Source organism: Gilliamella sp. B3482 (assembly GCF_026536805.1).
Lineage (GTDB): Bacteria > Pseudomonadota > Gammaproteobacteria > Enterobacterales > Orbaceae > Gilliamella > Gilliamella apicola_E.
In genome coordinates this window covers 1-57,671 of the sequence record NZ_JAFNNL010000002.1, presented here as the reverse complement: position 1 = coordinate 57,671, position 57,671 = coordinate 1, and the positions used below count along the sequence as shown (strand labels likewise).

At 35.7% G+C, this 57,671-nt stretch carries 48 protein-coding genes, 1 tRNA gene and 3 pseudogenes (1 of these 52 running past the window's edge); 28 read left to right on the top strand and 24 right to left on the bottom strand.

The features are described 5' to 3' along the window. The 6 genes from J3U18_RS03465 to J3U18_RS03440 all read left to right on the top strand — a co-directional run. Positions 1 to 899, top strand: partial view of a hypothetical protein gene (locus J3U18_RS03465; protein WP_267352932.1) — the 3' portion only. Its footprint begins 103 nt before the window's first position; the window shows 899 of its 1,002 coding nt (coding positions 104-1,002); its start codon lies beyond the left edge, outside the window; the stop codon is at positions 897 to 899. A 371-nt stretch (positions 900 to 1,270) separates the two neighbouring features. Further along, entirely contained in the window at positions 1,271 to 2,302 is a 1,032-nt protein-coding gene (locus tag J3U18_RS03460; RefSeq protein ID WP_267352931.1) for a hypothetical protein, read from the top strand. A 279-nt stretch (positions 2,303 to 2,581) separates the two neighbouring features. Further along, the gene (locus J3U18_RS03455; protein WP_267352930.1) at positions 2,582 to 3,574 is read left to right on the top strand and encodes a hypothetical protein; all 993 of its coding nucleotides are present in this window, start codon (positions 2,582 to 2,584) and stop codon (positions 3,572 to 3,574) included. Positions 3,575 to 3,741: 167 nt separating this feature from the next. Then, on the top strand, positions 3,742 to 4,299 hold the full coding sequence (locus J3U18_RS03450) for a hypothetical protein (protein ID WP_267352929.1): 558 nt from the start codon (positions 3,742 to 3,744) through the stop codon (positions 4,297 to 4,299). A 358-nt stretch (positions 4,300 to 4,657) separates the two neighbouring features. Beyond that, the gene (locus J3U18_RS03445) at positions 4,658 to 5,185 is read left to right on the top strand and encodes an N-acetylmuramoyl-L-alanine amidase (protein WP_141673975.1); all 528 of its coding nucleotides are present in this window, start codon (positions 4,658 to 4,660) and stop codon (positions 5,183 to 5,185) included. 7 nt (positions 5,186 to 5,192) lie between these two features. Continuing rightward, positions 5,193 to 6,863 (top strand): toxin-antitoxin system YwqK family antitoxin, encoded by a 1,671-nt coding sequence (locus tag J3U18_RS03440; RefSeq protein ID WP_267352928.1) that lies wholly within the window; start codon positions 5,193 to 5,195, stop codon positions 6,861 to 6,863. 289 nt (positions 6,864 to 7,152) lie between these two features. Here J3U18_RS03440 and J3U18_RS03435 read toward each other — a convergent pair. After that, positions 7,153 to 7,228, bottom strand: a tRNA-Asn gene (locus J3U18_RS03435). A gap of 142 nt (positions 7,229 to 7,370) precedes the next feature. Between J3U18_RS03435 and J3U18_RS03430 the strand changes: the two genes are divergently transcribed. Further along, positions 7,371 to 7,943, top strand: coding sequence for a TIGR00730 family Rossman fold protein (locus tag J3U18_RS03430; protein WP_065563700.1), 573 nt, complete (start codon positions 7,371 to 7,373; stop codon positions 7,941 to 7,943). Positions 7,944 to 7,994: 51 nt separating this feature from the next. Here J3U18_RS03430 and fruA read toward each other — a convergent pair whose 3' ends face one another. The 12 genes from fruA to J3U18_RS03370 all read right to left on the bottom strand — a co-directional run bounded on the left by fruA (position 7,995) and on the right by J3U18_RS03370 (position 21,842). After that, positions 7,995 to 9,737 carry a PTS fructose transporter subunit IIBC gene (gene fruA / locus J3U18_RS03425; protein WP_267352927.1) on the bottom strand — a complete coding sequence of 581 codons (1,743 nt, stop codon included), beginning with the start codon at positions 9,735 to 9,737 and terminating at the stop codon, positions 7,995 to 7,997. A gap of 8 nt (positions 9,738 to 9,745) precedes the next feature. Next, complete coding sequence (gene fruK / locus J3U18_RS03420; RefSeq protein WP_267352926.1) at positions 9,746 to 10,681, bottom strand: 1-phosphofructokinase; 936 nt, start codon at positions 10,679 to 10,681, stop codon at positions 9,746 to 9,748. A 2-nt stretch (positions 10,682 to 10,683) separates the two neighbouring features. Continuing rightward, positions 10,684 to 11,880 (bottom strand): fused PTS fructose transporter subunit IIA/HPr protein, encoded by a 1,197-nt coding sequence (gene fruB, locus J3U18_RS03415; protein ID WP_267352925.1) that lies wholly within the window; start codon positions 11,878 to 11,880, stop codon positions 10,684 to 10,686. 189 nt (positions 11,881 to 12,069) lie between these two features. Continuing rightward, complete coding sequence (gene cra, locus J3U18_RS03410) at positions 12,070 to 13,107, bottom strand: catabolite repressor/activator (RefSeq protein WP_267352924.1); 1,038 nt, start codon at positions 13,105 to 13,107, stop codon at positions 12,070 to 12,072. 145 nt (positions 13,108 to 13,252) lie between these two features. Further along, positions 13,253 to 14,008 (bottom strand): ABC transporter ATP-binding protein, encoded by a 756-nt coding sequence (locus J3U18_RS03405; protein ID WP_267352923.1) that lies wholly within the window; start codon positions 14,006 to 14,008, stop codon positions 13,253 to 13,255. Then, positions 14,005 to 14,976: an iron chelate uptake ABC transporter family permease subunit gene (locus tag J3U18_RS03400; protein WP_267352922.1), complete on the bottom strand. Its 972-nt coding sequence runs from the start codon at positions 14,974 to 14,976 to the stop codon at positions 14,005 to 14,007. The genes J3U18_RS03405 and J3U18_RS03400 overlap by 4 nt, the downstream gene beginning before the upstream one ends. Continuing rightward, a complete protein-coding gene (locus J3U18_RS03395; RefSeq protein ID WP_267352921.1) occupies positions 14,966 to 15,925 on the bottom strand; it encodes an ABC transporter permease in 960 nt (319 codons plus the stop codon). The genes J3U18_RS03400 and J3U18_RS03395 overlap by 11 nt, the downstream gene beginning before the upstream one ends. A gap of 8 nt (positions 15,926 to 15,933) precedes the next feature. Beyond that, on the bottom strand, positions 15,934 to 16,890 hold the full coding sequence (locus J3U18_RS03390) for a siderophore ABC transporter substrate-binding protein (protein ID WP_267338792.1): 957 nt from the start codon (positions 16,888 to 16,890) through the stop codon (positions 15,934 to 15,936). 200 nt (positions 16,891 to 17,090) lie between these two features. Beyond that, entirely contained in the window at positions 17,091 to 18,524 is a 1,434-nt protein-coding gene (gene glnG, locus J3U18_RS03385) for a nitrogen regulation protein NR(I) (protein ID WP_267332422.1), read from the bottom strand. A gap of 11 nt (positions 18,525 to 18,535) precedes the next feature. Then, positions 18,536 to 19,585 carry a nitrogen regulation protein NR(II) gene (gene glnL / locus J3U18_RS03380; protein WP_267352920.1) on the bottom strand — a complete coding sequence of 350 codons (1,050 nt, stop codon included), beginning with the start codon at positions 19,583 to 19,585 and terminating at the stop codon, positions 18,536 to 18,538. Between the two features lie 74 nt (positions 19,586 to 19,659). Then, entirely contained in the window at positions 19,660 to 21,069 is a 1,410-nt protein-coding gene (gene glnA / locus J3U18_RS03375) for a glutamate--ammonia ligase (protein ID WP_065563711.1), read from the bottom strand. 269 nt (positions 21,070 to 21,338) lie between these two features. Then, positions 21,339 to 21,842 carry a DUF4952 domain-containing protein gene (locus J3U18_RS03370; protein WP_267352919.1) on the bottom strand — a complete coding sequence of 168 codons (504 nt, stop codon included), beginning with the start codon at positions 21,840 to 21,842 and terminating at the stop codon, positions 21,339 to 21,341. A gap of 130 nt (positions 21,843 to 21,972) precedes the next feature. On the opposite strand from J3U18_RS03370, the gene J3U18_RS03365 reads away from it, so the two are divergent. The 3 genes from J3U18_RS03365 to gpsA are packed head-to-tail and all read left to right on the top strand — an operon-like array spanning position 21,973 to position 23,954. Continuing rightward, positions 21,973 to 22,413 carry a rhodanese-like domain-containing protein gene (locus J3U18_RS03365; protein WP_065563713.1) on the top strand — a complete coding sequence of 147 codons (441 nt, stop codon included), beginning with the start codon at positions 21,973 to 21,975 and terminating at the stop codon, positions 22,411 to 22,413. 25 nt (positions 22,414 to 22,438) lie between these two features. Beyond that, positions 22,439 to 22,909: a protein-export chaperone SecB gene (secB, locus tag J3U18_RS03360; RefSeq protein WP_065563714.1), complete on the top strand. Its 471-nt coding sequence runs from the start codon at positions 22,439 to 22,441 to the stop codon at positions 22,907 to 22,909. A gap of 25 nt (positions 22,910 to 22,934) precedes the next feature. Further along, positions 22,935 to 23,954, top strand: coding sequence for an NAD(P)H-dependent glycerol-3-phosphate dehydrogenase (gene gpsA / locus J3U18_RS03355; RefSeq protein WP_065563715.1), 1,020 nt, complete (start codon positions 22,935 to 22,937; stop codon positions 23,952 to 23,954). Positions 23,955 to 24,013: 59 nt separating this feature from the next. On the opposite strand, the gene J3U18_RS03350 is transcribed toward gpsA, so the two are convergent. Then, on the bottom strand, positions 24,014 to 24,988 hold the full coding sequence (locus J3U18_RS03350; RefSeq protein ID WP_267352918.1) for a hypothetical protein: 975 nt from the start codon (positions 24,986 to 24,988) through the stop codon (positions 24,014 to 24,016). Between the two features lie 183 nt (positions 24,989 to 25,171). On the opposite strand from J3U18_RS03350, the gene aas reads away from it, so the two are divergent. From aas to J3U18_RS03290, 13 genes and pseudogenes are all read left to right on the top strand, one after another. Further along, complete coding sequence (gene aas / locus J3U18_RS03345; protein WP_267332419.1) at positions 25,172 to 27,319, top strand: bifunctional acyl-ACP--phospholipid O-acyltransferase/long-chain-fatty-acid--ACP ligase; 2,148 nt, start codon at positions 25,172 to 25,174, stop codon at positions 27,317 to 27,319. Positions 27,320 to 27,334: 15 nt separating this feature from the next. Continuing rightward, complete coding sequence (gene lplT / locus J3U18_RS03340) at positions 27,335 to 28,522, top strand: lysophospholipid transporter LplT (protein ID WP_065563718.1); 1,188 nt, start codon at positions 27,335 to 27,337, stop codon at positions 28,520 to 28,522. Then, positions 28,509 to 29,420, top strand: a complete 912-nt coding sequence (murQ, locus tag J3U18_RS03335) for an N-acetylmuramic acid 6-phosphate etherase (protein WP_267342925.1) — start codon at positions 28,509 to 28,511, stop codon at positions 29,418 to 29,420. Before lplT ends, murQ begins: the two co-directional genes overlap by 14 nt. A gap of 186 nt (positions 29,421 to 29,606) precedes the next feature. Then, positions 29,607 to 29,979, top strand: a pseudogene (locus J3U18_RS11885) (PTS sugar transporter subunit IIA); the annotation flags it as partial. A 59-nt stretch (positions 29,980 to 30,038) separates the two neighbouring features. Then, a pseudogene (locus J3U18_RS11880) lies at positions 30,039 to 30,581 on the top strand (PTS system mannose/fructose/N-acetylgalactosamine-transporter subunit IIB); the annotation flags it as partial. Between the two features lie 21 nt (positions 30,582 to 30,602). Next, complete coding sequence (locus tag J3U18_RS03325) at positions 30,603 to 31,403, top strand: PTS mannose/fructose/sorbose transporter subunit IIC (protein ID WP_267338786.1); 801 nt, start codon at positions 30,603 to 30,605, stop codon at positions 31,401 to 31,403. 16 nt (positions 31,404 to 31,419) lie between these two features. Continuing rightward, positions 31,420 to 32,331 carry a PTS system mannose/fructose/sorbose family transporter subunit IID gene (locus J3U18_RS03320; protein ID WP_267352917.1) on the top strand — a complete coding sequence of 304 codons (912 nt, stop codon included), beginning with the start codon at positions 31,420 to 31,422 and terminating at the stop codon, positions 32,329 to 32,331. Positions 32,332 to 32,481: 150 nt separating this feature from the next. After that, positions 32,482 to 32,850 (top strand): DUF956 family protein, encoded by a 369-nt coding sequence (locus J3U18_RS03315; RefSeq protein WP_065563723.1) that lies wholly within the window; start codon positions 32,482 to 32,484, stop codon positions 32,848 to 32,850. A gap of 262 nt (positions 32,851 to 33,112) precedes the next feature. After that, positions 33,113 to 33,361, top strand: coding sequence for a 30S ribosomal protein S16 (rpsP, locus tag J3U18_RS03310; RefSeq protein WP_065563724.1), 249 nt, complete (start codon positions 33,113 to 33,115; stop codon positions 33,359 to 33,361). A gap of 18 nt (positions 33,362 to 33,379) precedes the next feature. Continuing rightward, the gene (gene rimM / locus J3U18_RS03305; RefSeq protein ID WP_267352915.1) at positions 33,380 to 33,907 is read left to right on the top strand and encodes a ribosome maturation factor RimM; all 528 of its coding nucleotides are present in this window, start codon (positions 33,380 to 33,382) and stop codon (positions 33,905 to 33,907) included. A 16-nt stretch (positions 33,908 to 33,923) separates the two neighbouring features. After that, positions 33,924 to 34,676, top strand: coding sequence for a tRNA (guanosine(37)-N1)-methyltransferase TrmD (trmD, locus tag J3U18_RS03300; protein WP_267352914.1), 753 nt, complete (start codon positions 33,924 to 33,926; stop codon positions 34,674 to 34,676). 31 nt (positions 34,677 to 34,707) lie between these two features. Then, complete coding sequence (gene rplS / locus J3U18_RS03295) at positions 34,708 to 35,058, top strand: 50S ribosomal protein L19 (protein ID WP_065563727.1); 351 nt, start codon at positions 34,708 to 34,710, stop codon at positions 35,056 to 35,058. A gap of 151 nt (positions 35,059 to 35,209) precedes the next feature. Continuing rightward, the gene (locus tag J3U18_RS03290) at positions 35,210 to 35,812 is read left to right on the top strand and encodes a MarC family protein (RefSeq protein ID WP_065735090.1); all 603 of its coding nucleotides are present in this window, start codon (positions 35,210 to 35,212) and stop codon (positions 35,810 to 35,812) included. Positions 35,813 to 35,905: 93 nt separating this feature from the next. Here the strand turns inward: J3U18_RS03290 and J3U18_RS03285 are convergent, their stop codons facing one another. Genes J3U18_RS03285 through lysA form a run of 4 tightly spaced genes read right to left on the bottom strand, consistent with a single transcriptional unit; the run spans position 35,906 to position 41,329 of the window. Continuing rightward, positions 35,906 to 37,291, bottom strand: coding sequence for an amino acid permease (locus tag J3U18_RS03285; RefSeq protein WP_267352913.1), 1,386 nt, complete (start codon positions 37,289 to 37,291; stop codon positions 35,906 to 35,908). A 54-nt stretch (positions 37,292 to 37,345) separates the two neighbouring features. Next, complete coding sequence (locus tag J3U18_RS03280) at positions 37,346 to 38,452, bottom strand: alanine/ornithine racemase family PLP-dependent enzyme (protein ID WP_267352912.1); 1,107 nt, start codon at positions 38,450 to 38,452, stop codon at positions 37,346 to 37,348. A 19-nt stretch (positions 38,453 to 38,471) separates the two neighbouring features. Next, entirely contained in the window at positions 38,472 to 39,878 is a 1,407-nt protein-coding gene (locus J3U18_RS03275) for an APC family permease (protein ID WP_065563731.1), read from the bottom strand. A gap of 53 nt (positions 39,879 to 39,931) precedes the next feature. Then, the gene (gene lysA / locus J3U18_RS03270; protein ID WP_065563732.1) at positions 39,932 to 41,329 is read right to left on the bottom strand and encodes a diaminopimelate decarboxylase; all 1,398 of its coding nucleotides are present in this window, start codon (positions 41,327 to 41,329) and stop codon (positions 39,932 to 39,934) included. 254 nt (positions 41,330 to 41,583) lie between these two features. On the opposite strand from lysA, the gene J3U18_RS03265 reads away from it, so the two are divergent. Continuing rightward, positions 41,584 to 43,008, top strand: a complete 1,425-nt coding sequence (locus J3U18_RS03265; protein ID WP_416380381.1) for a sigma-54 interaction domain-containing protein — start codon at positions 41,584 to 41,586, stop codon at positions 43,006 to 43,008. Here the strand turns inward: J3U18_RS03265 and J3U18_RS03260 are convergent. Further along, positions 43,005 to 44,186, bottom strand: coding sequence for an NAD(P)/FAD-dependent oxidoreductase (locus J3U18_RS03260; RefSeq protein ID WP_267352910.1), 1,182 nt, complete (start codon positions 44,184 to 44,186; stop codon positions 43,005 to 43,007). The genes J3U18_RS03265 and J3U18_RS03260 overlap by 4 nt on opposite strands. Positions 44,187 to 44,577: 391 nt before the next feature. On the opposite strand from J3U18_RS03260, the gene gltB reads away from it, so the two are divergent. Together gltB and J3U18_RS03250 are read left to right on the top strand one after the other, a co-directional pair. Continuing rightward, positions 44,578 to 49,035 carry a glutamate synthase large subunit gene (gene gltB / locus J3U18_RS03255; protein ID WP_267352909.1) on the top strand — a complete coding sequence of 1,486 codons (4,458 nt, stop codon included), beginning with the start codon at positions 44,578 to 44,580 and terminating at the stop codon, positions 49,033 to 49,035. Between the two features lie 14 nt (positions 49,036 to 49,049). Then, positions 49,050 to 50,462: an FAD-dependent oxidoreductase gene (locus J3U18_RS03250; RefSeq protein WP_267352908.1), complete on the top strand. Its 1,413-nt coding sequence runs from the start codon at positions 49,050 to 49,052 to the stop codon at positions 50,460 to 50,462. Positions 50,463 to 50,696: 234 nt separating this feature from the next. Here J3U18_RS03250 and J3U18_RS03245 read toward each other — a convergent pair whose 3' ends face one another. Then, the gene (locus J3U18_RS03245) at positions 50,697 to 51,137 is read right to left on the bottom strand and encodes a hypothetical protein (protein ID WP_065735074.1); all 441 of its coding nucleotides are present in this window, start codon (positions 51,135 to 51,137) and stop codon (positions 50,697 to 50,699) included. Next, the gene (mazG, locus tag J3U18_RS03240) at positions 51,130 to 51,927 is read right to left on the bottom strand and encodes a nucleoside triphosphate pyrophosphohydrolase (RefSeq protein ID WP_065563738.1); all 798 of its coding nucleotides are present in this window, start codon (positions 51,925 to 51,927) and stop codon (positions 51,130 to 51,132) included. Before mazG ends, J3U18_RS03245 begins: the two co-directional genes overlap by 8 nt. 220 nt (positions 51,928 to 52,147) lie before the next feature. Here mazG and J3U18_RS03235 point away from each other — a divergent pair, with 220 nt between their 5' ends. Further along, positions 52,148 to 54,151 carry an OPT family oligopeptide transporter gene (locus J3U18_RS03235; RefSeq protein WP_267352907.1) on the top strand — a complete coding sequence of 668 codons (2,004 nt, stop codon included), beginning with the start codon at positions 52,148 to 52,150 and terminating at the stop codon, positions 54,149 to 54,151. A gap of 221 nt (positions 54,152 to 54,372) precedes the next feature. Then, a complete protein-coding gene (locus J3U18_RS03230) occupies positions 54,373 to 56,292 on the top strand; it encodes an ABC transporter ATP-binding protein (RefSeq protein ID WP_267352906.1) in 1,920 nt (639 codons plus the stop codon). Between the two features lie 138 nt (positions 56,293 to 56,430). On the opposite strand, the gene nusG is transcribed toward J3U18_RS03230, so the two are convergent. The 3 genes and pseudogenes from nusG to J3U18_RS03215 form a co-directional block, all read right to left on the bottom strand. Then, positions 56,431 to 56,976, bottom strand: a complete 546-nt coding sequence (gene nusG, locus J3U18_RS03225) for a transcription termination/antitermination protein NusG (RefSeq protein WP_065563741.1) — start codon at positions 56,974 to 56,976, stop codon at positions 56,431 to 56,433. A 1-nt stretch (position 56,977) separates the two neighbouring features. Further along, a complete protein-coding gene (gene secE, locus J3U18_RS03220; protein ID WP_065563742.1) occupies positions 56,978 to 57,379 on the bottom strand; it encodes a preprotein translocase subunit SecE in 402 nt (133 codons plus the stop codon). A 134-nt stretch (positions 57,380 to 57,513) separates the two neighbouring features. Then, positions 57,514 to 57,671 (bottom strand): annotated as a pseudogene (locus J3U18_RS03215) (elongation factor Tu); the annotation flags it as partial.

Below are 57,671 nucleotides of genomic sequence, written 5' to 3'. Positions count from 1 at the left end.
CCCCCAATGAAAACACCATTATTTTGATTGGAAATAAAGATCTTAATGCCTTTGATTCAAGCCAAAGAGGGTATCAAGCAGTAATACATGTATCGAAAGATCGGGGCAAAAGTTATCAAGAATTATTGCTTCCCGAACAAGAGATGAGATGGATTTATCCCAGCAATGATTATTCATTAATAAAAGCTCAAAGTAGATTACCAGACAACAGTAAAAAAAATTCCATGTATCTTTTAGATAACAACAGTTTAAAAATCGTTAAAATAGATGAATATGATTCTGAAGCTGATATCTCCTATTATAATTTTAATGGAAAATATGCCGTGTATTCCCATAACAAGGCATTAAAACTGGTTAATTTATTGAATCGAGAGGAACAGTATCCTTTACCCTACGAATTAAACAACCGTTCTTTTTGGGTTACTGCTGATGATACATTACTTATTCTAGATGCCAAACAAGTCATTCGCTACGACCCGAAAAATAATACAAAAACCGTCATACAGCAATTACATAATAATTATGATGTGCTGACTTATAAGGATGGTGAATATTTTTTTACTAAATTCAATGAAAATAAGTCTAAAGGTGGAGGTTCTTATTATAATAATAAAGAAGAGCTTTTATATACTTTCGAAAAAGGGGATAGAAGCCGATATTATCGCTATAAAAATTTTGTATGCGACTATAAACTTATTTCATCCCTTTATCCTATTTTCCGATATTCTTATGACTATGGACAAACTTGGTTTGAACAAAAGTTTACAGGCTTTTTTTCAGCCTCTTATCCAATTGGATTTTATAAAGATAAATTCATCATTTTTCATGCATCATTCCATGATAAACCAGATCCTGAAGATCGAGGGGGACGAATTTTAATCGGTGAGTTTGAAAAATAAAAAATCTTATGAGTGGTGGGTTACAAAAACTTGGAAGCAGTCTCTTATTATAGCTCGAAATTTAGATTATCTGTCGATAACAAAAGCTACCTTACAAAGACTGTATAAAAAATAGATTTTAAAGGATGATAAGTTTGAATAAAAAAATACTGATAACAATTTTAGTAAGCTTCGCTTTATTGAGCTGCAACCCCGTTAGACAAGGAAATAAAAGTCTTCGCTCTCTCGAATCAATTCAAAGAGGCTATCAAGCGGTAATACTTATATCTAAAGATCGGGGCAAAAGTTATCAAGAGTTAACATTTCCCGAACAAAATGTATTGTGGTTGTACCCTAGCCACGATTATTCAATTATATAAGGAATTATTGTAATGAAAAAAAATTACCTTTTACTTTTAGTTATTTTTCTATGTTCTTGTCAAGGCATAAAATCTCAGGATTTTTCAGATTCGAAAAAGAAGAATTCAATTCCCGTAATTACTTTACCTTTCGGAACTAAAGAGTTAATTGACGTCCAATTCCCAGCAAATTGGAAATCGTATGATTATCCAAGCAATACATGGTATAAAACACCTATAGATTTAGCTTATAATCATTCAAATTTGTTTTACGATGTTTATAAAGATAAAAAACGAGATTTAAAACTTACCGATAGTATTACTTATACTTATACTAATGCTAATATGGCTAATATCTATTATGATAACTTTTTTCCCTACCCGTTTATAAAAAACCAATCAAGTATATATTACAACTATAAAGAAATATTATATCCATTATGGAAAATTAATTTATCAAATAACCAATCTCTAATAATGCTTTTTAGTGAAGATGTACCTACTTCAGATAAACCAAATGTAAAACCCTACGCTAAATTACAATTAGTGGTTATGGATGGTCAAGGAAACATCTTAGATTCCCTAAATGCTTATATTTATGCCAATCTTGATACGAAACGCCTGTATATTGACAGAAAAGGAATTATCCATATTAAATACTTTGATTTTTGTGATTCTGAATACGTTAACTTTATCCGTTATGAAAAATTCCAAATTTCGCCTGAAGGCAAATTTATTCGATATTACGATCAAAACGGATTTTTCCAAAATGAAGAAGAACAAGGATTAGTCGAAAATCATACCCGTGAAGGTTTATGGATTGAGAAGAAGCCGAACGGTTATTATATTTATCCTCGTGGTTATTCTTATCTTGAAGCAAATTACCATAAAGGGTTACCGATTGGAATTTGGAAGTTTTATAAATTAGATTATCAAAAGAAAGCAGACGGTTTTATCGATCTATCTTCTGGTAAAAAAGGCAAACTTTTGTACACAGAAACCTATAAAGACGGTGAGCTTATCGAACGCAAATTTGTGGATAAAGAAATTTATGAATTGAAATAACGATAGTATATTAAATATACTGGTTATTTTACTTATCACCTTTATTAATATAAAAGGTGGTAAGTAAATCGATATAAATGAGTAAATTAAAACGAATAATCATTCAAAACTAATCATTATAATGGCGTTAGTTTTTTTGAAATTTAATAACAAGAGTCCGATAACAAAAGATATGTAACTAGAGTGTTTTTTATGATGATATCCCTAAATAATAAATTGATTATCACTACTCTATTAAGCCTTTTTTTATTCAGCTGTAACCCCAATAAACAAGGAAATATGAAATGGATAGCCAAATACGATTTTAATCAATTATACCAATTAACCGACCAAGCAACTGTCTTAGATCCGATGTCTGCTTTTCGTTTTGAGGATTTTAAAGCACTTAACGAAAACACCATTATTTTAATCGGAAATAAAAGTCTTCGCTCTTTCGATTCAATCGAAAGAGGGTATCAAGCGGTAATATTTATATCTAAAGATCGGGGCAAAAGTTATCAAGAATTATTGCTACCCGAACAAGAGATGATATCGATTAAGACCAGCAATGATTATTCTTTAGTAAAAGCTCAAAATAGATTACCCGATAACAGTGAAAAAATTTCCCTATATCTTTTAGATAATAATAATTTAAAATTCCTTAAAATAGATGAATATTTATATGACGATGACATCAATTATAAAAAGTTTAATGGTAAATATGTCATATATTCCAATCGAGGCAATTTAAAACTGATTAATTTATTGAATCGAGAAGAAGAATACCCCTTGCCAGACGATTTAAACAATCAGCCATTTTATTTAACCGCACAGGGTAACATTCTAACTTTACAAAAAAATCAGATCATTAGTTATGACCCTAAAACCCAAAACAAGCAAATCATCAAAAGTTTCAAAAGTAACTATGATGTCTTACTATATCAAGATGACACTTTTGTTTTGGGTAAAGCTAACTTGTTAAAAACATCTGCAACTTTTTATAATGAAGAGGAAAAAGAGTTATATACACTTGATTCAAAAAATGTGAACTTTTACCGATATAAAAATTTTGTATGCGACTATAAACTTTTATCATCTATTAACCCGTCAATTCGATATTCATATGACTATGGACAAACTTGGAATAAGTATGAGTTAAAAGGTATGTTTGCTACTTCTAGACCTGTCGGATTTTATAAAGATAAATTTATCATTTTACGTGCATCATTCCATGATAAACCAGATCCTGAAGATCGAGGGGGAAGAATTTTAATCGGTGAATTTGAAAAATAGGACAATGTTAAACACGCTTAGTATAATATAATTATTTTTGATTTAATTTATCTATTAATCATACAAATTTTATTGGTATCATGAGCAATTAATGAAATGTAAAAGTCCCCAATGGTTTAGAAGAAGAAAGAAGTTTACAGAAATATTAAAAGGTATAATAAAATATAATGAGTGTATTAATAAAAAATAAAGGAATCTTTTTTATTCTAATAATGATATTAACTTTTTCTTGTCAAGGACAAGTTAAAAATGTTTATAGTAAACAAAAGATTCAAGATGAGAGCGAAGCTGATATTATTAAAAATAATATTTTTCATATTCAATTTGATAATGCAGGGGAACTCCATAAAAATTTAGTATCGGATCAACCTTATGATCATTTTATAATTCAAATAGAACAAGGAAATATAAAATTTAAAGAAAACTATAAATTATTAATTAGTAACTATGGTGATAGAAATGATTTAACATTTACTTTGACAAAAGTAAGTAAAAAAGAATATACCTTAGAAATTTTACAAGAAACCAGACATTTAACGGTTGATAAATTCATTTTTGAAAAGGATAAAAACAACTTATTAGAATTAATATCCATGGAACAAATCCAATCAGGAAATACTATTCAAATCTGTAAATATAGTATGTCAAGAAAGAAAGGAAATGAAATTAATTTAATCATAAATTCAATTGATGATCCTAAATGTTTCAACGTCAAAAATAAATAATATTAAAAGTTAGATACATAAACAAATAATAAGTCTACAACCCAAAATGGAAAAAGGAGCAACCTCGCCGGACAATAAACAATCACAACCCTATCAACCCGAAAACAAGGTATTACAACCTCAAACCGATTCCTATTCAGCCAACCCCAATCAAATTGTCTATGATTTGTTACATTAATCTGATTTTCATATTAATGTATCGGATGCCTATTTTGCAAAAAAATAAATGCCGCGAATAAACCTAATGAATATACCTATTTAAAATTAAATCAAGCCTCTTGGGGTGACAAAATTTATCTGGTTGCCAAATGTTACGGTACTCCCCGAAAAGGTAAATTAGTGCTCAGACTCAGAGAAATTGAAAATACCGATACTACCCAAAACCTGTATTCAAATAATCCATTTCCTTTTTAGTCAATGGATAAGAAAAAACAGAAATGGAATGCACGGTAGACGGCTCCATTACCTATATCAAGGAAATAGTAAAAACGTTGTTAAAGTTGCCAATAATAAAGAAGCTATCTATTTTCACTGTGATATAGCTACTAATAACAAAGCGGATTATTTTATTTCAATTCATGTGGATGGCTTAACCAATTTTACTTCCGGCGCCCATGTTATCTGTAATGAAGGAGATAAAAAAGGGCTAGAATTAGCTAATGATATTTTTAATTGTTATACTGTTGTCAATATAGGAAAGAAACACCCTGATGCTAGAAATAATGTAGGAGTTCTTTGGGGAAAAAATCAAACGAAAGATAAAGTTTTAATCGAGCTTGGTTATATTACCCCCCCTAAAGATGCAAAAAGTATTTACGACAATATGGATTTAATAGCAGAGCAACTTGCTCAAGGGTTAGTAATCAACATTAATAAACATTTTTAAGAATAAAATGAAAAAATTACTAATAGTATCTATTTTTTTTGTTGGCATTTTGGCATGTATTCAACGCATTGAAGCAAAAAATATTTCCGAAGCTACCCCTTCAAATTCAGTACGAATTAAAGAATCCAATACTCCTGAGGGTTTTCTACGGTATGAATATTATATCAATGGCAATAAAGCAGCGGATTATATAGAAACTTACTATACTAAAGGCGGTCAATTAGAATCTGTGTATTATATGTCATCATATCAACGAGACGGCATTTCTTCTCAAGGATTTTACCCAAATGGAAAACTAAAATTCATCCGTTATGTAAGAGATGAAGTTAAAAAAGGAGATGTATTATATGTTATTTATTATCCTAATGGACAAATAAATCTTATAGAAACAATAGTTACTGACTCTTTAGAATTACCCAAACTCACTACTATTTACTTTGAAAATGGCGTTAAGCAATATGAAGGGTTTATGGATATGTATAATGCTACCACAATACCTGTAGGATTATGGAAAACATACGATGAAAAAGGCGATTTAATCGAAACCACCTATTATCATCCTGATGAATTAGGCAAAGACTATAAAATCGTAACTCAATATAAGAATGGAAAAGTTGTTTCAAAGAAAATTTACAATTTTGATGATTTATATGAGACTGAGTTAAAAGAGCTTTTCACCATACCGAATAATACTTATTCAGTAAATATTTATAGTGAGTTGCCCTATACGAACGAGCTTTCTTTTGGTAAAGAAGAACTGATATCAACACATTTTCCTAAGAAATGGACAACCCAATTTTGGCAAGAAAAAGTTGAAAGGAATAACAGTAGGATACAACGTAATTATGATTCAGTAATTTTTTATTTGAGTAAATATTCAAATGATTATTTATATCCAGAATTATATTTAAACCCTCAATTAACAATTCTTAAAGACAGATTTTATGAATCTGAAATGAGTAATTTTTACTATGATAAACTATCACATTTTTTTGATAAAAATATTAAAAAAGATAATTATCTTTCACCAGTAAGCAAAATAAATATTAATGATAAAAATCTAAATCTATTTCTATTAACATCTTCTCATACAACACTTGAAGACAAGCCAGTTTATAATAGTGAATACGAGCCTTATAATTATTCTAGAATGGATTTAATCACAACAGATAGTACTAACACTATCGATAAATTAAATGTTTATTATTCTTTATCATGGGTAATTAATGGTTATAGAAAATTATTTTTTATAGATAAGAACAATATTATTCATATTAAATATTTTGAAGAAGATGAAGAGGATACGCATTTTATCCGTTATGAAAAATTCCAAATTTCGCCTGAAGGCAAATTTATTCGATATTACGACCAAAACGGATTTTTCCAAAATGAAGAAGAACAAGGATTAGTCGAAAATCATACCCGTGAAGGTTTGTGGGTTGAGAAGAAGCCAAATGGTTATTATACTTACCTTTATACTTACCTTGAAGCAAATTACCAAAAAGGGTTACCGATTGGAATTTGGAAGTTTTATAAATTAGATTACCAAGAGATGCCAGAAGGATCTGTTGATCTATCTTCTGCTAAAAAAGGCAAACTTTTGTACACAGAAACCTATAAAGACGGTGAGCTTATCGAACGAAAATTTGTGGATAATGAAATTGATGAAATGAAGTAATGATAGTATTTTAAACTGCTTTTTATTTTGCCTATCACCCTCATAATTATGAACGGTGATAAGTAAACAATAAATTAAAAAATATAAATAATTACTTAATCATCCTATAATGGAAAACTAAAGCCTTCATACAGAAAATATAAAATCCTCTAAAGATCAACCCAAACGAGTAGATTCTTATTCAGCCAATCCTAACCAAATTGTTTCTGATGTGTTACATCAATTTGATTTTGACATTATTGATTTATAAACAAATAGAGATGTATAGATATGAGATAAAGTTAAAAGTTGGCTCCTCCAACTGGACTTGAACCAGTGACATACGGATTAACAGTCCGCCGTTCTACCGACTGAACTATGGAGGAACACTTGACGGACAGAATATTAACTATCTATGACGATTATGTCAATCTATAAAACACTAATTAAGTTTAACTGCTCAGCTTGTAAGCAAATAGCGTGAATACTATGCTAAAATAGTACAGATTAACAAGTAGAGTAAAATTTATGAAAAAGAATATTTGTGTTTTTTGTGGTGCTAGTGAAGGGAATCGTCCAGAGTATCGTACAGCGGCTATGCAATTAGGCAAGGTTATTGCCAATCAAAATAGACGATTAATCTATGGCGGAGGCAATAAAGGATTAATGGGCATAATTGCTAATTCCGTTTTAGATCATGGTGGTGAGGTTATTGGCATCATTCCAGAAAAATTAGTCAAAGCCGAAACTGCACACCTTGGTATTACTCGATTAGAAGTTGTTGAAAATATGCATCAACGTAAAGCAAGACTAACTGAGCTTGCCGATGGATTTATTGCAATGCCAGGGGGAACGGGCACGTTAGAAGAGCTTTTTGAAGTTTGGACAGGGATGCAAATTGGTTATCATGAAAAACCCGTCGCACTATTTAATAGCCAATTTTGGCAACCTTTATTGAACTTCTTAAAGCACGCAGTACAAGAAAGTTTTATTCGAGAAAGTTTTTATCAAACATTAATTATCTCAGATACTGCTGATTCAATGTTAGAAAAAATGGACAACTTTATACCAAAAAACTTACAACGCTGGGTAAAAAAATAATTTAATATAAAAAAACGCCATCAACTGATGGCGTTTTTAGTTGCATAATTATTATGCGATAGCTGCTGTTTGTGATTCAGGTTTCTTAATCAATGCGTAAGCAACACCTGCAATTACAGAGCCTGCAACGATTGATAATATATATCCACCAACAGGTTTAACTACGCCAGGGATTGCTAATGCAAATAAACCACCATGTGGCGTCATTAACGTTGAACCAAATGCCAATGCCATACCACCAGTGATTGCACCACCAACAATACAACAAGGGATAACACGTAACGGATCACGCGCTGCAAAAGGAATTGCCCCTTCAGAGATAAAGCATAAGCCTAAAACTAAAGACGCTTTACCACTCTCTTGTTCTGCTTTAGCAAATTTTTTACGAGCGATTAAAGTAGCTAATCCCATCGCTAATGGAGGAACCATTCCCCCCGCCATAACTGCAGCCATAGGTGCATAAACTTGTGAAGAAATCATACCAGTACCAAAAGCATAAGCAACTTTATTAATTGGTCCACCCATATCAGTACACATCATACCGCCTAATAATGCACCTAACATAACAGCATTAGCACCATTCATGGTATTTAGCCATACAGTAATAATTTTCATTAACCATGCGATTGGCGTACCAACAACAAATTGCATAACAAGACCAGTAATTAAAGTTGCAAGTAAAGGCACAATTAATATTGGTTTCAATGCTTCCATACTTTTTGGTAATGGTAAGTATTTTGTAATAGCTAATGCGACATAACCAGCAAAATAACCAATGATAATACCACCTAAGAATCCTGCACCAGTTGAAACTGCAAGTAAACCACCAACTAGGCCAGGAGCAAGCCCTGGTCTATCAGCAATTGAGTAAGCAATATAACCAGCAAGCAATGGAACCATTAACGAGAAGGCTAAACCACCAATTTGAGCTAAATGAGGTTCACCAACAAGCTCATTTACAAGAGTTTGTTTAACAACTTCTACGCCATTTTCAAGTACAGTAACTGTTTTTAATACTTCTTGAAACTGACCAAAAGCAAAAGAAAGCGCAATGATCAAACCACCTGCAACCACCATTGGCAACATGTAAGACACACCTGTTAGTAGATGTTGATAAAAGCCTTTCTTTTCATTGCTTGATGTTGCAACAGAAGTAGAACCAGACGGCTGATAAATTGTTGCTTCTTCAAATGCTTTATCTAATTCCTGAGCGGTCTTTTTAAGAGCTGGGCCAGTTTTGGTACGATATAGTTTTTTACCAGCAAATTTGCTTAAATCAACATCAATATCACATGCAGCTATAACTACATCAGCAGAAGCGATCTCTTCTGGTGTTAATTCATTTCCAACACCAACAGAACCACGAGTTTCTACTTTACACCACCAACCACGTTTTTTCGCTTCTTCTTCAATCGCTTCAGCTGCCATAAATGTATGAGCAACACCTGTTGGACAAGCAGTTACCGCAACAATACGTTTTTGCCCACTGTTTATCACAGAAGTACTAGTATCACCAGTAGATTGTTCATAAACAGTTGCTTTACTTTGTGCATCATTTAAGATTTTTTTAGGATCAGCAAAAACATCATTTATATCATTAACAACATAAACTTTTTTGCCAATAACTGATTTGTCACTAATATTACCGCTACCAACCGCAATGATAGTATCGGCTGATGTTGCATTATCAACAATTTTAAAATTTAAAGAATTAGCAGCTAACGCTAATTCCGCTTTAGCTAATCGCCCATTAACTGGGCCTGAATTGCTACCTTCAACAATGTATATATTCATGAATACTCCTATCCAGCGATTATTTCAATTTTTTCCGACATGTTGGTAACCGCTTGACGGTCTGACACACCAACACCAGCTTGTTCAACAGATAAAGCGGCAACACTTGATGCAAATACTAGGGTGTCTTTGATTGATTTATTATTTAATAAACCATACATTAACCCACCGACCATTGAATCACCAGCACCAACAGTGCTAACCACTTTACATTTAGGTGGTTTGGCTAACCATGCTTCATGTTTAGTTACCCACAAAGCACCTTTGCTGCCAAGTGAAATTACTACGTTTTCTACCCCACCATCGATAAGTTCCATGGCTGCTGTTTTAATTTCTAATAATGTAGATAGTTTTCTGCCTACCCACATTTCCAGTTCTTTATCATTTGGTTTAATTAACCAAGGGTTGGCCTTAAGACCTGCTACTAAAGCATCACGGCTACTATCAAATACCACTTTAGGACAAATTGCTTTAACTTGTTTCATCCATTCTGTGAATTTTTCCAGTGATACTCCAGCAGGTAAACTACCACTAATGGCAACCATATCTATCTCTTTTAACCATTCTAAAGAATTGGAAACGAAAGTTTGCCAATCTTGATCGTTAATCGTGAAACCTGAAAAATTTAGGTCAGTGACTTCACTATTTTCTTCAGTGAGTTTAACGTTAATTCGGGTACGACCATCAACAGTCTGGAATTTATCATCAACATTCAGAGATTTAAAAAGTAAATTAAAACCATCACGATTCTCTTTACCTAAAAATCCACCCACGGTTAATTTAATACCAAGATCAGATAATACTTTGGCAACATTGATACCTTTACCCGCAGCAAGCAAAGCGTTAGTTTGAACTAAGTTAACATCACCAAGCTCAACTTTTGGACAAAAACCTAATAGATCATAAGCAGGATTTAAAGTGATCGTTGCAACACGATAAGTCATGATTAAGCACCCTCTCCTAAACCACTTTCAATTGCTTTACCGATTGCATCTAATACTTGTTCTGCATCATTACCAACAGCAGTAAATTGTAAACGGCTACCTTTTTTCGCACCTAGCGCAACAATTTTCATTAAACTAGTTGCACTAACTGGCTCGTTTTTACCGTCTAGATTAGCTACCGTCACTTTGCTATTGAACTCTTTAACTAATTTGACAAGAACTGATGATGGACGAGTGTGTAAGCCATTTTCATTTGGAATAACAAATACTCGGCTTAATTCTTCACCATTAGCAAGACTGTTTGATGAATCATTAGGTGTTACATTTTCTGATGTTTCAGATGATACAGAATGATCCCCTGATAGGAGTAGATTATTAAAATCATCACTTTTTGCAGAAATTAATAATGCTAATTTTTGGTTATAAGCTAATGATGCAATGTTATTCACGATAGCTGTAACTGAATCATCAACAGCTGAAATAGTAATAAGAAGCTTAACAGGTTTGCCATCTTGATTAAGATCATTCACCGTACGGCTAATAGCAATCGCATTTTTTAAATTGCCTTCGCGGCTGTCACTTAACCATACCCCATTACCTAAATAACTTGGTTTATTATCAAGCACGTTCGTAATAAAGCTGACATTAACCGCATCGTGTTGTTTTAAACGTGAAGCATTTAAAGCTTGTAATGTAGTTAAGCTATCAGCTTGTATATCCAATAATAATGAGGATTCATCAATTACAAATTGACTATCTTCTACACTTTCTTTGCCAGTTAAAATAGCTAAAGCTTCATCGGCAGTTTGGATTTTTTTGATTCGCTCTTCAACCCCATCAGCACCAAGGACATGAGTTAATTGACGAAGTAATTCTAAATGCTCATCAGAACTCGCAGCGATACCAATAGCTAGATAAGCTTTTTCGCCATCATCACCCCACTCAACGCCTTGAGGAAAACAAAAAACTTGAACCCCTGTCTTTTTAACTAAGTGGCGAGTTTTAGGTGTGCCATGAGGTATAGCAATACCAATACCTAAATAAGTTGCAGCTTGACTTTCACGTTCAAGCATACCATCAACGTAGCCTTCTTCAACATAACCAGCGCTAGTTAATGCGGCTGCAATCTTCTTAATTGCCTCACTTTTGTTGGCTACTTGTTCATTTAAATGGATATCTTCTTTAACTAAATGAAACATATAATAAATACCTCTGGGTTATAATATTGGATGTACTAAAAACAACTCAGCAATCCCATAATCGTTATTGAATCATGATTGAATCGTTTCAGCGATAATGAATATAAACGTCCTAATTATCAAATAAATTATATCTATTAATTCCTAAAATGTGATCTAGATCAGCTTTTTGAGTAAATCTTTTTAGCTCTATGACGATTTAATTTGACTTTTTAGCAATTTTTCTCGACTCAGGCTACCTCGATAAATTAAACGTCGCGGTATGATTGTTGTTCCTGGTTGATAGTTCTTTTTATGCAAACTATTTAATAATAATTCAATGGTTACTTTTGATACTGATTTATGATCTTGAGATAACGCAATCAATTTACACGGTAAAAAATCGAGTAATTCATTATCACCAAAGGTGGCAATTGTTAGATTATCCGGTAAACGACCAAACTTTTTCAGAATTGCATCAATGGTGCCTTGTAATAAAGAAAAAGAAGTGGAAAAAATGCCGTTTGGTAAATCATTATTTGCCAACCATTGACTAAAAGTAACCTCTGCATCGCGACGACTATAATTATTTGCACACAAAAAATCAACTTTATTGCTATGATTTAGAGCAACTTCCTTAAAACCTTCCATTCGTAGCTGGCTAACAGACAAATTAGGTAATGCACCAATATAAGCGACTGTTCCATCAACAAATTGATTAAAAGCTTGAGCTAGCATTTTAGAATCTTCTTTGTCAGATCCAACAACATTCCTAAATTCAGATGTTGAGAGTGTTCTGTCTAATGCAAACAAAGGAGTATCACTATTTTGCCAACCGTTGTAAAACGCATAATCAGAATCATTAACAAACGATGAAGAAATGACTAAAGCATCTACACGGCGTTGTTTTAAATGTTTTACACACTCTTTTTCAATTTCCGGATTATCTTCAGAACAAGAAAGCAATAATTGATAGCTTTCTTTTCTTAACAACTGCTCTAAGTAACTTGCAATTCGGGTATAACTTATATTTTCAAAGTCTGGAATGATGATACCAATAGTACGTGTTTTCCCCGCTCTTAGACCTGCTGCTACAGCATTGGGTTGGTAATTATATTCTTTCACTACTGCCATCACTTTAGCAATGGTTTTATCACTAACTCGATAGTGTTTAGCTTTACCATTTATTACATAGCTGGCTGTCGTTCTTGAAACGCCAGCTAACAGTGCAATTTGTTCTAATTTCATGAATATATCTCAATAAAAAAATTCATCAGTTATTTAAACTGAACACAAATTAAATGTAAACAAAACTTATCATTTAAACTTAACGAATTATAAGAAAAAAAGGATTTAGTGTGAATCTAAACCCTTTTAGTTAAAAAATCTTTTATTAATAATAAATAGCAATGTTTTGGTTATGGATAGTTTCTATTTTTACTGGCGTATCAAATATATCTTCTAAAATAGTTGAATTCATAATTTCTTTTGGACTACCTTGATAGACAAGTTGGCCACCTTTCATGGCTAAAATATAATCAGAATAAACTGAGGCAAAATTGATATCATGGATAACAATAACAATCGTTTTACCGAGCTCATCGGCCGCTCGGCGTAACTGTTTCATCATCGAAACTGCGTGTTTCATATCAAGATTGTTTAGCGGTTCATCAAGCAAAACATACTCAGTATCTTGACAAAGCACCATAGCAACATAAGCACGTTGTCGTTGCCCGCCAGAAAGTTCATCTAAAAACCGATCTTTATATTCAGTTAAATTTAAGAATTCCAGTGATCGATGAATATGTGCTAAGTCATCTTTATTTAATCGCCCTTTTGAATAAGGATAACGTCCAAATCCTACTAATTCAAAAACAGTTAATCTGCTAGTAAAACGGTTTTCTTGCCTCAATACCGATAAGTAGGTGGCAAGTTTATCACTTGGCGTATTAACCACGTCCATACTTTGTATTTTTACTTGTCCTTCATCAGCCAGTAATAGACGGCTAATAATTGATAATAATGTCGATTTACCTGCACCATTAGGACCGATGATGGCTGTCACTCCAACTTGTGATATGGTCGCATTCACATTTTTTAATACAGATATGGTTTGATATTTTTTACTAATATTATCAATTTCTATCACATTGGAACCTTTTTCAATAATAAGAAGATAAACAGCGAACCACCAATAAACTCAATTACAATAGATAATGCACCAACCATGTTTAAAACATGCTCTAAAAACATTTGCCCACCAACAAGGAAAATAATTCCTAATAAAAATGCGGTTGGCAATAAAAAGCGATGTTGGCTGGAACCACTAATACTGTAAGCTAAATTTGCAATAAGTAAGCCTAAAAACGTAAATGGGCCAACTAATGCGGTCGATATTGAAACTAATACCGAAACTAATAATAAAATAATGATGACACTTTTTTGATAATCGATACCAAGATTAATCGCATTATCACGACCTAATGCTAGTACATCAAACCGAAAACGCATTCGCCATAAAAATAGACCAATTATGCAGGAAATAACTAATGAAAAGACAATTAGTACGGGTTCAGCTCGAGTAAAAGTTGCAAAAATTCGACTTTGTAATACAGCAAATTCAGTCGGCGTCATGAGACGTTGTAATAAATTGGAAAAGCTACGGAACAGCGTTCCTAGAATAATCCCAATTAATAAAACTAAATGAAGATTTTGTTTAAGTTTGTTAAATAATCCTCGATACAAAAATAGAGAAAATAAAATTAATAGTAATGACTCAAAGATAAATTTACCGACAATACCAATATAAGGGATACCTTGGACATCAATAAAAAATATTACCACTGTTTGAATCAACACAAACAGTGATTCAAACCCCATTATTGAAGGTGTTAAAATTCGATTGTTCGTAACAGTTTGGAATAGTAATGTTGACGTTGCCGCCGAAAAGGCGACTAAAATCATTGTTAATACAATCCAAGTCCGGTGTGTCAAAATGTAGCTGATGTTGCCTTTTAAATTAAATGTCATGAAAAAAACAACACAAAGCACGGCAAAACCAAGTAATAACCATACTGTTTTTCGGCTAGAAATATGGCGTTTTTGATTAACTAGCATGACGTTTTTTACTCAACAATACTAAAAAAATAATAGCCCCTACTACACCAAGAATGACACTGGCTGGTATTTCAAATGGATAACGGATAACGCGTCCAATAATATCACATAGCAAAACAAGCCCACTGCCTAATAAACAGATCCAAGGAATCGTTTTTCGAACATTATCACCAAATAATAAACTGACAATATTGGGAACAATCAGTCCTAAAAATGGCAATACACCAACCACCACAACGACTATTCCACCTATCAAAGCAATCACAACAAGACCAATTAACATGACTCGATTATAATTAAGCCCAACATTAACCGAAAAGTCTCTACCTAAACCGGCAACAGTGAACCGATCTGCACTCCAACAAGCGAGTAGAGTAATACCTCCAACTAACCATAATAACTCATAACGACCTTGCAAGATTCCGGAAAAGTCTCCTGACTCCCAACCACCAAGTGATTGTAATAGGTCAAAATACATCGCAAAAAAAGTACAAATGGCACTAATTACCGCACCAAGCATAATCCCAATAAGAGGCACCATCAGGGTAGATTTATAAATAATCTTGCGAGAAATGAACATAAATAACATAGTGCCCGCCATAGCAAATAAGCTGGCAACCACCATTTTCATCATCACACTTGCACCAGGCACAAGCACCATCATCACTAATAAACCAAGACTAGCCGACTGAGTTGTACCTACTAACGACGGTTCCACAAAACGATTTTGGGTAAGGAGTTGCATAATTAAACCAGCAACACTCATCGCGCTGCCAGCTAATAATAATGCCACTGTTCTAGGTACTCGACTAACAAAAAAGATTTGTCGCATATTACTGTCAGACCATAAATCAGCTAACGTAACATGCCCAGCACCAATAAAAAGGCTTAATGCAGCCATTGCGAATAAAAAAACAATGCCTGCAATAAAGTAAACCGTTTTAGACATTATTTATATTAATTTGCTGATGATTTTTGTAAAACATCACTTATTTGATCCATCAAACGACTATAAGTTTGAATACCACCAGAGATATACATAGAAGTAGAATCTAAATAAACAATATGGTTTTGTTGCCATGCATCGGTTTTTTGAATTAATTCGTTATTTAAAACCTGTTGTGCAGATTGTGCTTCTTTATTACCAATTGCGTTATCTCTATCAAGCACAAATATCCATTGTGGATTAACACTTAATACAAATTCAGAAGTTACTGCATTACCATGACGTCCTGCTTCTTGGAATGTTGTTGCAGGTTTAAAACCTAATACATCAAAAATAAAACCAAAACGTGATTTAGGGCCATATGCAGACATTTTGCCGCCATTAACCATAATCACTAAAGCCGTTCCAGCAGTGCTAGTTTTTGATTTTAAGCTATCAATTTTTTGATTAAAATCAGCAATTAGTTTTTTAGCTTCTGCTTGTTTACCAAAAATATTACCTAACTGCTCAGTACGCTGCGTCAAACTAGCCACAAAATTATTAGGATCAATATCAAGCGAAATTGTCGGCGCAATATCACTTAATTTTTTATATACATCATTGGCCCGACCACCTGCAATAATCACATCAGGTTGTAATGAACTTAATACTTCATAATTTGGTTCAAATAATGTGCCGACATTGGTATAAGTTTTATCAGCATATTTAGATAAGAACTCGGGAAAATGCACATCAGATTGAGGAACTGCTGTAACGGGAATATTTAATGCATCAATAATATCAAGTGTTGCAGTATTAAATACGACTACTTTTTTCGGATTTTCAGGAACCTCTGTTTTACCTTGAGCATGTTCAACAACAATTGATGTTTTATTAGCGGCAGGTGCTTCTTTTTTATCATCACAACCAACCAAAGCAAATAAAGCGGTTAGTAATACTAAAAATTTAAATTTGATAGATGAAAACATTGTAACTCCTAATTATTAGCTTAGTTCAAAAGCGCGTAAATGATAAATAGAATGATTATCATTTAGACTGAATTGTAACTAAAAATAAATAAGTGTTCAATGAACTTTGATAAACAAAAAAATCAATAATTAATAAGCTTATAAAAACATCAGCCAATAATATTAAATTAAAGGCTGATTACTGATCAATTCTACGTCAATTAATAATTGGAATCTTCGGATAATTCTTTAAGCTTTCTGGTTAACGTATTTCGTCCCCAACCTAAAAGGTTGGCAGCATCTTGTTTGTGACCACGAGTAAAATTAAGTGCGCATTTCAATAAAATTCGTTCAACTTCACTAACGGTTTGTGTCAATATCCCTGTTTGGCCAGCTAATAATGCTTGCTTAGCCCACTGTTCGAGCATCGTTTTCCAATCTGTTAACGGCTGTGGATGGGTATTAACGTCATAATTAACAGATGTAGCAGGCACCGATAACTGTAAAAGTTCTGGAGGTAAATCTTGAACAAAAATTTCATTATTTGACGACATTACAGTCACCCAACGACAAACATTTTCCAATTGCCTAACATTGCCCGGCCAATTAAACATACATAATAAATTAAGTGCTTCAGGACTCAGCACTTTACTTTCGACGCCTAACTCTTTGGCAGTAGTACGTAAAAAATGTTCAGCCAGTTTTGGAATATCTTGTGCTCTATCTCGTAATGGCGGTAATAAAATACGAATAACATTTAAGCGATGGAATAAATCTTCTCTAAACTTACCTTCTCTTACTCTCGCTTGAAGATCTTGATGGGTTGCGGCAATAATACGAACATCAACTTTAACCGGTGAATAACCACCGATTCGATAAAATTGACCATCGGCAAGCACTCTTAATAATCGCGTCTGCACATCTAACGGCATATCGCCAATTTCATCTAAAAATAGCGTACCACCGTTGGCTTGCTCAAAACGACCATGCCTTATTTGGGCTGCACCAGTGAATGCGCCTTTTTCATGACCAAACAATTCAGATTCAATTAAATCTTTTGGAATGGCAGCCATATTCAGTGCAATAAAAGGTGACTGCGAACGTGGACTATGGGTGTGCAATGCTTTAGCAACTAACTCCTTACCCGTTCCTGATTCGCCGTTAATCAGCACACTAATAGATGATTTTGAAAGTCGCCCAATAATACGAAACACTTCCTGCATTGATGGAGCTTCACCGATAATACCAGTAGAAGCTTTACTGCTAGAAGGACTGCTCGGTTTATTGCTTTGAGTTTGTAAAATAGCTCGTTCCACCAGTTGAATAACTTCATCAACATCAAAAGGCTTAGGAATATAATCATAAGCACCTTTTTGGTAAGCATTAACAGCAGCATCAAGATCGGAATGCGCCGTCATAATAATCACAGGCAAATTGGGCATTTGCTCTTTAATATAATTAAGTAAAGATAAGCCATCAATCCCAGGCATTTTTATGTCAGATAATATAACGGCTGGTTTTTGTGGGTGATTCACTAAAGCATCAATCACTTCTTGACCACTTGAAAAACTGATGCAATTAAAATGAGCATTAGTAAGTGCTTTTTCTAACACCCATCTAATCGAACTATCATCATCAACAATCCAAACATTCATTTCAATTAACCTCATTGTTTGATGGGCAGATAGATAGAAAACTCTGTGTGGCCTGGCCAACTATTAAACTCAATTTTTCCATGGTGCTGATCGATAATATTATGAGCAATCGACAAACCGATACCATTACCACCTTCATAACCACTTACCATAGGATAAAACAACGTATCTTGAATATGCACTGGAACGCCAGGTCCATTATCTTCAATATCGATGCGAGCACAAAGTCGGTAACGCAGGCCATGCAAAGTAACCTGAAATGCCGTTCGCGTTCTTATTGTGATAGAGCCTGTTTTCGAACCAATCGCTTGTATCGCATTACGAATGATATTTAAAACTACCTGTTCAATCTGTTCAGAGTCATGCACTAATTCAGGCAGACTAGGATCATAATCACGTATAATCGTTACGTTTGACGGCTTTTCTAAACTTAAAAGCGCATAAATTCGCTCAATAGCTTGGTGAATATTCTGCTGTTTTTGTTGTAAACGTTGTTGTGGGCCTAATAACCTATCAACAAGATTCCTTAATCTATCTGCTTGTTCAATAATAATTTGTGTATAGTCTTGCAACTCATTTTTAGGCAGTTCACGTGATAATAGTTGCGCTGCACCTCTAAGCCCACCTAATGGGTTTTTAATTTCATGGGCAAGTCCGCGGACTAGCTCACGTGCTGCACTTTGTTGAGCTTGTTGTAATTGTTCTTGGCTTAGTTTTTTATGGCTATTAAGTGGTGCCATTTCTATTAAAATATGGCCATTAGCAAGCAGTTGTGCCGTCAATGATAAAATATGTAGTTCATTATTTATCACTAAATTTACTTCACTATCGGTAAAACCTTGGTTTTGATCTAAGGCATTTTGCATTAAATCAAGGTTTAACGAAAAATACCCTAACAAATCAGGAAGACAACTTTCTAATATTTTTTTTGAACTTTGGGCTAGTAATTGTTGTGCCGCAGTATTGGCATAAAGAATATTGAGCTTTTTATCAAGTAATAAAATATTGGTTATCATAGAGTCGAGAACAAGATTCGCATCAGATTCATTATCAAATGTCATCGTAGGCACTCCGTTCTCATTAGATACCACCGCCAAACAGCGGTGGTTAAAACTTCAAATAATAAAATAATGACTTATAGGCTGTAATACAATTCAAATTCAACCGGATGCGGAGTCATGCGTACACGATCAACATCTTGGCGTTTTAAATCGATATAAGCATCGATAGTGTCATTAGTAAACACATTACCACGGGTTAAGAATTCACGATCCGCATCTAAAGCATTTAACGCTTCTTCAAGTGAACCTGCAACTTGTGGAATTAATTTAGACTCTTCTGGTGGTAAGTCATATAAGTTTTTATCCATCGCATCGCCCGGATGAATCTTATTGATAATACCATCTAAACCAGCCATTAACTGTGCAGCAAATGATAAGTATGGGTTACCAGCTGGATCTGGGAAACGAACTTCGATACGACGAGCCTTAGGACTAGTAACAACAGGGATACGAATTGATGCAGAACGGTTACGAGCAGAATATGCAAGCATAACGGGTGCTTCATAACCCGGTACTAAACGTTTATAAGAGTTTGTTGCTGGATTAGCAAAAGCATTAATTGCTTTAGCGTGTTTGATAATACCACCGATATAGAATAAAGCCATTTCAGAAAGGCCAGCATATTTATCACCAGCAAAAAGGTTCACACCATCTTTAGCAAGTGATTGATGGCAGTGCATACCAGAACCGTTATCACCAAACATTGGTTTTGGCATAAATGTCGCGGTTTTACCATAAGCATGTGCAACATTTTGTACTACATATTTATAGATTTGCACTTCGTCAGCTTTTTTAGTTAATGTATTGAAACGGCAAGCAATTTCATTTTGACCAGCAGTTGCAACTTCATGGTGATGAGCTTCAACAACTAAACCTAGTTGCTCCATAATTAAACACATTTCAGAACGAATATCTTGTGAAGAATCAACAGGAGGAAGCGGGAAGTAACCACCTTTTACACCTGGGCGGTGACCTTTGTTACCTTCTTCGTATTTAGTACCTGAGTTCCAAGCAGCTTCGATATCATCGATATGAACAAAACTACCTGACATCGGCGTTCCAAAACGCACATCATCAAATAGGAAGAACTCTGGTTCTGGTCCAAAAATAACAGTATCAGCAATGCCTGATGATTTTAAAAACTCTTCAGCGCGTTTAGCAATTGAGCGCGGGTCACGATCATAGCCTTGTAATGTTGCTGGTTCTAAAACGTCACAACGAATATTCAATGTCACATCTTCAAAAAATGGGTCAATCACGGCACTTGATGCATCTGGCATTAACACCATATCTGATTCGTTAATCCCCTTCCAACCTGCAATTGAAGAGCCATCAAACATCTTACCATCTTCAAAAAAATCTGCGTCAATTTGACTAACAGGAATGGTAACGTGTTGTTCTTTACCTTTAGTATCAGTAAAACGTAAATCAACAAATTTAACATCGTTTTCTTTTATTAGTGTAAAAACTTTTTGTGTAGACATGTAGCTTCTCCATTGAGGACATATAAAATAAATGTTCAGTTCAAAGGCATATTTGCCTATTTATTAAATTATATGCAAATTTGATGCCAATTTTTTAACCACGATTTTTAAACGGTTTTTATTGGTTAGATAATAGCAAAAATTAACATTAATGCACCAAAATAATGCACATAGCACCAAAATAATGCACCAAAATGTAACATACTGCTACTTGCGTTACATTTTGGTGCCATTAATGAAAAGTGAATTTGCTAACTCTTTCGAATGATCTACGATTCTTTTCGATAACCTGTTATTACTAAATAAAAGGTTGTTTTATCCCAATCCTTTTTTAGAGTTTCTTCTGAAATAAATGTAGCCTCATATAATACATTATCTTTTGGATTGACAATTGCTACTGGTTTTAGTTGTTCCCAATAACAACATACGAATTTCAAATCGCCCATTCCCATAGTCTTAATTAAATATTCATGAGCTTGCTTAGCATATTTACCTTCAACTTTATAAATAACCTCAATAGGCCATGTTTGCCCATAGTCGGTTGTCCTACACTTTTCATATTGAAAAAAATCAGGGGCATTTGGATCAATTTCATGGAAAAAGTCTCGACAAGTTAGATTCGGATCAAACCCTAATGAACTAGATTGACTATCTTCCTTTAGTTCCTCTAGGCTTAGTATTTCGTCAGTATTAAGATTATTTGATTCTGCTAATGCTGACGAAATTAAAGTAACGAAAATGAATGGCAACAAAATAAATCTTTTAAATAACATAGTTTCAATCCTTAAAACTTTTAAATCTTATTAGCTTAAAATAAGATTTCTCCCTTTAGGTCTATATTTCAGTAGACAATATCGTTATAATCTTAACCTATTTTTAATAATACTAGGTAATCATAAAAGTATGGACTTTGTTACAATCGAAATTATACCTTTTATCCAAAATCACCTTTTACTTTCATTAGGTTGGATTGTGTTATTTGTTGCAATCATTGTAATGACCGTGAAAAGTAAATTATCAAAAGTGAAAATAATTAATAACGCGCAAGCAATTAGTATGATCAACAAACAAAACGCAGTTATTGTCGATATTCGCTCTGCAGATAGTTTCAAAAAAGGGCATATTACTGAATCTCACAACATTTTACCCGTTGACATTAAAAATGCTAGCGCAAAAACCATTGAAAAATTTAAAGAAGATATTATCATCGTGGTTGATGATAATGGTTTAACATCAGCAAGCATTGGTGAAGTATTAGTCAAACAGGGCTTTTTGCATGTATTTACATTAAAAGATGGTATTGCTGGATGGAACGGCGAAAACTTACCATTAGTTAGAAAATAATATAATATTAAAATAAGGTTTTATCATGACAGAACAAAACAATACACCTGAAACACAATTTGCTATTCAACGCATTTATACCAAAGATGTTTCATTTGAAACAAACAACGTTCCAGAAATTTTCACAAAACAATGGCAACCAGAAATGAATTTAGAACTAAATTCATCATCACAAGCGTTGAGTGAAGGTGTGCATGAAGTTTCTTTACGTGTCACAGTAACAGTAAAACAACAAGAAGAAGTTGTATATATTTGTGAAGTGACTCAGTCAGGTATTTTCTCGCTTATCGGATTTGACGATGCTCAAATTCAACATTGTGTAGGTGCTTATTGTCCTAATATTTTATTCCCTTATGCGCGTGAAGTTATTTCAAGCTTAGTAAATAAAGGAACTTTCCCACAACTTAATTTAGAACCTGTAAATTTTGAAGCTTTATTCATTAGCTATTTGCAACAGCAAGAAGCTAAAACCGAATCGACTGAAACTTTACAGTAATTACTAGTTAATAAAGTCTATGTTTATGAATAAAAATGCAGCAGTGACAGTGATTGGCGCAGGTTCTTATGGAACCTCGCTGGCAATATTACTGGCACGAAATGGTCACTCAACCTTATTATGGGGACATAACCCAGATAAGATGGCTATTTTGCAACATGATAGACAAAATAGACAATTTTTACCGGATATTTCTTTTCCTGACCAACTTCAAGTTGAAGCGGATCTTAAAACTGCCGTTTCAGCTTCAGCAATTTTATTAATTGTTGTTCCAAGCCACGCATTTGGTAGCATTCTTAAACAAATCAAACCATTTTTAAGAAAAGATAGCAAAATTGTTTGGGCAACCAAAGGACTTGAAGTCGATACCGGTCGACTATTACAAGATGTTGCCAGAGAAGTATTGGGTGATAAAATCCCATTAGCGGTTATTTCAGGTCCTACTTTCGCTAAAGAAGTTGCATCAGGCTTACCAACAGCAGTAACCGTTGCCTCAACCGATGATCAATTTCTAACTGAACTCCAAAATTTATTTCACTGTAGTAAATCATTCCGTGTTTATAGCAGTAAAGACTTTATTGGCGTTCAACTTGGTGGCGCGGTAAAAAATGTTATTGCAATTGGTGCTGGTTTATCCGATGGGCTGGGTTTTGGTGCAAATGCGAGAACAGCTTTAATAACCCGCGGACTTGCCGAAATGATGCGATTAGGCGAAGCTCTTGGTGCCGATCCTGCCACGTTTATGGGGATGGCTGGTTTAGGCGATTTAGTACTTACTTGTACAGATAATCAGTCCCGAAATCGTCGATTTGGTATTTTACTAGGTCAAAACAAATCCATTCAAGAAGCACAAGATATTATTGCTCAAGTGGTTGAGGGTTGCCGAAATACTAAAGAAGTTTGGGCATTAGCTCAAAAATATCATGTTGATATGCCTATCACAGAACAAATCTATAAAGTGCTTTACGAACATAAAGATCCAAAACTTGCAGCCATGTCATTATTGGGTCGCTCACAAAAACAAGAATTAAAAAGCGAGTCTTAGATCTTTAAAAACCCCGCTCCTCAACTTTTTTTGATATGTCGTGGTTTTTGGGAGGCGTTTTAAACACTCATTCCTAGGCCCTTTTCCTTGGCTTTCTGGTAAATATCATAACCAACATAGACATCTAATACTGCCGTTCCCACACTTTTAAATAACGTGATTTGCTGATCGTTTTGGCGACATTTTTGTGAATCAATAACTAAATCACCTAATTCATAAAAATCTTGTTTTGTAACTAAATGTTGATTGATTGGATCGATAATATCACCCGCCTCAGCAAATACACCATCTTTGGTATCAAGTACGCGAATATCAGCATTTTTAACAATATTACTTGGTATTTCGTGCATTTCTGGCGTGTAAGCACCTACTCCATTGATATGTGTTCCTGGTTTAACCAAATCGCCATTGAATGTCACAACTTTTGATGTAGTGACAGAGGTAATGATATCTGCTTGGCGAATATCTTCATCCAAATTGTTCGAAAAATAGAGGTTAGCGGAGAAATGAGCGAATCGTTTCTTCATCTCTTCAGTAAATTGCTTGCCTTTATTGACATCAAGCCCAAAGATCGCCACATCAGTCAATTGACGGACGGTTAACATCGCTTCTAACTGTGAAGCAGCTTGTCCACCAGTACCAATTAATACAGCACGTTTAGCATCTTTTCTGGCTAATAAATCGGTAGCTGCACCTTGTACCGCGCCTGTGCGTAATTGGGTCACAAATGTGCCATCTAACATCGCACAAACTTCGCCTGTTAACGGATCGATCATAAACACTTGCGCGGGAACAGATGGCTTACCAAGTTTCGGGTTATCAGGAAAAACCGAGACAATTTTCAAGCCAACCACATCATTTTCTTTTATATGAGCAGGCATAATCAAACATTGCCCTTTTTGCATGTCAAAGTTGATGCGTAATGGAACTTCACTATTACCTTGAGTATAGATTTTCAGTGCTTGTTTATCCGCTGCAACGGCATCTTTCATAGTATAGAATTGTTGAATATCTTGGGCAGTTAAAATTAACATTTCGATTCCTTATTTAATATTTATTTTCATATTATTTATTATCCATTATTTAATCTTACCAACAAAAAATTAAATACTCTTGTTTAATATCAATATAAATAGATAATTTTCGCTTTCTTGTATATTTAATTTATTTTCATTATTATTACAAAGTACAATTTTGTACGGAAATTGAGAAATCAGATGTTATTTAAAATATTAAAGTTTTTTCTAAAAATTTTATTTCATGTAAAGATTCAAGGGAATCTCAATAATTTAAAACAAGACAGATTACTTATCACACCTAATCATGTTTCCTTCCTAGACGGCATTTTAATCGGCGTATTTTTACCAGTTAAACCAGTATTTGCTATCTACGCAGGCTACATTGATCATTGGCTAGTCCGTTTAGCCAAACGTTACGTTGATTTTGTGCCAATGGATCCATTAAGTCCAATGGCGATTAAAAGGTTAGTTCGTGAAATTGAAAAAGGACGACCAATTGTTATTTTCCCGGAAGGTCGAATTACCATAACCGGCTCATTAATGAAGATTTATGACGGTGCAGCATTTGTTGCTGCTCGTTCTCAAGCAACGATTGTACCTGTCTGGATTGAAGGTGCAGAATTTACGTTAACTAGCCGTTTAAAAGGCTTATTTAAACGTCATCTATTTCCTAAAATTACAATTCATGTATTGGAACCAACATCAATCCCAATGCCTGATGCACCAAAAGCAAGTGAACGACGATATATTGCTGGTGAAAAATTACATCAAATTATGATGAATGCCAGAATGGCAAGCCGACCAAAATTGACACTTTTTGAAGCGTTGCTCGAAGCCCAAGTTCGTTATGGGGTAAAATCGCGAATGGTTCAAGATCCTACCACTCACGAAGCCTCTTATCGAAACTTGCTTAAGCAAATTATCGGTGTTAGTTGCATTATTTCTAAGATTACCAAACAAAAAGAAAGAGTTGGTTTATTGCTCCCTAATGCAACGATTACTGTTGCAACTATTTTTGGTCTATCAGTCAAAAATCGTATTCCAGCCATGCTTAATTATACAGCAGGAACTAAAGGGTTAACCTGTGCAATTACTGCGGCTGAAATAAAAACGATCATTACTTCACGCAAATTTATTCAAAAAGGTAAGCTTGATTATCTATTAGAAGAAATTAAGGACGTAAATTGGTATTTCCTTGAGGACTTGCGTAGTAGTTTGACTTTTGTTGATAAACTTTATGTTGCACTTCATCAATACATTCCACGTTTAGTGAAACGACAACAATCAAGTGATGATGAAGCTTTAGTGTTATTTACATCAGGCTCAGAAGGCAATCCTAAAGGTGTAGTGCACAGCCATGGTAGTTTATTGGCAAATGTTGAACAGATTCGTACCGTTATCGATCCGACACCGGCTGACCGTTTTATGTCCGCATTGCCATTATTCCATGCTTTTGGTATTACTGCTGGTTTATTCTTACCGTTGTTTTCTGGAAGTCGTACCTTCTTATATCCAAACCCACTACATTATCGTATGGTGCCAGAAATCATTTATGACCAAAACTGTACCGTGTTATTTGGCACACCAACATTTTTAGCCAATTATGCTCGCTACGCTCATCCTTATGATTTTATGCGATTACGTTATGTGGTTGCCGGTGCTGAAAAACTTTCCGATGCGGTGCGTGAACAATGGAAAGATAAATATGGCATTCGAATCTTAGAAGGTTATGGCGTAACCGAATGTGCACCAGTTGTTGCCCTTAATGTGCCAATGGCATTTAAAGCAGGAACTGTTGGTCGGCTATTGCCAGGTATGCAATCAAGATTAATACCTATCCCAGGGATTACCAATGGCGGGGAATTACAGCTTAAAGGACCTAACGTAATGAAAGGGTATTTACGAGTTGAAAAACCCGGTGTACTTGAAGAGCCTGTTGCCGTTGATGAAAATGGTAATGCAGAAAAAGGCTGGTATGATACTGGCGATATCGTAGATATTGATAAAGATGAGTTTTTGACAATTAAAGGACGACTGAAACGCTTTGCTAAAATTGCTGGCGAAATGGTTTCACTGGAAAGTGTTGAAGCGCTAGCTAGAAAAGTCGATCCTGATGCCATGCATGGCGCTACAGTAAAAGCTGACGCAGCTAAAGGTGAAGCGCTTGTGCTATTTACTACTTCAACTACATTAACTCGAGAACAGCTTAATCAGGCAGCACAAGATTTAGGTATTCCTGCATTAGCCATTCCTAGAGATATTCGTGTGGTTAAAGAATTACCATTGCTTGGTACTGGCAAAATCGATTTTATTACGCTACGCAAAATGGCTGATGAAAATGAATAATAGCAAGGATTCACTATGAATAAACAGCCTTTATTAACTGTTGGCATGGCTGCAACCATGCTAGCCCAGTTTTTTTCAGCCTTTGCTGATAATGCTATTTTCTTTGCAATATTAGCTTTTATTAAACAACTCAATTATCCAGAGTGGAGCCAATCGGCATTACAAATCGGTTTTGTCATCCCTTTCATCCTTCTTTCGCCATTTGTTGGTCAATTTGCTGACAGCATGTCTAAAGGCAGAGCGATGATGATCTCAAATGGTATTAAATTATTAGGTGCTGCTGTTATTTGCCTAAATATCAATCCATTTTTAGGTTATTTTCTAGTTGGTGTGGGAGCAGCCGGTTATTCACCAGCAAAATATGGTATTTTAGGTGAGCTAACCTCAGGCGATAATTTAGTGAAAGCAAATGGTTTAATTGAAGCATCAACAATTGCAGCTATTTTACTAGGCTCACTTGCTGGAGGCCATATTGCTGACTTAAACATCACATTTGCATTACTTACTTGTGTAATAATGTATGGCCTAGCTGTTATAGCAAATATTTTTATTCCTAAACTTCCTGTCGCTCGAAAAGACATTGAGTGGAAGTTTATGAGTATGATAAAGGATTTTGCTAAAACCTTTAAAATTATTTTCAATAATAAACAAGCACTTTATACTTTACTCGGCACTAGCCTATTTTGGGGAGCGGGTATTACCTTGCGCTTTTTATTAATTAGCTGGGTGCCAATTGTGTTAGGTATTACTGACAACTCAACCCCAACAAATCTAAATGCCGTTGTGGCAATAGGTATTGTTGTTGGTGCTGGCCTTGCTAGTGCTATGGTTTCAATATCCAATACATTACGGTGTATTCCAGCAGGAATATTAATGGGGTTTGCCGTCATTGCATTTACCTTGCAAAGCAATATGACGAGTTCTTATATTCTATTAGTGATTATTGGTGCTTTAGGTGGTTATTTTTTAGTCCCACTAAATGCATTAATTCAAAAAATGGGGAAAGAGCTTATTGGTGCTGGTAGTGTAATTTCAATACAAAACTTAAGCGAATATAGTGCAATGATGATTATGCTCAGTGCTTATACGTTAGCTATTGCTTGTGGATTATCTGTTATTACTATCGGTGTAGGTTTTGGTATGCTATTTGCCATTCTTATCGGGTTTGTATGGTTAGGTTTAAAATCACATGTCAAACATTAATTTATCAGCAATGATCACCGAAAATCGCAATAGTGCGAGCGAGAACATCGACTGCGCATCCACCCTTGAAATACTTCAAATTATCAATAATGAAGATAAAAAAGTGGCAATCGCTGTCGAAAAACAATTAGCTAATATAGCCAATGCGGTAGATGCAATTAGCGATGCTTTCTTAAATCATGGCCGTTTAATTTACCTTGGTGCCGGCACTTCTGGACGATTAGGTATTTTAGATGCGAGCGAGTGCCCACCTACTTACGGAACGCCTCCAGAACAAGTCGTTGGATTAATTGCTGGCGGGCACCCTGCCATATTTAAAGCGGTTGAAAATGCAGAAGATTCACCCGAGCTAGCAGTTAATGATCTAAAAAATATCAATTTTAGCAAAAAAGATATTTTAGTAGGTATCGCAGCAAGTGGCCGCACACCTTATGTTATCGGCGGTATGCAATATGCTCAATCACTGGGTTCAACAGTAATTAGCTTATGTTGCAACCCCAATGCACCGATGATTAACTTGGCCAATATTGCCATTACCCCAATTGTTGGCGCAGAAGTAGTTAGCGGTTCATCAAGAATGAAAGCCGGTACAGCACAAAAATTAGTACTTAATATGTTAACCACAGCCAGCATGATTAAAATTGGTAAGGTTTACGGTAATTTAATGGTTGATGTTGAGGCCACTAATGCTAAACTCGTAGAACGTCAAATATCAATTGTCATGCAAGCGACCGATTGTAGTCGAGAGACGGCTATCTCCACGCTAAGTCAATGTAACAAAAATTGTAAAACAGCTATTTTAATGATTCTTGCAGGTTTAACAGCTCAGCAAGCAAAAACAGCATTACAACAAAATAACGGTTTTATCCGTAAAGCATTAGAACAAAGCAATAAATAATCTTTCTTAGCATTACACAAATGTTACTATTCTGATAAAGAAAGATTATTCTAAAATTTAGCAATATATTTTATCAAACCTTGATGAAGATCGAATTTATAAATCATATTGTTAACTAAAATAAGTAAATAGATTTATTTTATTAACTTTATATTAGCAATAATATAAAAAACTGGGAGGTACGTTATGGTTGGAATAATCTTGGCAACTCATGGTGAGTTTGCTGAAGGTATTTTACAATCAGGGACGATGATATTTGGAGAGCAAGAAAACGTTAAAGCCGTTACTTTGCATCCAAGTGATAGTCCTGAAAGTTTAAAGGAACGGATGCTGGCAGCAATTGCTACTTTCGATGATCAAAATGAAGTACTTTTTTTAGTCGATTTATGGGGTGGAACACCATTTAACCAAGCCAATACACTCTGTGGAGAACATCCAAATTGGGCTATCGTTGCAGGTTTAAATCTTCCAATGTTGATTGAGGCATACTCATCACGTTTATCGATGGAGACCGCCAAAGAAGTGGCTGCCGCCATTATTGAATCAGCCCAAGATGGTATTAGAACAACGGTTGAAGTGGCAACTAAACCAACGCAAAACAATCAACAAACAAGCACTATCCCTGAAGGTACTGTTTTAGGTGATGGTAAATTGAAAATTGTATTAGCTCGCGTTGATTCACGCTTGTTACACGGACAAGTGGCAACATCTTGGACTAAAACGACTAACCCTAATCGTATTATTGTGGTTTCAGACTCAGTTGCCAAAGATGAATTAAGGAAAAAACTGATTGAAGAGGCCGCACCTCCTGGTGTTAAAGCCAATGTTGTGCCAATAAAAAAAATTATTGAAGTTGCGCATGATCCCCGTTTTGGTAACACCAAAGCCTTATTACTTTTCGAAAACCCTGAAGATGTACTTCGCGCTATAGATGGCGGTGTTGATATTCAAACATTAAATGTTGGTTCAATGGCGCATTCTGTCGGCAAGGTAATGGTCAACAAAGTGCTGTCAATGAGCGCTGAAGATGTTGATACATTCGAGAAATTAAAAGCGAAAAATGTGAAATTCGACATTCGCAAAGTACCTAATGATTCTGAGGATAATATGGATGAATTATTAAAGAAAGCGAAACAAGAATTAGCTGAACAAAAGAATTAGTTTAATTAAGGGGTTATTATTATGACTTTATCAATTATTGCTATCATTTTAGTGATAGTTATTGCGTTCTTAGCTGGAATGGAAGGTATTTTAGACCAATTCCAATTCCATCAACCATTAGTTGCTTGTTCACTAATTGGTCTAGTGACAGGAAATCTAGAAGCTGGCGTAATGTTAGGTGGTTCATTACAGATGATAGCATTAGGCTGGGCAAATATTGGCGCAGCGGTTGCACCTGATGCCGCGCTTGCTGCTGTTGCTTCATCTATTATTTTAGTTCTTGGTGGACAAGGTGAGGCTGGAGTATCGACAGCTATCGCTATTGCCATCCCACTAGCAGTTGCTGGCTTATTTTTAACGATGATTGTGCGAACTATTGCCGTTCCATTAGTGCATTTAATGGATGCTGCAGCAGAGCAAGGTAATATCCGTAGAATCGAATGGTTACAAATATTAGGGGTTTGTTTACAAGGTTTACGTATTGCAATACCAGCAGCAGCGCTGTTATTTATTCCTGCTGAAGTGGTAAAAGACGCATTAAATTCAATGCCTAAATGGCTATCAGAAGGTATGGGTATTGGTGGAGGCTTGGTAGTGGCTGTTGGTTATGCGATGGTAATTAATATGATGGCAAGTCGTGAAGTTTGGCCATTTTTCATTATTGGTTTTGTTGTTGCCGCGATATCACAATTAACCTTGATTGCAATTGGTGCTCTAGGTATTGCTCTAGCACTAATTTATCTAAATCTTTCTGAACGTGGCAATTCATCAAATGGTGGTAGTAAAGGCGATCCACTTGATGATATTTTAAATGATTACTAAGAACTTGGAGAAGAACATGACAGATCGAATTCATTTATCGAAAAAAGACCGTTTATCGGTAGCTTGGCGTTCAACTTTCCTTCAAGGTTCTTGGAACTACGAACGTATGCAAAATGGTGGCTTGGTTTATTCAATGATTCCTGCTATCAAAAAATTATATACCACAAAAGAAGATCGTTCGGCAGCACTTAAACGCCATTTAGAATTTTTCAATACACATCCTTATTTAGCATCACCTGTACTTGGTGTGACTTTAGCCCTTGAAGAAGAACGAGCTAATGGAGCGCCTGTAGATGATGTCACTATTCAAGGGGTAAAAGTGGGAATGATGGGACCTTTAGCTGGGGTTGGTGATCCAGTTTTCTGGTTTACACTTCGTCCTATGCTTGGTGGACTAGGTGCCTCACTTGCCTTAAGTGGTAATATTCTAGGTCCAATTCTATTCTTCCTACTTTGGAACATTATTCGCATGTGCTTCATGTGGTTTACCCAAGAATTAGGTTACCGTACTGGTTCTAAAATTACCGATAACTTAAGTGGTGGTGTACTCCAAAAAATCACTAAAGGTGCGTCTATCTTGGGGATGTTTGTACTGGCAGCTTTAGTACAAAGGTGGGTATCAATAAAATTCCAACCAGTCGTATCAACCGTAAAATTAGATAATGGTGCATTTATTGATTGGAATTCCCTACCTGCTGGTGCCGAAGGTATACAAAAAGCATTGATGCAAATGCAAGAAGGACTCGCACTTAGTCAAAACCAAGTAATGACTTTACAAAATAACTTAGATCTATTAATTCCTGGACTTGTACCATTACTATTAACGTTCTTCTGTATGTGGTTACTTCGTAAAAAAGTATCACCTATTATAATTATTCTTGCACTATTTTTAGTCGGTGTTACTGGTCATGTTATTGGTCTTTTATAAAGCCAACAATGTTGACAAAAAAAGTTGAGGAGCGCACTTTTTAAGCAAAAATGCTGTTTTTCCTCAAACATAAATCACCCTTTTCTCCATAAATAATGAGAAAAGGGTGCCTTAGCAACTCAGATTAAAATAATGGATATAAGTAGCTAAATGGTTCAATCATTAAATACCAAAGTAGATTTAACAGTAAAAGCGACTGCTTTTTCAGGTTTTTCAGAATATGGCCAGATTATGATTGGTGATAAGGCGTTCGAATTCTATCATCAACGCGATCCTCGGAAATATATTCAAATTCCTTGGGAAGAGGTCGATTATGTTATCGCATCGGTATTTTTTAAAGGTAAGTGGATATCTCGTTACTCCATACAAACAAAAAAAGACGGTACGTTCGCTTTTGCGTCCAAAGAGCCGAAAAAAGTATTAAAAGCAATACGTGTCTATGTTGATAGCAAAAAAATGGTCAAAGCGTTAGGATTTTTTGACGTGTTAAAACGAGCTTTGTTCCGGAAAAAGTCTTAAAGATCAACCATCACTTTTAAAATATATCATTATATAGCAAGCAAGCTCACCATTATCAATGAAGCTAATTATTTATAATATAACTAGTTAAAAAGATGAATTTATGTTCATTTATAACTAAGCTTGTCGATAACTGATGCTACCTAACTTTCTCACACACAATCAGCCATTGCACTTTTTGCTAGAAAGAGTATAATTTTGGGGCTTTGATTTTGTCCGTGTTGGGCAAAAGAAAGATTATTTTTTAATTTAAGAGGATGTTATGGTAACTATTCGTTTAGCTCGTGGTGGCTCTAAAAAGCGCCCTTTTTATCAAGTAGTTGTCACTGATAGCCGTAACCCACGTGATGGTCGTTTTATTGAGCGCGTTGGCTTTTTTAATCCAATTGCACAAGGTAAAGCAGAAGAATTACGTTTAGATCTTGATCGCGTAAATTATTGGGTTGGTTTAGGTGCTACTATTTCTGATCGTGTTAATACATTGATCAAACAAGCACAAAAAGCTGCTTAATTAAGTAATAGTGTAAAGATGAATACTGAGAATCTAATCGTTGTTGGTAAACTTGGTTCAAGCTACGGCATTCGTGGATGGCTCAGGATTTTTTCGTTTACAGAATTTCCAGATAGTATTTTTGATTACAAACCTTGGTATATCCAGCGTGCTGGAAAATGGCAGGAAGTAATCGTTGAGAGCTTTAAACCTCATAATCAAGATATGATTGTCAAACTCAAAGGCGTTGATGATCGAGATCAAGCCAATGCGTTAACTAATGCTGAAGTATTCGTTGATGCAGAAGAATTGCCTGAGCTTAATCAAGGCGATTTCTATTGGAAGGATTTGATTGGCTGTAGTGTGAAAACAATTAACGGTTATGATTTAGGTCAAGTAACTGATTTAATGGAAACCGGTTCTAATGATGTGTTGGTTGTTAAAGCAAATCTAAAAGATGCATTTGGAGCAACAGAACGTTTAATTCCTTTTGTTGAAGAACAATTTATTAAACAAGTTGATTTAACAACAAAAATGATTGTGGTCGATTGGGATCCCGCATTTTAATCGGTAAGGTAAGAATATGTGGATTGGCGTAATTAGCCTTTTTCCCGAAATGTTCCAAGCTATTACCTGTTATGGTGTAACTGGTCGAGCAGTAAAAAACGGACTGTTAACAGTAGAATATTGGAACCCGCGCGATTTTGCGCATGATAAGCATAAGACTGTCGATGATAGGCCTTATGGTGGTGGTCCCGGCATGTTAATGATGGTACAACCACTTAGAGATGCGATTCATGCTGCGAAAGCAGTAGCAGGTGAAAATACAAAAGTAATCTATCTTTCCCCACAAGGGCGCAAATTAAACCAACAAGGTGTTTGCGAGTTGTCACAATATCAAAAATTGATTTTGATTTGTGGTCGATATGAAGGTATAGATGAACGCGTTATCCAAACCGAAATTGATGAAGAATGGTCAATTGGGGATTACGTGTTAAGTGGCGGTGAATTACCGGCGATGACAATGATTGATGCATTAGCAAGGTTTATTCCAAGTGTATTGAATCATGAATCATCAGCAGAAGAAGACTCTTTTGCGAACGGTTTACTTGATTGTCCACACTATACCAGACCTGAGGTGTTAGATGGAATGGCGGTGCCTGATGTGTTAATGTCTGGTCACCATGAAGCGATTCGTCGCTGGCGATTGAAACAATCACTAGGACGAACTTGGTTGAGAAGAGAAGATCTTCTTGAAAATCTAGCTCTGACTGATGAAGAGCAACGTTTACTCACTGAATTCCAATGTGAATATCGTGATAAACCGAGCCATTAATATTTCAGTATAACTAGTAAGAGACAAAATTATGAAAAATGCAATTATTCAGCAATTAGAACAAGAACAAATGAAAAAAGACATCCCGTCTTTTCGTCCGGGTGATACGGTAGAAGTTAAAGTATGGGTTGTTGAAGGTAACAAAAAACGTCTTCAAGCATATGAAGGTGTGGTTATTGCAATTCGCAATCGTGGTTTACATTCTGCATTTACAGTACGTAAAATTTCGAATGGCGAAGGTGTTGAACGAGTATTCCAAACTCACTCACCAACTGTTGATTCAATTACTGTGAAACGTCGTGGTCAAGTACGTCAAGCTAAACTTTACTACTTACGCGAACTTCGTGGTAAAGCGGCTCGTATTAAAGAGCGCCTTAACTAATTCAAATTGGTTAATATTTAATAAACTATTAAAATTATATCCAATTAAATATGGTCACCTTTATGGTGACCGTTTTTATGTGTATAGTTGATTCCCGCCAACAATTGTTGACAGATTTCAAGCAATATCTAAAGCTATAAAGGGTAATACTATGGATAACTATCTTGTTGAAATTCTCGCCACCACAACCAAGTTATTCGCTTTAATGACGCCACCAGCAGTGCTAAGTGCATTCTTAAGTGGTACTAAACAATATGATGAACAACAACGCCGAAAGACTGCACTTAAAACATCGTGTGCCGTTTTTATTATTGGTATTGTGTTATTCTTTTTTGGTAATGCCATGTTTAGTGTGTTTGGTTTTACACTCGATGCTTTTAGAATTGGGTCGGGAGCATTGCTATTTATTACCGCTGTTTCATTGATGAATGATTCACCTGAAAAAAATAAAATTCATACTGATGATGATGATATTAGTGTGGTTCCTCTTGCAATACCTTTATGTATGGGACCAGCCTCCATTGGTACGATTATTGTTATGGGGACAAGTTCGGTAGGTATGCAAAACCTGATTGGCGCCCTTTCGCTATTGATTGCCTCAAGCGGTATTTATGCCATGTTACTATGCGCAAAAAGCATTGCTAACGTTTTAAAAAATACTGGTATTGCAATTTTGTCAAAGCTTACTGGGTTATTAATATCAGCTATTGCCGCTCAAGTTGTATTTACTGGCGTCTCTGCATTTTTAAAATAAGTTTTATAATTCAGATAATTAAAATTTCAATTCTAACAGTAAGTAATCACCTACAATTGATAGTTAAGGTGATTACATAAACTGATAATAAAGTTAATCGGATTTACGTTTTTTGAAAAAGTAATATGAAGCTAAAATTACGAAAATTAAGATTATCTCAGATAATAAAATAAAATGCCCTGATTCACCAAACCATACCCCAACAATAATAATAATGTTAACAGTAATAGAAATCATCGCTAACCAAGGAAATAGCGGAGATTTAAATTTGATCATATCTTTAGAGTATTTGCCTTCATTCACTCCCTTACGAAATTGATATTGGCACCAAGCAATAATAATCCAAGCAAAACAACCAACTTGTCCAGTACTCGCTACCAGATAGAGGTATAATTTTTCAGCAGCAATATATTTAGAAAACAGCGAAACTAACGCAATAATTGCGATAAATAATATTCCTTTAGTTGGCACGCCTCGTTTATTGACTTCTGAAAAGTATTTTGGTGCTAAATCATCCTGAGCCATCGACCATAGCATTCTCGAGCTGGCATAAACAGCCGAATTAGCGGCCGATATTGCAGCACAAAAGATAACAAATAGCATCACATATGAAGCAAAGGTAATCCCGGCTTTATTGAATACCCAAACAAATGGGCTAATTTCATTATGGGTTGCTCCATAAGGGTAAACTAGTGCTAACACCTCAATCGCTAACACATAAAACAAGATAATACGAAAAGCCACACCAGTGATAATTTTTGGCAATACGCTTTGAGGTGATTGCGCTTCACCAGCTGCACTACCAATTAATTCGACGCCCTGAAATGAATAAGTAACAATTGTCATACAAACAAAAATTGATAAAAATCCACTAGGAAACCAACCTTGTTCGGTTTTAAGTGTTGGTAATACATGTGTTTGATTATATTGATGATAGAGTAAATAAATACCAACAGCTATAAATGCAATAATGGCCAATACTTTTATCGTTGAAAACCAGTATTCACTTTCGCCAAAAGCTCTAACAGACGTTAAATGGACACAAGTAATAACGGTTAAAATAATTAGACTAAGAATATAGATGGGAATAGAGGAAAAAACTTGGTGAGCGATCATCGAAGCTGCAGTTAAGTCAGCAGCCATAGACAGTACCCAGCTTAACCAATATAACCAGCCAATGGTATAACTCCAAATAGGATGTGGAATAAACATTAGTGCATAATGCTGAAAAGAACCCGCATGTGGGAATGCACAAGAAAGTTCACCTAAGCAAAGCATGGTCGACAGCATAATACTACCCGCAAGTAGATATGCGATAATCGTTCCTAATGGTCCAACCGTGCTAAGTGGTGCTGCAATACCAATAAATAATCCAGTTCCTATTGAGCCACCTAACGAAATCATCAATAAATGACGATTTTTTAAGTTTTTCTTTAAGGTACTGGGATAAGGACTTTCTTGAGATTCTGATGTTGCCATGTAAACCGCCTAGTAATCAATAATAGCTGCTGGTTGCCCAGCAGCTGATAGATATTAATAAACAAACCGTTTTTCTACACCATTGGTTTGGCAAGCCATAAGTAGGGCTGTATAATCAAGCTCAAACCCAATCATATCGCCAACACGTAATGTTTCAGAAACATCTTCAATATCAACAATAGTATGATCGCTGGTTTGACCTAAGACCGTAATGTTGTCATTAATCGGTATACAGCTTTCTGCTGGCACATCTTGACGGCCAAAAGCGAGAAGCGCGCGTTTACGAGTACCATGATCAACAAAAGTTTTACTGTTCAAAAAGGCATCAACACCTAATTCTCCAACAGGAACGGTTGGTTTACTATTAAGCTCGATGATTTGTGCATACAATTTATACATGTCACTACAAGCTTTTTCTACAGGTTTGTTTGAGTGATGAAACTCATCAAGATATTTCATATCCACATACTCAATACCAAACTCATGTAAACCACCAATTCGAATGTGATTAAGCCCTTCTGGCCAGATCCCTTTATCAAGCAGATGGTAACTTGTACAATTACCAGCTGATAGATACTTGATCTTGATATTACAAGCTTCTTCTACTTTACGCGCTATGTGTAAAAAATCCACACCATTTTTAACAGTTGGTAGAACAGTACCATAGCAGTTGAAGTTAGTCCCAAGCCCATAAAGCTCAACACCCGGTAAAGATAAGATTAGTTTGACTGTTTCGATGATATCATCGACATGTTCAAACCAAATACCTTCACGTAAATCGCCCATATCAAACATTAAAAGTACTTGATGGACTTTTTGTTGTTTTACCGCTTCATCAGAAAGTGCTTGGATAACTTGTTTTTCACTGTTTAAGCTAATATCTGCGTATTTCACTACTTCACTGATCTCACTTAAACAAGGACTACGTAATAAACAAGTTTTACAATTTAAAGCATCTTTAAGTTTCTTCAAATTGTAGGTCCTTGATTCAGCAATAACATCAATACCACCATCAAGCACCGCTTTGGCGGTTTCAACACAGCCATCAAAGACTTTATTTACCGCCATCACTTCAATGCCGTGTTTAGCAAGAAGCTCTTTTTCAACACGGGCATTGTCTTTTAATTTACCTAAATCAATTTCCAATATAGGTTTGTACATAAATTTACTCCTCTATATCTTATTGCAAGCGGTTACGTCTTTGTGCGCGATGGTATATCCATTCAGCTAACACAATTGCAAGCACTGCACCACCAACAATTTTAGCGATGTACTCAACATATCCACCCATATCAATTTGTGCTGGTGGAATAAAGACTAAGATCACCGCAAATAGCGTAGATAAGAAACCTAAACCAGGTAAAATAATTGGTAAAACTTTACCAGGAATCTTGAAGCTACGTGGTACATCTGGTTGAGTAATACGTAAGCGATAGTACGCAATAAACATCACTAAATAAGGAATAAAGTAACAAATGGTTGTTAATGCAGTTAACATCCAATATGCAGCAGCAATACTTGGTGATACGAATGTTGAGAAACAAAGTACCGTTACAATTATTGCTTGGATAACTAAAGCAAATGCTGGTGTTTGATATACAGGATGTAATCGACCAATACGTTCACCAAGTAAGTTATCTTCTTTTGATGCTTCTTGTAACATATAGATAGGACCAACTAACCATGAGTTAATTTGACCTAATGCACCAAAGAACAAACAAATTGCCATTACTGGTAATAACCAAGGCATGTGTAGCTCTTTAGCAGCAGCTTCCATCGCTTGCATTACACCGGCAACAATATCAGTATCAGCAGCTGGTAATAAGGTATTAATTGCCCAAGTACCAATCATATAGATACCAACGATAACAACTGCAGATACCGCCATCGCTTTAGGGAAGTCACGTTGTGGATCACGAGTACGACCAGCGATCATTGGTGCAACTTCTAGCCCTGCAAAAGCAAACATCATGCTTGATAAAAATACAATAGTATCCCAGCTACTTAAATCCGGAATCCAATCACTAACATGGCTATAATCAGTTGCCATTGGATGACCAGTCATTAACCATACAATAGCTAATAACACGATAATAGCAGCAGGAATAAATACACCTAACCATGCACTAACACTGTTAATGATTTTAGTCCATTTCATGCCTTTGATATTCATTAACGTTAAGATCCAGAATACTGCCATGGAGCCAACACCAATAAATACCTGATTCTGAGCAAGTTCAGGGCTAAACATATAACCAATTGCAGTAAAACCAAACTGCAACATTAATGGGAAGAAAAGCACACATGAAAACAGGAAGCAAACAACCACTATCCAACCGACACGTTTACCAAATGCTTCTTTTACCCATACAAAGATCCCACCATCTTTTGGCCAGCCTGTTGAAAGCTCACCACAAACCATGGCTAATGGAAAAAACAAACAAAATGCAGCAAGTAGCCAAAGCACCATTGCTGACGCTCCGTAAGGAGCAACATTAGGAATTTGACGTAAACTCAATATTGCAATGACATTCATAAACACAATGTCTTTAATACCAAGTAAACTTGAATCTTTAGAATCACTCATAATAACCTCACATAATAACAACTGGGGCAGTTATTGCCCCAGCCAGTTCATGATTAATACACGTCGTATCCAACCATATCCTCGTAAGTGTCTTCACGGCGAATCAATCGATCTTTGCCTTCTTTATCAATCATAACAACAGCAGTACGTGGGCGGTTGTTATAAACTGTTTGGCTTTCGATGGTATAAGCACCGGCATCAAGGAAAGCAATGATATCGCCAATTTGTGTGTCTTTAGGTAATAAGAATTCTTCACCTTTAACACCCACATGGAAATAGTCACCACCGTCACATAATGGACCCGCTAATTTAATGTACTCATCATGTTGCTCAGTGATTCTTGATGCATCATAAACATAGAAGAACCAATCAAAGTGTTGACTGTCAGATAATACGCTATAACCCGCATCAACAAATTTCCATTCAACATGTTCTTCGATGTTACCGTCTAAATCGTAATTAGTTTTACGTTTTTCACAAGCAACTTCAGTTAATAGCACACCAGCAGAACCGGTTACTTTACGACCAGGTTCGATACAAATTTCAACGTCAGTACGCCATTTATGCACTTCACTGATTACCGCATCGGCGAAATCTTGTGCAGTAATACCAGCATACATATTGTCTTCTAATGGATTACCATTTTCTTCATCATATTTATATGGAACAGGAATACCACCACCAACGTTGATTAAATCAAATTTAATGCCAAGAACTTCTTCTAGACGGCGTGATTCATCAACTAATACTTTGGTTGCTTTGGCAAAAGGTTCTGCTTCTGGTACTTGATCCCCTACGTGCATATGTAAACCACGTAAATGAACATAAGGCATTTCAAGAATACGACGGCAAGTCTCTTCAGCTTGTTCTAAGTCGATACCAGATTTAGCGTGATAAGCGGTTACTAATTCTGCGTGAGTTGCTGACGGTACATTTGGTTCAACACGCACACAAACATTTGCAACTTTTTTCAAACGTCGAGAAATCTCATCAATAATATCAAGCTCATATAGGCTATCTACGTTGATGATGTAAAGATCGTTTTGGATAGCAAATTCTAAATCAACCGGTTTTTTAACCACACCGTTGAAAACAATTTGGCTACCTGGGAAACCGATTTCTAAACATTTACGAACTTCAAACATTGAGTTAGCTTCTGCATAGATACCCGCATCTTTAATCGCTTTAAGCACACCCATTACTGAACATGTTTTTGACGCATAGAAAATCTTAGTATTTGGATGAGCTTTAAACGAATCTTTGATCTCCTGAATATTACGGTCAATTTCTTTTTCAGAAAATACGTAAAAAGGTGTTGGATATTTCTTTGCTAATTCTTCCAAATTCACACCATCAAAACAAAGTTTGCCGCCTTGAGCACTGAAACGACGATCTTTAGTTATAAGATCTGTGCGTATTTTGTTATAATTTGACATAATTGTGTCGGACATATGACCTCCAGTTAATTAGTACATAAAAAAGGTAAGTAAAAAGATTACTCACTTACAATGCAATCAACGTGCCAACTTAAAAAAACACAAACAATCAATTGTTTAACAGAATAATTACAAATTTAATATTAGTCATTTAGTAAAAAATATGTTTTTATGACAAAAATTTGTCACTTTTTTTAGTAATAATTGAAAGATATTTAAATTAACGCTCGCTATACTTAGTAAGAATCCAACTTTCAAAAGGTTTTAGTATCATGATAATTGATCCTGAATTATTACAAGCATTGGAAATATTTAAACATTTTTTTGATCTAATACATCAGCCTATGGCTATTATTGACAAAGAAGGTAAATATATTTACTACAATCAGGAAAGTGCAGAACTTGATGGCTATCCAATGGAACAAGCCATAGGTAAACCAATGCTTAAAGTTTACCCTAATTTGAAAAAAGAAGATAGTACTATGCTACAAGCTTTACATGGTAAAGAATATCAAGATACCTATCAAACCTATTATAATCATGTGGGCAAATTAGTTGATTATCAACATACAACGGTTCCTCTTTATAATCACAAAAAAGAAATTATTGGCGCGGTTGAAATTGGTCGTAATTTATCTAATGTTAGACAACTGCAAGATCAGGTATTCAGTCTTAATAGAAAATTATATCAAAATAAAGAACAACCATTACCAGAAATCGTTTTTGCTTCAAAAAAAATGCAACAGGTGATCGACCAAACTAATATTTTAGGTAGTAATGATGTGCCAGTATTAATTGTTGGCGAAACCGGCACAGGGAAAGAGCTATTTGCTAGATTAATTCACCAAACTAGCCAACGCCGTGATAAAGCGTTTATTTCACTTAACTGTAGCGCTTTGCCTACAACATTGATTGAAAGTACTTTATTCGGGACTGTCAAAGGAGCGTTTACTGGAGCTGAAAATCGCCAAGGTTATCTTGAACTTGCTAATGGTGGTACGTTATTTCTTGATGAACTTAACGCGATGCCACTTGAAATGCAAAGCAAACTGTTACGATTCTTACAAGAAAAAACCTATTGGCCACTAGGCGGGAATAAAGAGCAACATGCTGATGTTCGAATTGTTGCAGCTATGAATGAATCACCAGCCGATTTGTTAAAAACCGGCAAAATGCGTAGTGATCTATTTTATCGATTAAATGTCGGATTAATTAAACTGCCAGCACTACGCGAAAGACAAGAAGATATTCCTGTATTGGCAAGATACTTTATTGATAAACATAAAACTGATATAAGCGTTGTGATTACTGGTATTAGTGAACATGCATTACAGCAACTTATGTCAGCGCCTTGGCCAGGTAATGTGCGAATGCTAGAAAACGCTATTGTCCGTAGTATGGTTTTACAAAATGAGCCAGGAGAATTGCAGCAGATTATTCTGGATGAAGAATTATTTGACCTTCATAGCCCTTATTCACAAGATGAAGCCAAGCTTGAAAAACCGACTACCAGCGAAATAACTGGTAATCTTACCGAACAAGTCGAAAATTATGAAAAGCAACTTATTATTGATGCATTAAATCAGGCCAATGGGAAAATTATTACAGCGGCAAAATTACTCGATGTTTCGCGAACCACCTTACAATATAAAGTTAAGAAATATGATATACATATGGGAGTAATTGATAATTAATCAAAGGCTTGCGCGCAAGCAAATGCACTGCTCCAAGCCCATTGGAAATTATAACCACCTAGCCAACCAGCTACATCAACAACTTCACCAATAAAATAGAGATTGAGGTGATTTTTCGCCTCCATCGTCTTTGACGATAAAGCATCACAGCTCACACCACCCAAAGTTACCTCAGCTGTACGATAGCCTTCCGTTCCATTCGGTGTAACCATCCACCTAGTTAATGTTTGGTAAAGCACTTGCTGCTGAGTCGGCGTTAACTGCTTAACGGTTAAATCGGCTATCAAATTTAATTGCATCAAAGCTTCAATTAACCGCTTCGGTAATATTTGCGCCAAACAATTTTTAATGCTTTGATTGCGATTATTTTCTAACAAGAGTTGAAAATCACCTTCAAAGCTTACGTCTGGTAACAAATTAATGGTAATGGCGTCACCTGCTTGCCAATAACTAGAGATTTGTAAAATCGCTGGTCCAGATAATCCTCGATGAGTAAACAGCAAATTCTCTTTAAAAGATATTCGTTCATTAGATACTTCAACCGGCACGGCAATGCCCGACAAAGTGGATAATACTTCTAGCAAAGGTTTATGTAAGGTAAATGGCACCAACCCTGCTTTTACGGGCACAACAGGAATCGAAAATTTTTCGGCAATTTTATATCCGATAGCGGTCATACCTAGTGCTGGCATAGATTGCCCACCAGTTGCTACAATTAATTTATCAGTATGAACAAAACCTTGTGAAGTCGATAATTTAAATCCTTGCTGCTCAGCCTCAACATCTTCAAGCTGAGTGTTTAACATGAATTTAACTTGCCCCTTTTGGCACTCTTGGGCAAGCATATCAACAATATCTTGCGCTGAATTATCACAAAATAACTGTCCATGATCTTTTTCATGATAGGCAATACTGTATTGATTAACCAGTTGAATAAAATCCCATTGAGTAAAGCGCTTTAATGCAGACTTACAAAAATGACGATTTTCTGAAATATAATGGGTTGATTCTACGTTAAGGTTGGTAAAATTACATTTACCACCACCAGACATTAAAATTTTGCGTCCTAATTTTTTACCATTATCAATAACAGTTACATCATAACCTTTTTGTCCTAATAATCCGGCACAAAAAAGCCCAGCAGCACCCGCACCAATAATTGTAATTTTATTTTGCATATAAGACCTATTACCCCATAATAAAGATTATCTATTATATAAGAGTAGCGATTCTAACTCACTCATTCTTGAAAAAATGTGTAAAAATCGCCAATTTTGATGCTCAAAAACCCCGTTCCTCAACTTTTTTTTAATCAAATATTAATTATTATTATGAGAAAAAAACCAATTTCTGAAACTTTTGTCTCTATTAAATTTTAATTATAGTATAAACAAATAGTTAATATGAGATATTAGCTTCATTAATAAATATAGACTGAGTTATTAAAAGATTGACTTATAAGTAATATTTATTTGACCAAAAACCTATTTTTAATTACCTTCACACCTATTATGGGATTAATGCCTATATCTTCTCAAAAAATAATAACGATGAATTAGAGGCAATGATATGTTATATAACCAGCATCATGAGAAAGATAACTGCGGATTTGGTTTAATCGCTCATATAGAAGGGCAACCAAGTCACAAAGTGGTGCGTACTGCAATCCACGGACTTGCTCGAATGCAACACCGTGGTGCCATTTTATCCGATGGTAAAACGGGCGATGGCTGCGGGCTTTTAATGCAAAAACCAGATCGATTTTTTAGAGTTGTCGCAGAAGATGCCGGATGGCGTTTGGCAACAAACTATGCTGTAGGCATGCTATTTTTAAGCCAAGATGAAGCCGAAGCCCAAGCAAGCCGTGATATTGTAGAAGAAGAGCTAGCCGAAGAAACTCTATCTATTTTAGGTTGGCGTGAAGTACCAATTGATAAAAGCGTTCTGGGTGAAATCGCCCTGTCATCACTACCAAGAATCGAACAAGTTTTTGTTAATGCCCCTGCTGGATGGACAAAAATTGATTTAGAGCGTCGTTTATATATGGTACGACGCCGCATAGAAAAACGTGTGCAAGATGATACGTTTTACGTATGTAGTTTTTCAAATCAGGTCAATATCTATAAAGGCTTATGTATGCCTAAAGATTTACCTAGATTCTATTTAGATTTGGCTGATATTCGTATGGAAACAGCTATTTGTTTATTCCATCAACGTTTTTCAACCAATACCGTACCGCGTTGGCCACTTGCTCAACCATTTAGACATTTAGCCCACAATGGTGAAATTAATACTATCGAGGGTAATCGGCAATGGGCTAAAGCGCGATCTTACAAATTCAAAACGCCACTTATACCCGATTTACAAGATGCCGCGCCGTTTGTTAATGTTACAGGCTCGGATTCAAGCTCGCTAGATAATATGCTTGAATTATTTTTAGTAGGCGGTATGGATATTGTTCGTGCTATGCGTTTACTTGTACCTCCTGCATGGCAAAACAATCCGGATATGAATGAAGATCTCCGTGCTTTTTTTGATTTCAACTCTATGCATATGGAACCGTGGGACGGCCCTGCAGGTATCGTTATGTCCGATGGACGTTATGCCGCTTGTAACTTAGATCGTAATGGCCTTCGCCCTGCACGTTATGTGATTACCACTGACAAACTAATTACTTGTGCATCCGAAATTGGTATTTGGGATTATCAACCAGATGAAGTAGTGACCAAAGGACGTGTTGGCCCCGGTGAATTACTAGTGATTGATACTGAAGAAGGTCGCATTTTACAATCGTCAGAAACGGATAACGATTTACAAAAACGTCATCCGTACAAAGAATGGATGGCTAAGAATGTAAAACGACTGATTCCATTTGAAGATCTTCCTGATGATGATATCGGCTCTCGTGATTATGACGATACTTTACTAGCTACTTACCAAAAACAATTTGGTTATAGCAGTGAAGAACTTGACCAGTGTATTCGAGTCTTAGGTGAAAATGGTCAAGAAGCAACAGGCTCTATGGGCGATGATACGCCATTTGCGGTATTATCAAGTCGTCCTCGCTTAATTTATGATTACTTCCGACAAAAATTTGCTCAGGTAACTAACCCACCTATCGACCCATTGCGTGAAGCACACGTGATGTCGCTATCAACGAGCATTGGTCGTGAAATGAATGTGTTTGCTGAAGCTGAAGGTCAAGCTCATCGAGTTGCTTTTAAATACCCGGTATTAGTTCATTCGGATTTTAAACAATTAACGACCTTAGAATCACGCTACTACAAATCTGAAACGCTTGACATCACTTATGAAATTGATGGTAGCTTACGTGATGCAATTGAACAATTATGTGGTGATGCCGAAGCAAAAGTACGTGAAGGAACTGTACTACTAATCCTATCTGATAAAAATATAGCGCCAGATCGCTTACCTATTCCAGCCCCAATGGCTGTTGGCGCAGTGCAACAACGTCTAGTTGAAAAAAATCTACGCTGTGATGCCAATATCATTGTTGAAACCGCAAGCTGTCGAGATCCGCATCAGTTTGCAGTCTTGCTAGGGTTTGGCGCAACTGCAATCTATCCATACTTAGCTTATGAAACTTTAGCGCAAATGGTCGATAATGGTACGATGAATAAATCTTACCGTGAAGCGATTATTAATTACCGTAATGGTATTAATAAAGGCTTATATAAGATTATGTCAAAAATGGGGATTTCAACAGTCGCTTCTTACCGTTGCTCTAAACTATTTGAAGCAGTTGGTCTCCATGAAGAAGTCGTTGAGCTATGCTTCCAAGGTGTAACTAGCCGTATCAGTGGTGCCAATTTTGAGGACTTTGCTCAAGATCAGTTTAATTTATCTAAAAAAGCATGGTTACGACGTAAACCATTAGAACAAGGTGGATTACTCAAATTTGTTTATGGTGGTGAATACCACGCTTATAATCCAGATGTGGTGCAATCACTACAAAAAGCAGTTAATGAAGGTAATTATGAAGATTATCAACGTTATGCGGATATTGTAAATAATCGACCACCAGCAACTCTACGAGATTTATTAAAACTAAATCCTCCTGAAAACGCGGCTATTTCGCTTGATGAAGTTGAACCAGAATCATCATTGTTTAAACGCTTTGACTCCGCTGCCATGTCAATCGGTGCCTTAAGCCCAGAGGCGCATGAATCATTAGCTGAAGCAATGAATACATTAGGTGGTTTTTCTAATTCTGGTGAGGGTGGAGAAGATCCCGCTCGTTACAACACGATAAAAGTATCACGTATCAAACAAGTGGCTTCTGGTCGATTTGGTGTTACACCAGGCTACTTAATGAGTGCCGATGTTATTCAAATCAAAGTAGCCCAAGGCGCAAAACCAGGTGAGGGAGGACAATTACCTGGTGATAAAGTCACCCCTTATATTGCAAAATTACGTTTTTCTGTGCCGGGGGTAACATTAATTTCACCTCCACCACACCACGATATTTATTCAATTGAAGATTTAGCTCAATTGATTTTTGACTTGAAACAGATTAATCCAACTGCAATGATTTCGGTTAAATTAGTCTCTGAACCAGGAGTAGGCACTATCGCAACAGGGGTTGCTAAAGCATATGCAGATTTAATCACCATTTCAGGTTATGACGGTGGTACTGGTGCCAGCCCATTAACATCAGTTAAATATGCGGGTTCCCCTTGGGAGCTTGGCTTGGTTGAAACCCAGCAATCATTAGTTGCTAACGGGTTACGTCATAAAATACGTTTGCAAGTTGATGGTGGGTTAAAAACCGGGGCAGATATTGTAAAAGCTGCAATTCTAGGCGCTGAAAGTTTTGGTTTTGGTACTGGGCCAATGGTTGCATTGGGTTGTAAATACCTCCGTATTTGTCACCTAAATAACTGTGCAACCGGCGTGGCCACTCAAGACGAAAAATTACGTAGCGAACATTATCATGGATTGCCAGAAAAAGCGATGAACTACTTCCGTTTTCTTGCGCGTAATACTCGAGAAGTTATGGCTGAACTTGGTGTTAGACAAATTGTTGATTTAATCGGTCGTACTGATCTACTTATTGAACTAGATGGTATTACTGCAAAACAGCAAAAACTGGATTTATCAAGTTTACTTAAAACAGCATCACCTATTGAAGGCAAACCAGTTCACTGTATTGAAGATAACAAACCATTTGATAAAGGTGTGCTTAATAAAGAGATCATAACTCAAGCACAAGATGCGGTTGATAATCGTCAAACTAAAAGTTTCTACTTTGACATTCAAAATACAGATCGCTCTGTTGGTACCACTTTATCCGGTTATATTGCTAAAAAATATGGCGATCAAGGCTTGGTTACCTCCCCTATTTCGTTGAACTTCAATGGTACTGCTGGTCAAAGTTTTGGCGTTTGGAATGCTGGTGGTGTGGATTTAACCCTTACAGGGGATGCTAATGACTATGTTGGTAAAGGCATGGCTGGTGGTCGCATTGTCATTCGTCCACCACAAGGTTCTGCATTTTTGAGCCATGAAGCAACCATTGCTGGTAATACCTGTTTATATGGCGCAACTGGCGGTAAATTATTTGCTGCTGGTCGGGCGGGTGAGCGTTTTGCTGTGCGTAACTCTGGAGCCATAAGTGTCGTTGAAGGCATTGGTGATAATGGCTGCGAATATATGACGGGCGGAATTGTCTGTGTTTTAGGAAAAACTGGCGTAAACTTCGGTGCTGGTATGACTGGTGGTTTTGCTTATATTTTAGATACCGATGGTGATTTGCATAAGCGTATTAATAAAGAGTTGGTGGAAATGTTAAATGTAGCTGACCACTCGATTCATGAAGAACATTTACGTGGTTTAATCATGGAACACGCACAGCTTACTCACTCATCTTGGGCAGAAGAGATATTAGCTAATTGGGAAGATTTTGCGAAACAATTTGTTTTAGTTAAACCAAAATCTAGTGATGTTAAAGCGTTATTAGGTCACCGTAGTCGCTCTTCAGCAGAGCTACGTGTGCAAGCACAGTAAGGAGAAAACACGATATGAGTCAAAATGTTTATCAGTTTATCGATTTACAACGTGTTGATCCGCCTAAAAAATCGCTAAACGTCCGTAAAATTGAGTTTGTTGAAATTTATGAAGGCTTTTCAGCCTCGCAATCTCAAGCACAAGCAGATCGTTGTCTGGCTTGTGGTAATCCTTATTGTGAATGGCGCTGTCCAGTACATAACTATATCCCAAATTGGTTAAAATTAATTAATGAAGGGAAGATTTTAGAGGCGGTTGAGCTATCTCACCAAACCAATAGTCTACCAGAGGTGTGTGGACGAGTTTGTCCGCAAGATCGTCTTTGTGAAGGTTCCTGTACTTTAAATGCTGAATTTGGAGCCGTAACTATTGGCAGTATTGAACGTTATATTACTGATGAAGCCTTTAAAATGGGATGGAAACCAAATCTATCTAACGTTGAAAAAACTGGACTAAGAGTCGCAATTATTGGTGCAGGCCCTGCTGGATTAGCTTGCGCTGATGTCTTAGTACGTAATGGTGTTACACCAGTTGTTTTTGATCGTCATCCGGAAATTGGGGGCCTATTAACTTTTGGTATTCCTGCTTTCAAATTAGATAAAGAAGTCTTAATTCACCGCAGACATGTCTTTACCGAAATGGGAATTGAGTTTCGCCTTAATACTGAAGTGGGTAAAACTGTACAATTAGCCGATCTCATCAATGAATTTGATGCAGTTTTTGTTGGTACTGGTACTTATCAATCAATGCGTGCAGGCCTAGAAAATGAAGATGCCGATGGTGTTTATGATGCCCTACCATTTTTAATTGCTAATACCAAACATATTATGCAACACCAACAAACTGATGATGCGCCTTATGTCGATATGAAAAATAAACGCGTCGTGGTATTAGGTGGTGGTGATACAGCAATGGATTGCGTTCGAACGTCTATACGTCAAGGTGCAACTGAAGTGACTTGCGCCTATCGCCGTGATGAAGCTAATATGCCGGGTTCTAAACGCGAGGTTAAAAATGCTAAAGAAGAAGGCGCACAATTCCAATTCAATGTACAACCTCTGAGCATCGAAATCAATGATGCCGGTCATGTTACTGGTGTAAAAATGGTAAGAACGGAGCTTGGCGAACCTGATGCGAAAGGTCGTCGTTCTCCGGTGATAATTCAAGGATCGGAATTTGTACTTCCGGCAGATGCAGTTGTAATGGCATTTGGCTTTAAACCTCATTCTATGACGTGGTTAGCCGAACATGGTGTTGATTTTGATGATAGAGGGCGCATAATCGCACCACAAAGCAAAGGTTACCAAACCAGCCATCCAAAAATCTTTGCTGGTGGTGATGCGGTAAGAGGATCGGATTTAGTGGTGACTGCCATTAGCGAAGGTCGCAAAGGGGCAGAAGGGATTTTAGATTACTTAGAAGTATAAAGTGATTAACTAAGTAAACCTTATTTCCATTCCCTACTGAGTGGGAGTAAGGCTTATTACTTAATATTTATTGATCTGCCTAAACCATAACGTTTATTGATTACAACCTAAATATCGTCATTTATCGGGTTGAAATCGCCAATGCATATTCACTTTGATAATTGGCATTAATGACTATTAGCTGATACCATGAAATTGTATCAACGAATAACCTTTAGTTATTGTATTATTTGGTTATAAATAGACAATCTGAGAACCATTTTCAGGATTTTTAGTCGCCTCAGCAAACCCTTCTAAGAAAAAGGCTAGATGATCAGCTTCATCCCCTAAAAGGCGCCCTTTGACTTTATTCCAAGTTAATAACACGATAGCTGCTTGTGGTTCACAACAAATTAACATCGGTTGTTCAAGTTCTTCATTCCAATAAAACTCACCGCCGTATAATTTTTGGGCTGTCAGTAATAAGTAACAACCATACTCTTGAGCAATCATATTAAGCTGTTCTTCAGGGATACTAAAATTTTTATCAGCTAATTCACCAATAATAATTTCAACAACAGAAATACTTTTTTCGGAATAATCGAGCTGGTTAATACTCCACGTTGGGCTATGTAAAATGGCATTTTGTGCCCATGCTTCGATTTCTTGATATAATTCATTTTTTTGTTCAGTCATTTTGATTTACTTCGCTAGATAATTGTTCAGATTGTTTGACAATTTGCCATGCATCTTCCATTTCTTCAAGTGTTGCATCAATTAAATTGTGATTTTTTTGTTTAAGTAATAATTCTACCTGCTTAAAACGCCTTATAAACTTGTTATTGGCATTTTGTAAACATAACTCAGATTTAACTTTTAAATGTCTGGCTAAGTTAACGGTGGCAAAAAATAAGTCGCCAAGCTCTTCTTCAATTTTGGATTGATCTTGTGCGGTTTTATTCAATTCCTCTTCCACTTCGCTAAGCTCTTCTTTAACTTTATCAATAACAGGTTTTAACTCTACCCAATCAAATCCAACTGATGCACAGCGTTTTTGTATTTTTTCAGCTTTCATTAATGCTGGAATGGCGGTGGGAATATCATCTAATAGTGAATATTGTGCTCGTTTATCACGTTCTTGTTGCTTAAGTTGTTCCCAATTTGGCTTAACAGTAGTATCATTTGAAAAGACATGGGGATGACGACTAATCAGCTTATCAGCAACAGAGAGGCAGATATCATCAAAATTAAATAAACCTTGTTCATTTGCTAAGTCAGCATAAAAAACAATCTGAAACAGTAGATCACCCAGTTCATTTTTAAGTTCAGCCATATCTTTTTTTTCTATGGCATCTAAGACTTCATAAGTTTCTTCTAGAGTATATGATTTTAATGATTCAAAAGTTTGCTTACTGTCCCATTCGCAACCTTTAATTGGATTACGTAATTGTTTAGTAATAGCTTGTAAACGTTCTAATTGGTTCACGATATTTCTCACAAAGTAGTAATTGTTAAATAACATTGTATCAAAACAAAATAGTAATGTTTTAATAACTAAATAGTAAGCATCCAAAATTTAATAAAAATATTTCCATTTAAAAACAATGGATAAAAATTTAAAAACAATAAAATCACACAGATTTACACTCAAAACACACAATTAAGTATATAATACATTTAATTTAAACTTAAAAAACACTAAAAATATGAATAAACTACGAGAACTTACATTTAGAGGTATTATTCTTGGTGCACTGATAACAATGATTTTTACTGCATCAAATGTTTATCTGGGCTTAAAGGTCGGTTTAACTTTTTCATCTGCAATTCCTGCAGCTGTAATTTCTATGGCGATTTTGCGGTTTTTCCCTAATTCAACCATTTTAGAAAATAATATGGTTCAAACGCAAGCTTCTGCTGCAGGGACATTATCTTCAATCATTTTTGTTATTCCGGGCTTATTAATGATGGGATACTGGCATGATTTCCCATTTTGGTTAACCTTTGCTGTATGTTTGGCTGGTGGTATGTTAGGTGTGTTATTTTCTATACCGCTTCGACATGTCATGGTAGTAAAAAGCGATTTACCTTACCCTGAGGGTGTTGCTGCTGCCGAGATATTAAAGGCTGGGTCAAAGGCAGAAGGAAATGACGCTAATGGTGGATTAAAAGATATTTTATTCGGTGGCGTAATTGCTTCTTTAGTCAGTTTATTTACTAATGGATTTAAACTGCTATCTGGAAATACAGCTTATTGGTTCACAGCAGGCAAAGCAATATTTCAAATACCCTTAGGGTTTTCTTTAGCATTATTAAGTGCAGGCTATCTAATTGGTATTATTTCAGGTATTGCAATACTACTTGGGACTATTATTGCTTGGGTATTTGGCATACCGATTTTAACAGTTATCAACGGTTATGATTCAAGTTTACCTTTATCTCAAGTTGCCATGCAAATTTGGGACAACGATATCCGTTTTATTGGTGCAGGAACGATTGCTATTTCAGCTGTTTGGACTTTGCTCTCTTTAATAAAACCAGTTATTGAAGGAGTGAAAATTTCTTTTAAAACTCTACGTTCAGATGTGTCAATAAAAGACACAACAGAACGCGATCTATCCCCTAAATGGATTTTTTCTATTATGGGGATGATGTTAGTCATTTTAGTCGTGACTTTTTATTCATTTATAGCTGATAGTGGCTTATCTACAGGCATAGCTTGGTCATTAGTTGCATGTGCGGTATTGTTTTCTTTTATTATGGGTTTTTTAGTTGCTGCAGCTTGTGGATATATGGCTGGTTTAGTCGGATCATCAGCAAGTCCTATGTCTGGTATTGCAATAGTTGCAGTTATTGCTGTTTCACTTATTTTATTAGGACTAGGTGAAATTAATGGCATGTTATCAACGATTGAAGGATCGAATTTTGCAACAGCATTAGCATTATTTACGACAAGTACTGTTTTAGCAATAGCATGTATATCAAATGATAATTTGCAAGATTTAAAAACAGGTTATCTAGTCAATGCAACGCCATGGAAGCAACAAGTTGCTTTATTAATTGGTTGCTTTGTGGGTGCTTTAGTTATAGCTCCTATTCTAGAAACCTTATATCACGCTTACGGCTTTACAGGCGCTGTTCCTCGCAGTGATATGGATCTTTCTCAAGTTTTAGCCGCTCCTCAAGCATCTTTAATGACAACTATTGCACAAGGTATTTTTTCGCATAAACTTGATTGGACAATGATTTTTATTGGCCTAGTATTAGGGGGAATAATTATCATCACTGATTTAATTTTTGCTAAAAATAACTCAAAATTTAGATTACCAGCTCTTGCTGTCGGATTAGGCATTTATTTACCACCAAGTGTTACTACACCGATTTTTGTTGGCACATTACTATCTTGGATTATTAAACGTTATACTTATGCTAACGCAAAGAAAAATAATGTTGATCCAGAAATACAATTTAAAAAAGTGGATAGCAAAGCAGCATTAATTGCATCTGGCTTAATAGTTGGTGAAAGTTTAATTGGCGTTATATTAGCGGTAGTAATTGTGATAAGTATTACTAATGGAGGAAGTGATGCCCCATTGGCAATATTTAAAAACTTAGGTGATTTACCACAATACCTAGGATTATTGGTATTTATCCTTATCTGTTGGCTTTTTATTCGCAGAGCTTTGTCGGCAATAAAAAGTAAAATTTAAGTGATATTAATATTTAGGCAATTATTACATTAATTATTAAATATGATTTTTATTCAACATATTAATAAATAATCTTATTTTATCATTTTCCGCATTGTTTACCGTATCAATCATAAATATTCGATTCAAATGCAATGCGGATAAATCACCAGTAAAACGTATTGCATAAAGTTCTTTTTTTGTTAGCATAGCTTGTTTTTAGAGTAATAGATGGCAATATTATGATTGTTTTTGATTCTATCCAAATTCGTCGTGGTGTTAATCTGCTTTTAGATAACGCTTCAGCAACAATTAATCCTAAACAAAAAGTTGGATTAGTAGGTAAAAATGGTTGTGGTAAATCCACCCTTTTTTCATTAATTAAAGGCGAAATTCACTCTGATGCTGGAAGTGTATCAATACCTACACAATGGCAGCTTGCTTGGGTTAATCAAGAAACACCTGCTTTAGATGTTCCAGCTATTGAATACGCTATTGACGGGGATCGAGAATATCGCCAATTAGAACAAAAACTAACGATTGCTAATCAAGAAAATAATGGTGAGCAAATTGCGATTATTCACGAACAACTCGATACCATTGATGCTTGGACAATACGGGCAAGAGCCGCAACACTATTACATGGTTTAGGATTTTCTAACGAACAACTCAATTTACCGGTTAAATCCTACTCGGGCGGTTGGCGGATGCGACTAAATTTGGCGCAAGCTTTAATGTGCCGTTCTGATTTACTGCTGCTTGACGAACCAACTAACCACCTTGACTTAGATGCAGTGATTTGGCTTGAAAAATGGTTGAGTAATTATCAGGGAACGCTTATTTTAATCTCTCATGACCGAGACTTTTTAGATCCACTTGTTAATAAAATTATTCATATTGAACAAAAAAGTTTATTTGAATATACCGGAAACTATTCTTCATTCGAAAACCAACGTATAACTAAATTGGCACAACAACAATCATTATACGAAAGTCAGCAACAAAAAGTCGCCCATCTGCAAAGCTATATTGATCGCTTTAGAGCAAAAGCAACCAAAGCAAAACAGGCTCAAAGCCGAATTAAAATGTTAGAAAAAATGGAGCTTATTGCACCGGCACATGTGGATAATCCTTTCCATTTCAATTTTAAACCTTCTGAATTTTTACCAAGTCCATTATTGATGATGGATAAAGTGGTTGCTGGTTATGGAGATAAAATCGTCCTTGAAAAAATTAAATTAAATCTTGTTCCCGGTTCGAGAATTGGTTTATTAGGACGGAACGGAGCTGGTAAATCGACTTTAATTAAATTATTAGCGGGAGAATTACAACCTAAAGAAGGTCATATTAATTTAGCCAAAGGTATTCAATTAGGCTATTTCGCTCAGCATCAGTTAGAGTATTTGCGTGGTGAAGAATCCTCACTTTGGCATTTAACCAAGCTTTCTGATCCTAAAATAACAGAACAAGAATTGCGTAATTACTTAGGTGGTTTTGATTTTCATGGCGATAAAGTCAATGAACCTGTAAAAACATTTTCAGGTGGTGAAAAAGCTCGATTAGTTTTAGCATTAATTGTTTGGCAAAAGCCAAACCTACTGTTACTTGATGAGCCAACTAACCATTTAGATTTAGATATGCGCCAAGCATTAACTGAAGCGCTTATTGATTTCGAAGGCGCGTTAGTTGTTGTATCGCATGATCGCCACTTACTACGTTCAACAACTGATGAGTTTTATTTAGTTCACGATCACAAAGTTGAACCATTTAATGGTGATCTCGATGATTATCAAAAATGGCTTGCCGACGAGCAGAAAGCGGAAAATCAGCCACCACAACAAGATGATAGTCATAATGACAATAGCAAAAATCTTTCTGCACAAGACCGTAAAGAACAAAAACGCAAAGAGGCCGATCGGCGAGCACAAATGCAACCGCTGAAAAAACAGTTACAAAAAGAGGAACAGACGCTCGAACAGTTAAGTAAGCAATTAAAATTGATTGAAGGGCAATTAGCCGATTCCTCTATTTATGAAGCAGATAAAAAGAGTGAGTTAACACAATTATTATTACAACAAAGCCAGTTAAAAGGTAAGCAAGAAGAGTCAGAATTGGCATGGTTGGATTTACAACAACAACTTGAAGAGTTTGAATCGGCATAAAACGATTGGTAAGAATTGATAAAAACCATGGAGTATAAGTCAATTCAGATATCGCCTTATTAATACTGTTCTACATTAATAAGCCAAAAAAAATCACAGAATTAATTCTGTGATTTTTTATATGGGTATTTTGAGATATTAGCTTTTTTCGACTTGGCTAAAATCAAGTTCAACCGGTGTTGAACGACCAAAAATTGATACCGATACTTTTAGGCGACTTTTTTCATAATCAACTTCTTCAACTACACCATTAAAGTCTGCAAACGGTCCTTCATTAACTCGAACAAGTTCACCTGGTTCAAATAGGGTTTTAGGACGTGGTTTATCACCAACTTGTTGTAAACGATTCATGATAGCGTCAACTTCACGCTGGCTTATTGGTGCTGGTCGATCTGATGTTCCACCGATGAATCCTAAAGTTCTTGGAACACTTTTAACTAGATGCCAAGTTGCATCGTTCATCATCATTTCAACTAAAACATAACCTGGGAAAAATTTACGTTCACTTTTACGGCGTTGACCGCTTTTCATTTCGACAACTTCTTCGGTTGGTACTAAAACTTCACCAAAAGAATCTTCCATATTATGTAATTTAATATATTCACGTAATGATTGTGCAACACGTGCTTCATAGCCAGAATAAGCTTGGATCACATACCAGCGTTTTTGTTGTGTTTCACTCATATTAACGCCCTATTAATGTTAAATAAAAGATGACTGAACGGAACAAAGAATCCATACCCCAAAGAGCTGTACCAACAATAATTGTAATAACAGCTATTAATAAAGTTGTTTGTACTGTTTCTTTACGAGTTGGCCATACAACTTTTCTTAACTCTTTTCGTGATTCTTGCAGAAATGTTATAAATGATTTTCCTTTATTGGTTGTAAATGCAATAAATAAGGTTAAAAGCGAAATGACAACAACCGCAATGATTCGAACAACTGTATTTGGTTGATATATATCATTAGGCGCAGAGAAATAAGAATTTCCCCAAACAATTAACGCAATTAATACTAGAACCAAAACCCATTTAAACTTGTCTAGAACTGTGCTTGTATCTTGACTCTCGTTACTTACTAGCATATAGAACCTATAATTATGTTATTTATAATATTATCCATTTTCCAAAATGCTCTTTTTAATAAAAACATTTTGCTAAACAGACTAGATAAGAAAGGGCATCAAACGACACCCTTTCTAAATAGTGCTTGCTTTAATTATTTAATAACCTTAGCAACAACACCAGCACCAACAGTACGACCACCTTCACGGATAGCGAAACGTAAGCCGTCTGCCATTGCGATTGGGTGAATTAATGATACTGTCATTTTGATGTTATCACCTGGCATTACCATTTCTACGCCTTCTGGTAATT

Coding starts and splice junctions, on each gene's coding strand:
- J3U18_RS03460 (WP_267352931.1), top strand. CDS start 1,271: ATGAAAAAAAATTACCTTTTACTTTTAGTTATTTTTCTATGTTCTTGT.
- J3U18_RS03455 (WP_267352930.1), top strand. CDS start 2,582: ATGAAATGGATAGCCAAATACGATTTTAATCAATTATACCAATTAACC.
- J3U18_RS03450 (WP_267352929.1), top strand. CDS start 3,742: ATGAGTGTATTAATAAAAAATAAAGGAATCTTTTTTATTCTAATAATG.
- J3U18_RS03440 (WP_267352928.1), top strand. CDS start 5,193: ATGAAAAAATTACTAATAGTATCTATTTTTTTTGTTGGCATTTTGGCA.
- J3U18_RS03430 (WP_065563700.1), top strand. CDS start 7,371: ATGAAAAAGAATATTTGTGTTTTTTGTGGTGCTAGTGAAGGGAATCGT.
- fruA (WP_267352927.1), bottom strand. CDS start 9,737: ATGAATATATACATTGTTGAAGGTAGCAATTCAGGCCCAGTTAATGGG.
- fruK (WP_267352926.1), bottom strand. CDS start 10,681: ATGACTTATCGTGTTGCAACGATCACTTTAAATCCTGCTTATGATCTA.
- fruB (WP_267352925.1), bottom strand. CDS start 11,880: ATGTTTCATTTAGTTAAAGAAGATATCCATTTAAATGAACAAGTAGCC.
- cra (WP_267352924.1), bottom strand. CDS start 13,107: ATGAAATTAGAACAAATTGCACTGTTAGCTGGCGTTTCAAGAACGACA.
- J3U18_RS03400 (WP_267352922.1), bottom strand. CDS start 14,976: ATGCTAGTTAATCAAAAACGCCATATTTCTAGCCGAAAAACAGTATGG.
- J3U18_RS03395 (WP_267352921.1), bottom strand. CDS start 15,925: ATGTCTAAAACGGTTTACTTTATTGCAGGCATTGTTTTTTTATTCGCA.
- J3U18_RS03390 (WP_267338792.1), bottom strand. CDS start 16,890: ATGTTTTCATCTATCAAATTTAAATTTTTAGTATTACTAACCGCTTTA.
- glnG (WP_267332422.1), bottom strand. CDS start 18,524: ATGAATGTTTGGATTGTTGATGATGATAGTTCGATTAGATGGGTGTTA.
- glnL (WP_267352920.1), bottom strand. CDS start 19,585: ATGACATTTGATAATGAATCTGATGCGAATCTTGTTCTCGACTCTATG.
- glnA (WP_065563711.1), bottom strand. CDS start 21,069: ATGTCTACACAAAAAGTTTTTACACTAATAAAAGAAAACGATGTTAAA.
- J3U18_RS03370 (WP_267352919.1), bottom strand. CDS start 21,842: ATGTTATTTAAAAGATTTATTTTGTTGCCATTCATTTTCGTTACTTTA.
- J3U18_RS03365 (WP_065563713.1), top strand. CDS start 21,973: ATGGACTTTGTTACAATCGAAATTATACCTTTTATCCAAAATCACCTT.
- secB (WP_065563714.1), top strand. CDS start 22,439: ATGACAGAACAAAACAATACACCTGAAACACAATTTGCTATTCAACGC.
- gpsA (WP_065563715.1), top strand. CDS start 22,935: ATGAATAAAAATGCAGCAGTGACAGTGATTGGCGCAGGTTCTTATGGA.
- J3U18_RS03350 (WP_267352918.1), bottom strand. CDS start 24,988: ATGTTAATTTTAACTGCCCAAGATATTCAACAATTCTATACTATGAAA.
- aas (WP_267332419.1), top strand. CDS start 25,172: ATGTTATTTAAAATATTAAAGTTTTTTCTAAAAATTTTATTTCATGTA.
- lplT (WP_065563718.1), top strand. CDS start 27,335: ATGAATAAACAGCCTTTATTAACTGTTGGCATGGCTGCAACCATGCTA.
- murQ (WP_267342925.1), top strand. CDS start 28,509: ATGTCAAACATTAATTTATCAGCAATGATCACCGAAAATCGCAATAGT.
- J3U18_RS03325 (WP_267338786.1), top strand. CDS start 30,603: ATGACTTTATCAATTATTGCTATCATTTTAGTGATAGTTATTGCGTTC.
- J3U18_RS03320 (WP_267352917.1), top strand. CDS start 31,420: ATGACAGATCGAATTCATTTATCGAAAAAAGACCGTTTATCGGTAGCT.
- J3U18_RS03315 (WP_065563723.1), top strand. CDS start 32,482: ATGGTTCAATCATTAAATACCAAAGTAGATTTAACAGTAAAAGCGACT.
- rpsP (WP_065563724.1), top strand. CDS start 33,113: ATGGTAACTATTCGTTTAGCTCGTGGTGGCTCTAAAAAGCGCCCTTTT.
- rimM (WP_267352915.1), top strand. CDS start 33,380: ATGAATACTGAGAATCTAATCGTTGTTGGTAAACTTGGTTCAAGCTAC.
- trmD (WP_267352914.1), top strand. CDS start 33,924: ATGTGGATTGGCGTAATTAGCCTTTTTCCCGAAATGTTCCAAGCTATT.
- rplS (WP_065563727.1), top strand. CDS start 34,708: ATGAAAAATGCAATTATTCAGCAATTAGAACAAGAACAAATGAAAAAA.
- J3U18_RS03290 (WP_065735090.1), top strand. CDS start 35,210: ATGGATAACTATCTTGTTGAAATTCTCGCCACCACAACCAAGTTATTC.
- J3U18_RS03285 (WP_267352913.1), bottom strand. CDS start 37,291: ATGGCAACATCAGAATCTCAAGAAAGTCCTTATCCCAGTACCTTAAAG.
- J3U18_RS03280 (WP_267352912.1), bottom strand. CDS start 38,452: ATGTACAAACCTATATTGGAAATTGATTTAGGTAAATTAAAAGACAAT.
- J3U18_RS03275 (WP_065563731.1), bottom strand. CDS start 39,878: ATGAGTGATTCTAAAGATTCAAGTTTACTTGGTATTAAAGACATTGTG.
- lysA (WP_065563732.1), bottom strand. CDS start 41,329: ATGTCCGACACAATTATGTCAAATTATAACAAAATACGCACAGATCTT.
- J3U18_RS03260 (WP_267352910.1), bottom strand. CDS start 44,186: ATGCAAAATAAAATTACAATTATTGGTGCGGGTGCTGCTGGGCTTTTT.
- gltB (WP_267352909.1), top strand. CDS start 44,578: ATGTTATATAACCAGCATCATGAGAAAGATAACTGCGGATTTGGTTTA.
- J3U18_RS03250 (WP_267352908.1), top strand. CDS start 49,050: ATGAGTCAAAATGTTTATCAGTTTATCGATTTACAACGTGTTGATCCG.
- J3U18_RS03245 (WP_065735074.1), bottom strand. CDS start 51,137: ATGACTGAACAAAAAAATGAATTATATCAAGAAATCGAAGCATGGGCA.
- J3U18_RS03235 (WP_267352907.1), top strand. CDS start 52,148: ATGAATAAACTACGAGAACTTACATTTAGAGGTATTATTCTTGGTGCA.
- J3U18_RS03230 (WP_267352906.1), top strand. CDS start 54,373: ATGATTGTTTTTGATTCTATCCAAATTCGTCGTGGTGTTAATCTGCTT.
- nusG (WP_065563741.1), bottom strand. CDS start 56,976: ATGAGTGAAACACAACAAAAACGCTGGTATGTGATCCAAGCTTATTCT.
- secE (WP_065563742.1), bottom strand. CDS start 57,379: ATGCTAGTAAGTAACGAGAGTCAAGATACAAGCACAGTTCTAGACAAG.